Genomic DNA, 57319 nt, shown 5'->3' on the forward strand with positions numbered 1-57319 from the left:
GTGGGAGAGGTCGGATCGCATCGTCAGATGCGATGCGGGTGAGGGGTGACGCTCTCTCGTGGGACCTGAACCCCTCACCCGGCGCTTCGCGCCGACCTCTCCCGATGGGAGAGGTGAAGCACGAGCTCCAATCATGACCTCATCGACCCGCCTTCCTCTCCCACCCAGCCTCTACGCCGACACCGCCGTGGAAGCGACGCCGACGCCACAGCTCACGACGGACAAGACCGTGCCGGTCGCGATCATCGGCGGCGGCTTCACCGGCCTGTCGACCGCGTTGCACCTCGCCGAGCAGGGCGTGCTCGCGACCGTGCTGGAGGCACAGGAGCCGGGCTGGGGCGCATCCGGCAACAATGGCGGGCAGACCAATCCCGGGCTGAAGCACGATCCCGACCAGATCGAGCAGGATTTCGGCACCGATCTCGGCCGCCGCATGATCGAGTTCTCCTACGGCACCACGAATTTCACGCATGATCTGATCCGCCGCTACCAGATCCCCTGCGAGGCGCGGCAGAGCGGCACGCTGCGCGCCGCCTACAATGAGGCGAGCGCTGCGGCGATCGAGACCACGGCGAAGCAATGCATCCGGCGCGGCATGCCCGTAAAACTGCTCAGCGCCGCCGAGCTGCGCGCGATGACCGGCAGCGACCGCTATCTCTGCGCGATGCTCGATGTGCGCGGCGGCGATTTGCATCCGCTGAGCTACGCGCGGGGGCTGGCGCGCGCTGCGATCGGCGCCGGCGTTGCCGTCCATGGCGAGACGCCGGCGTTGTCGCTGCGCCGCGACGGCGGCCGCTGGCGGATCGAAACTCCGCGCGCAATCGTGCACGCCGACAAGGTGCTGCTCGCGACCAACGGCTTTACCGATGATCTCTGGCCGGCGCTCCGCCGCACCATCGTGCCGGTGTTCTCGTCGATCGCGGCCACCGCGCCGCTGTCCGACGAGGTCGCGCGTTCGATCATGCCGACGCGTCCGGTGCTCTACGAGAGCGGCCATATCACGGTCTATTACCGCATCGACCAGCACAACCGGCTCCTGATGGGCGGCCGCGGGCCGATGCGCTGGATCAGCAAGCCGACTGACGTCGCCTATCTGATCCGCTACGCCGAGCGGCTGTGGCCGCGGCTCAAGGGCACGAGCTGGACCCATGGCTGGAACAGCCGTCTCGCCATCACCGCCGATCACTATCCGCATGTCCACGAGCCCGCGGAGAACGTGCTGATCTCGCTCGGCTGCAACGGCCGCGGCGTCGCGCTTTCGACCGCGATGGGCGCGCAGCTCGCCCGCCGCCTGATCGGCGGTGCCAAGGCGGACATCGACATGCCCGTGACCGGCATCAAGCCGATCCCGATGCACGCCTTCTGGCGGGTCGGCGTCACCACGGCGGTGCTCACCGGGCGGGTGCGGGACAAGCTCGGGGTGTAGGCGATCGAAACCGGGGAGTGGTCGATCGGCGCGAATGACCCCGCAGCTGGCTTCCCAGACCTTACGCCGCCTTCGGGAATAACGGCCGGAAGAACGACCGATCATAGCGGGTGAAGCAGCCCGTCTCCTTGGCGAAAGCAATCGCTTTCTGCACGTCCGGATCGTCGGCGGAATCCTTCCGGTATTGCTCGTAGGCGGCGAGGCTCGGAAAGCTGAACATCGCCAACGCGACGTCGCTCGCGCCTTCGGATGGCAGGAAGTAGCCGTGATGGATACCGCCGAACCGCGGCAGCAGCTCAAGCCACATTGCAGCATAGGCCTCGAAGTCGGCGAGCTTGCCCAGCCTGATCTCATAACGCAGGTAGCAGGTAATCATTCTTCGGTGCTCCAACCATCGTTGACCGAGGCTTCTCACTATAGCGCAACGATGGATTCGTGCCACGGGTGCGATCGGCACCCGGCTTTCCCTGCGCCCTCTGCTCGCAAAGCGGCGAAACAAGAGGCAAGACTCGGACAGTTCGTGTCGCGAGAATGCGAGGCCGTATCCCCATCCTGATATGTCATCGCCCGGCTCGACCGGGCGATCCAGTACGCCGGGACCTCTCGGCTCAAGTACTGCTGTCTCTGGAATACTGGATCACCCGCCGGCGCGGGTGATGACACTGAACAAGGTGTTTGACAGTGTGACAGCGGAATCAGGGCGGAGCGCGCTCTACTCCGACGCCGGCCACCACGGATATTGGCTCGGCATGTCCTGCGACACCTTGCCCGGAAAGGCCGGCTTCCGCTTCTCGATGAAGGACTGCACGCCCTCGCGGACGTCGGCGTGGCCGCCGCGTTCGACTGACATCGGCTTGTCGATCGCGAGCAGTTCGAACGGATCCGGCGCGCCGGCGAAGCGCCAGAGCATCTGGCGGGTCAGTGCGACCGACACGGCCGAGGTCTCCGCCGTCATCTCGTGGGCAATCTGACGCGCCCGCTCCAGCAGGGCGTCCGGCTCGACCACTTCGCTGACGAGGCCGCCTTGCAGCGCCTCGTCCGCATCGAAGGTGCGGCCGGAGAGGCACCAGCGCAGCGACTGCGGCAGGCCGACGAGCTTTGGCAGGAACCAGGCACTACCCGCCTCCGGCACCAGCCCGCGACGCGCGAAGATGAAGCCGATCTTGGCGCCGCGAGACGCGATGCGGATATCCATCGGCAGCGTCATGGTGATGCCGACGCCGACCGCAGCGCCGTTGATCGCGGCGATCGAAGGTTTCCGGCAGTTGAAGATCGCCTCAACGAAGCGGCCGCTGCGCTGGCCGGCGCTTGCGAACACGCCTGCGCCGTGGCTGCCGGAGGTGTCGAAGCTATTGGCGCCGCCGGAGACGTCGGCGCCGGCGCAGAACGCACGGCCCGCGCCGGTGACGATGATCGCGCGGACATTGTCGTCCTCGTCAGCGCGCTGGAAGGCGTCGGCGATCTCCGCGCCCATCGTCCCGGTATAGGCGTTGAGCTTGTCGGGGCGGTTGAGCGTGACGATTATCAGGGAGCCGTCGACGTCGCATGTGATCTGTTCGTAGTTCATGACGGCCCTCCCGAGATTGTTGTTGTTATGCGCGCCGTGACCTTCTCACCGCTCCGCGATTGCATCGCTCCACGGATGAAACGGCTCGGTGGCGCCGCTGTTTGTCGTGCCATCGCGCAGCACGATGCTGGGGCAGGCGAACTTCTTCGGCTGGGTCTGGATGCGTGCCTCCTCATAGTCGAAGCGGCCGCGCAGCGCCTCGCGCACAGCCTGCGGCAGGCGGACATCGCCGATCACCACCGCGCCCTCGCTGGCGTCGATGCGTGGCTGATGGATCGCGGCGTCGAGATCCATGCCGAAATCCATCACGAAGGAGAGCAGCTGCGACACCGCGGGCAGGATGCGGCGGCCGCCGGATGCGCCCACAGCAAGCGTGCGGCCGTCGGCGGCCTGCGCCACGACGGGTGTGTAGTTGGTCAGGCAACGCTTGCCGGGCGCGAGCGAGTTCGGGACGCCTTGCGCCGGATCGAACCACATGATGCCGTTGTTCATGGTGAGGCCGGTGTTCGGCGTCACGAATTTCGAGCCGAAAGTCGACAGCAGGGTCTGCGTCACCGCGGCCATGTTGCCGTCGCGGTCGACCGCGGAGAAATGCGTGGTGCAGGATGGGGCGACCGCCTCGGCGCCGAGCGCGCGGCGGCCGTCGACATCGCCCATGTCCTTCAGCCGCTCGCGATAGGCGGCTTGCAGCGCCTCGGCATAGGCTGCATAGGCCACAGCGTCCGGACCGCCCTGCGCGGGCGCAAGCGCCTTCTGCAGGAGACCGAGCGTGCGCGCCATGGTGGGTCCCGCGGTCAGTTCCGGCGTCGCATAGACCGTGCCGCCGCGATAGGGAATCTTGAGCGGCTCGCGCAGATGGGCGCGGAAGGCGGCGAGATCGCGCACCGACAGCGCGCCGCCGGCGGCCTGGATATCGTCGGCGATGCTGCGCGCCAGGTCACCCTCGTAGAAATCGCGCGGCCCCGCCGCGGCAAGCTGCGCCATCGTTGCCTTCAGCGCGTCCTGCGGCATGCGGACCATAGACTTGATGCCCCATTGCGCATTCGGCGGCAGGCCATCCAGCAGATACGCCGCGGCGCTGGCGGGATACCGCCGCAGATCGGCAGCGGAGCTTGCGATCATCCCGGTGGTCCACCAATCGACCAGCAGGCCTTCGCCGGCGAGCTTGACGCTCGGCGCCAGCAGATCCTTCCAGGGCATTCTGGCGTGACGGCGATGCGCCTCCTCCATGCCGGCAACGACGCCGGGCACCGCGATCGAGCCCGGGCCGTGCAGGTTGCGGTCGTCCTTGACGCGGGCCCAGGGGAACAGGTCGGAGGCCGCGCCGCCGGTCAGCGGATAATCCTCCAGGCGCAGGCCGTCGGGCGCGCGCATGCCGTAGTCGATCACCTCGACGCGGTTCTCCTTGGCGCGATACAGCACCATCGCGCCGCCGCCGCCGGCGCCGCTCATCCACGGCTCCAGCACGCCAAGGGCAAAGGTGGTTGCGATCGCGGCGTCGACGCAATCGCCGCCCGCCGCCAAGACCTCCGCGCCGACTTCGGCCGCCTTGCGCGACTGCGCTGCGACGATGCCACCCTTGGCGCTGACGGCCGGCTTGCGGATCACTTGCGAGTTGGAGAACTGGTCGGACATGGCGTTGCTTTCGCTGTTCTTGTTGCGGGTGGGGCACGTTGGCGTAGCATGTCAGGCATGGCACTGTCAGTGCAACACCAAGAACCAATTTCAGGAAGCGGAAAATGAGCAGTGTGAAGCGCGAGCGGGACGGCAAGGTCGGCATCCTGACGCTGAACGATCCGGCCAGCCTGAACGCGATGACGCCGGAACTGCTCGGCGATCTCGCGCGCGCGATCGGCGAGATGGGTGTCGACCCCGGTATTCGCGCCCTGATCCTGACCGGGGAGGGGCGCGGCTTCTGCTCCGGGCAGAATCTCAAGGCGTTCAACTCGCTCGGCGACAACATCTATGTCGGCGTGATGAAGCACTATTGGCCGGCGCTGCAGGCCTTGCGCGAGTGCCAGATGCCGGTGGTGGTCGCGGTCAACGGCGTCGCGGCCGGCGGCGGCTTCAGCCTTGCGATGTCCGGCGACATCATCCTGGCCGCGCGCTCGGCGAGCTTCATCCAGGTGTTCAGCCGGATCGGGCTGGTGCCCGACCTCGGCTCGACCTGGCTGCTGCCGCGCCTGATCGGGCGCCAGCGCGCGCTCGACCTGATGCTGCTGAACGAGCCGCTGTCGGCCGAGCGGGCCAAGGAGTGGGGATTGGTGCGCGACGTCGTCGATGACGCGAAGCTGCTCGACGAGGCAAAAGTGCTCGCCGGCCGCCTCGCCGACGGCCCGACCCGCGCGCTGGTCGCGACACGGCAGCTGCTCGAGGAGAGCGAGCACGCGAGCTACGCCGAGCAGTTCCGCCGCGAGATCGAGCTTCAGCAGGTGATCCGCGAAAGCGCCGACGCGCAGGAAGGCCGCAAGGCCTTCGTCGAGAAGCGCAAGGCCCAGTTCATGGGGCGCTAGAGTTTGGCTACGCTAATGCTCGCCAATCGCAATCGCGATCTTGCCGAAATGCGCGCCGCTCGCCATGTGGGCGAACGCGTCCCTGACCTCATCGAACGCAAACACCTTGTCGATCACGGGCTTGACGCCGTGCATGCTGATGCCGTCGCACAGCGCCTGCAGATCCTCGATCGAGCCGACGGTGACGCCCTGCAGCCGCTGCTGCTGCATCACCATCAGCGGCAGCCTGGAGTCGGACGAGGCGGGGCCGGCGAGCACGCCGATGAAGGCGATCGTGCCGCCGATCCTGGTGGCACGGATCGACTCGTTGAGCGTGCCGACGCCGCCGACCTCGACGACGAGGTCGACGCCGCGCCCGGTCAGCTCGCGCGCCTTCTTGCCCCAGTCGGGCGTGGTCTTGTAGTTGAGCGTGACATCGGCGCCGAGCTGTTTCAGCCGCGCGATCTTGGCGTCGCTGGAGGAGGTGGCGATGACGCGGGCGCCGCACATCTTGGCGAATTGCAGCGCGAACAGCGAGACGCCGCCGGTGCCCTGGGTCAGCACCGTCTGTCCCGGCTTGATGTCGCCGAGCTTGACCACCGCGCTCCACGCCGTGAGGCCGGCGCATGGCAATGCCGCAGCCTCGATGTCGCTGAGATGGTCCGGCGTGCGCACCAGCGCGTGCTCCGGGAAGACGCGGTACTCAGTCAGCACGCCGTCGACGCTGCCGCCGAGTGCCGCGCGCATCCGCGCCTCGCTCGGCTCGCCGCCGAGCCAGCTTTCGAAGAAGCTGCCGGTCACGCGATCGCCGGGTGCGAAACTTCTCACTCCAGGGCCGACCGACTCGACGACGCCGGCACCGTCGGAGACCGGTACCAGCGGAAATTTCTGTCGCGAGCCGTAGCCACCCTTGACCGTGAGCAGGTCGCGATAGTTCAGCGTCGCCGCCTTCAGCCGCACAAGGACTTCGCCGTGGCCGGCCTGCGGAACCGGCTTGTCGACCAGCGTAAGCGCGTCGACGCCGCCGGGGCCTTGCAACTCATAACATTTCACGGGACGTCTCCTCCGCGTTCTTGTCTTGGGCTGCCCACCCGGCGCCGCCGCACATGCACCGAGCATATGTCAGGCTTGCCGCGCGTGGCCATAGCGCCCGAAGCTGCCGATGGAACTGCGCCCATGCCCGAACAACTTGGCGCTGCCGAAGAATACCGCCAATCTGTGCCGCTGATGAAGTGACCGGGCGGAGGTGACCATGGCTGCCTTGCTTGAGACGAAACGCGATCCGATCGCCACGCTCGCACGCAGCGTAGCTCGCGTGCTGCTCGCCGCTGCGTTGACTTGTTGCGGTATCGCGATGGCGGCCGTCGACGACAGCCTCTACCGCGCGCAGACCGTCGTCACCGGCCAGGGCGAGCCGAACCGCATCATCGGCTTCGGTGCATGTCTGGAGGACGTTCTGATCAAGGTCTCCGGTCAGCCGATGCTGGCAAGCGACCGCCGTCTCGCAGGCTACAAGTCAAAGGCCAAGGAGTTCGTCAGCAGTTTCGACTATCACGACCAGTATGCCGGCAAGCCGCATCACGACGAGCAGGGCACCCGCGACCGGCCCTACGACCTGACGGTGGCGTTCGACGAGACCAGGATCGACGGCATTCTCGGCAAGCTCGGGCTCAAGCCGTGGCGATCGCAGCGGCCGGCGCTCGGCGTCTTCGTCGAGATGCTGCACGGCCCGAAGGACTATATCGTCACCTCGGACGGCACGCAGTCCGATTTGCAGCGCGATGCACTCGCGGCTGCCGCCGGCAAGCGCGGCATGCGCTTCGTGCTGCCGGATACGGCCGCGTTGACGCGCGCCAGCATATCCGCGACGGAACTCCTGAAGACGCAACCGGCGAAGCTGAGTTCGATCGTGGCGCCGCAAGGTGGCGAGGCCATCCTGGTCGGGCAACTGGTCTGGGATGACAAGGACCTCGGCTGGGCCACGCAATGGCGGATGGCCTGGCACGGCCGGGACTACAAATGGCAGTTCCGCGGCGTCACCTTCGATGAAGCCTTCCGCCGCGGCGTCGGCGGCGCCGCGCAGGTGCTGTCCGGCAATGGCGATCCGGGGCGATCGAAATGAGCCCGCGCAGGCGCGGCGGCCGGTTCGGTCTAACCGGCGTAGCCGAGCGTCTGCGACGGATACTCCCCGAACATCGCGCGGTAGTATTGCGAGAAACGCCCGAGTTCGATGAAGCCCTGTTCGATCGCAACCTTGGAAACGGTGGTCTGCTCCGGCCGGCTTTCGCGCAGGATCGAACGGATCATGCAGAGCCGCTTGTAGCGCAGGAACGTCACCGGGCCGACGCCGAACACCTCGTGGAAGGCGCGGTGCAGGCTGCGTCGCGACAGCCGAAGCTCGGTGCAGATTTCCGAGACATGGACCGGGCGGGCGCCCGCGGCGTGCAGATAGTCCTCGACGTCGCGCACCAGCTTCATCGCCGACGGCAGATAGCTGGTTCCGTCTGATGGCAGCGAGGTGACAACCGTCGCGGTCACGCAGTCGATGATCGCGCGCTTCCAGAATTCGGCCGACGCCTCCGACAGCGCGTCCGGATACCGGGCGAGATGCGAGATGATCTGCGGCAGCCGGTCGGCGGCGCTCATGCCGATGGCCGGGTCGGCGCGAAAGTGGTTCTTCGCCTGCCATGTTTCGGCGTCGGCGAGCCGCGGCTCACCGCCGAACAGGTCGGGAAGATCGGCCATGTCGAAGCGAATAGCCGCATAGGATGAGGCCCGGTGAAACACCCCGTCGTGCTCGACCGACGGAGGAATCACCAGCACGTCGGCCGGCTGCATGTCGAAAGCCCAATGCGTGACGCGGTCCGACGCATGGAGCAGCATTCCGATGATCAGCTTGTCGTCGGCGGACGTGCGCTGGGTGCGGACCCCGACATTGAACGCACCGATGCTGAGCGAAAAGTCGCCGATCCCGACGTGAGACAAGGTGCCGCGCAGCTTGCCGCGCTCGAGCTGCATGACTTCGACATGCGAGCCTTTGACGGCGTCGTGGAGCCCCTCGAAGCCGTCAAGCTCGCCGGTGTGAACCGACAGGTGCTTGCCCATATCCATGCTTCCCACGGCGGAATCGTGAACGGAATTCTTGCCGGTTTTGCTCGGGAAGGCAACGCGGACGACGGCGCGGAATTGACGGGGCGGGGACGTCGTTTTGGCAGACCGCGCATATTGGCGCGGGGCTGGCACAAAGTGCATATCAGCCGCTGCGTGGCGGGCAATCGTTTGATCCTAAAGCGAAATGCGCAGCTTTTGGCCGCGCCTGGCCGATCGTTAGGCCGCCATCAAGTGCTCGAGCGCAACCGCCTGCTCGCGGGTCTGGAATGCGATGGCGGTGTGCGTGAAACCGGTCGAGGCCTGGGTCTGCGCGATGTGATTGAGGACCTCGTTGCCCTTGACCACATGAAGGTCCATTCCGGGGCGGCCGGGAAAATGCCGAGCACGACGTCATAGGCGTCGACGATGGCCTTCAAGGCGCCGCCCTTGTCTTCCGATGCGTCGATGAAGATACGAACATCCGCGGCGATACTACGAAGTTCGTCAAAGTCGATCACTGGAAGTCTCCCATACGCAACGCACTGATCGATCCTAGCTACAACTTGCTTACTGAAACATAAATTACGCCCGGGTTCCCTGTGCACTCACCGCCGCGTGACTCGTATTTCGATCTGCGCGCTCGCCGTCGTCCCGGCCTGCCGCTTCAGGCGCCGCTCGGCGGCCTCCGCTTCGCAATCCGCTTGACCGGTGCGTGCGCCGGCACGGCATTTCCGGACTGGTCGGCCATGTGAGGAATGCGCTGCTCGATGTGATCGACGACACGGAAGAAAGCATCGAGCGCCTTGGCGTCGAGGCCGGCCGTGAGGTTGCTGTGCCGGCGCAGGATTTCGTCGAGGCTGCGGTCGAGCAGCGCGACGCCCTCGGCCGTCAGGCGGATCTCGGTCCGGTTCCGGGCGCTGCCGCGGACCGGGGTCAGTTCGATCAGACCCTTCTTCTTCAGCGAGGTCGTCTCGCGGCTGACGACGGCCTTGTCCAGCTGCGCATTGGTCCAGATGTCGTAGGCGCTTGCGTGCTCGTGCTCCCTGAGGAAGGACAGCACCCGCCATTCCGCGAGCGACACGCCATAGGCCTGCGGGAAGAACGCGTTGGCGTTGGCGCGCAGCTTCGCGACCAGGCTCGACAGCACCGTCGGCACGTAACGCTCGAAATCGATCACCAGTTCGGAGCGTGCGTCCTCTTGCGGGGCGCGACGCGGGGCAGTCGCCTTGGTTCGGCTTGTGGCAGTCCGGCTTTTCATTCTTTCACGAGCTGAGAGCGGGCGATCAAGACCAGGACCGCCGCGAGGAGGAGAACGCCTGTTACCACGAGGAATCCGATGGTGAAACTGCCCGAGGCGTCCTTGGCGCGTCCGATCACGATCGGGATCGTCGCGCCTCCAATGCTGCCGATCATGCCGACCAGGCCGATCGCGCCCGGCGCGCTTTGCCGCGACATGTAGGACTGCGGAATGGTCCAGAACACCGCCTGCGTGCCATAGACGCCGACATTGGCGACCATGAACCCGATGATGATCCAGACGGGCGACGTCGAGAAGGCGGCGATCGCGAAGCCGGCGGCTGCGATCACGAAAGTCGTCGCCGCATAATAGAAGCGCTCCCCGACATGATCGGAGTGCCGCGACAGCGCAATCATGCCGATCAGGCCGGCGATCGGCGGGATCGCGGTCACGAAGCCGACCTGTGAATTCGGCAGCCCGAACGACTTGATGATCTGCGGCAGCCAGGGGAACAGCGAGGCCAGCCCGCAGAACAGGCCGAAATTGCACAAGCCGAACAGCAGCACCATCGGTTTGGTGATGGTCCTGAGCACGCCCTCGGCATGCACCACCCCGGTTGCCTTGGCGTCGCGCTCCAGCGCGCCGGTCAGCCAGTTGCGCTGCGCCGTCGACAGCCATTTCGCCTGCTGCGGGCGGTCGGTCAGATAGAAGATGCCGACGATCCCCAGGATGATGGGCGGCACGCCTTCGAGGATGAACAGCCACTTCCAGCCCGAAATCCCAAACAAGCCGTTTAGCTCCAGAATCGCGCCGGAGATCAGCGACGCGAAGATATAGGAGATCGGCACCGCATAATTGAACATCGCGTTGTAGCGGGCGCGGTAGCTGAACGGAAACCAGAGGCTGAGCAGCAGCATGACGCCGGGAAACAGGCCGGACTCGGCAAAGCCGAGGAAGCCGCGGAATGCGTAGAGGCTGAGCGGGCCCTGCGTGAAGGCCATCAGCACCGTGGCGATGCCCCACAGGATCGCGATCCGCGTCAGCGTGATGCGGGCGCCGTATTTGGCGAGGATGAGATTGCTCGGGATCTCGAAAATCGCATAGGTGAAGTACATGATGCCGACCGCGATGCCGAACATCTCGGCATTGAGCCCGAGCTCCTTGTTCATCTGTAGCGCGGCAAAGGAGATGTTGCCGCGGTCGAGAATGGCGAGAAAGTACATCGCCATCACGAACCACATCAGGCGCAGCGCGACCTTGCGGATCGTGCTGCGTTCGATCTCCGGATCGGCGGTCGTTATCGCCGCCTTGTCCATCACGACTTCGCTCATCCCTGTTTCCCCCGACTTTTGATTTTCTCGTTGGTTGGATTATGCGGGCAAGCAGACTTCCAGCCTGTCGCCTGCCACGCGGACCGGATAGGTCTGGATGTCGATCTCGACCGGGCTGGTCAGCGCCTCGCCGGTCCGGATGTCGAAGCGGCCCATATGCAGCGGGCATTCGATCTCGCAGCCGTCCAGCGTGCCGTCGGACAGCAGCGCCTCCGCATGGGTGCAGATATTGCTCGTGGCGTAGTATTCATTGCCGACGCGATAGAGCGCGATGTGATGATGGCCGATTTCGATGCCGTACGGCTCGCCTTCGCTTAGCGCGCCGAGTGCGGCCGCGTCGTGCCAGGTTCCCTGATCGGTCATGTGTTCTCTCAGATGCTGTAGAAATCGAGCACGGTCGGGACCCGGTCGTTGACCAGCGTGATGACCTTGCGTGCGATCTTCCAGGTGTCGCCGTCACGTCTCAGCGTGTGCTGATAGCGCCCGTGGCGCAGATGCTCCTTTGCGACACGCGGGTCGTCGACGTGGACCGAGAACACCGAGTGACAAATGATTTCGTCAGGGCCGGTCTCGGAGGCTTCGAGGTTCGAGATCTGGTGCACGGTGCGCGGCAGCGGCAGCGCGGTGATCGACTTGCGCGACTCGATGCGCGCGATCCGCTCCTCCAGCCCGCGCCGTGCATCGTGGTAGAGCAGCGAGACCTGTGTATTGGGGTCATTGGTGGTGGTGTATTCGTCGAGCCATGCCGGCACCCAATAGACGGCATCCTCGCTATACATCGCGACCCAGTCCGCCCATTCGCCGGTGTCGAGCAGGCGGGCTTCACGATAGATGGTCGCGGCGGCGACCGCGTGGACGTCGGCTTGTTCGATTGCGCTGCCAACCATCACACGGTCTCCCCCGCAGCGCGCTGCAACAGCCTGCGCCATTCGCGATAGCCGGGGTGGAAATTGGTCTCGCCGCCGAAGCTGGGGAGACCGAACGACCATTCGGACGGGGTTACGCCGAGCTCGCGCGCATGCGCGCTCTCGCCGTGGCCGACGTCCGCGACGCCGCGCAGATAGCCTTGGGTCGGCGCGGCTGTGGTCGCCTCATAGCCGGTCTGGCAGAATTCATACATGACGTTGTCGTCGGAACTCGCGAGCCCGGAGGCGTTGAAGAAGTCTTCGTAGTTGCGAATGCGCATTGTGCGCGCCGCGGCGCTTTCGCCGACCGGCGCGAGGCAATGCGACACCATCTCGGTCTTGTCAGGCGCCAGCGGCCGCCAGGTACGCACCTGCGCCGACAGGATGTCGATGACTTGCAGGTTCGGAAAAATCGTGAGGTTGCGCTGGCGGAGCATCCACTTGGCGCGGGTGCTGCCGACCCGCTGCCGCACGGCGTCAAGACGCGCCGGGTCCATGCCGAGCGGCCGGCCATAGAGCTGCGTGCGCTTGATCGACCAGTTGACGGCGTGGCCATGGTCGAAACTGAAGCTGCCTTGTCCTTCCTGCTCGCCTTCCGGCTCAGCCGTGAAACCGGCGTCCGGTCCGGCAGTGGCGTTGCGCTTCCTGAGGATATCGACGTAGGAGCTGTGGGTGGTCGCGAAATGATAGTAGTCGAGACCGTTCTCGAATTGCAGTTTCCAGTTGGCGTCGAACGTGTAGGTGCTGGCGCCGGGCACGAACTCGACTTCACCGCTGTCGCTCTGATCGATGATGAGGTCGAGGAAGGCGCGGGTGTCGCCGAGAAACTCCTCGAGCTGCGGAACGTCGGCCGAAAGGCTCGCGAACAGGAATCCGCGATACGAGCCGAGCCGCGCGACCGGGAGCAGGTTGTGGTTCTGGTTCGAGAAGGACGGCGGATACTGTCCGCTCGCTTCTTCCGTCACCGAGATGTTGCGGCCGCTCGAATCGTAGGCCCAGCCGTGATAGCGGCAGACGTGAAACTTCTGACGGCCCTGCTTGAAGGGACAGACGATCGTTCCGCGATGCCGGCAGGTGTTGAGGAACGCGCCGACCTTGCCCTCGGCGCTTCGCATCACGAGAATCGGATGCCGGCCGATATGGGTGGTGACGAAGTCGTTGGGCCGGGCGACCTGGGATTCCAGGCCGATGAAATTCCACGTGGCTTCGAAAATATGGCGCAGCTCGGCGTCGAAAACGTCGGGATCGGTGAAGATCCGGCGATCGACTTCGAAGATGCGTTCGCTGGGGCGATCGTCAATCAGCCGGGAAATCTCCCGCAGCCGAGCCGCGTGGTTCTGCGAAGCAGCGTTCATCACGTCCTCCCTTCGACTTGCCGCCGGCTGTGCAAGGCAAACCCCAAGGTCGCCCGCAGAGCCTTCACGGCTCTCGTCCGTCCACGGTGGAAACAGCCGCTTGATCGCCAATCTTGGAATGACTCTATAGTTGTCATGACAACTATGGTCAAGACGCTTGGTGCACCGGAAGCCGGAGCCGGGCGCGATGGGGCGAGGCCGGTCGCCTCGAACGGCCGGCAGGATGCAGCGAATGGGGCTCGCGCCTGGGGCTACAGCGCGGAGCGAGCCGATCGCTTCAAGCGGCGTGGTGCGTTCAGGTCTTGCGCGCCGGCGCCGTCAGGATAATTCCCTCGGCGGTCAGGCCGCGGCAGATCGTCTTCAGTGCGGCAATCGCTTCACGCGTTGCGCGGCTGACCGGCCGGCCGCGCGGTAGCGCCAGCACGCGATCGGCGTGCATCCATGGCAACAGCGCCGCCGACAGCACACCGGCAGTGACCTCCTGATGAATTCCGGAGAACGGCAGCAAGGCATAGCCGAGCCCCGAGGCCACCATGCGCTTCATCGGGGTGCTGTTGTCGACCCGTACCGCGCAGAGCATCGTGGACGGGAACGGGTTGCGGCTGAGCGGCGCCACGGCGGACGGCAGCGCGTCGAACTCCTTGCGGCTCAGCCTGCCGCGCTTCAGCAGCGGATCGCGCGGCGGTCCGATCAGGAACACCTGCTCGACGACAAGCATCTCGTAGTCGAGGTGATCGTTGGGGGAGGGCGTCGTCACGATCGCCAGGTCGAGCTCGCCCCGCAACAGGCGTTCGGACAGGTTCTCGGTCAGTCCCTCATTCAACTCGAGCCGCACACGCGGAAACTGCTTCACGAATGTCTGGGCCAGCGGCGCGTAGATGACATCGCCGAGGCTCGGCGGCGCGCCGATCCGAACCGTACCGCTGGGCTCGCGATTTTCCGTGCGCACCTCAGCCTTGATGTCGTCGATCGCGCCGAGCAGCCAGCGCCCTCGCGCGAGCAGCACCTTGCCGGATTCGGTGACCGAGACGCCGCGCGCGCCGCGTTCGAGCAGGGCGCCGCCCAGTTCGTCCTCGAGCTCCTTGACGTGGCGGCTGAGCGCCGACTGGGCGACGTTCAGCGTGCTGGCGGCGGCGGCAAAGCCGCCACGCTCGGCGACGGCGACGAAATAGCGGATCTGCCGCAGGTCCATGATGCCAGCTCCATCTCAAATCGAGATGGATACCATATCAAACATATTCTTGTGAGATAGCAAAAAGAGCGCAGTCTCCGCCCAACGATCAAACCGAGGAGACACCAGCATGGGCATCGCCACCGACGAGGCACGCCAGACGTCCGTATTCATCGCCGGCGGCGGGCCGGTCGGGCTTGCGATGTCGCTGCTGCTCGATCGCTTCGGCATCGACTGCGTGGTGGTCGAGAAGAGCCCGACGACGACGGATCATCCCAAGTCGCGCGGCTGCTGGGTCCGCACCATGGAGATCTTCCGGCAGTGGGGCATCGAGCAGGCGATCCGCGACCGCGGCCTGCAGGACAATTCCGACATGTTCGTGTTTCTCGACAGCATCGCGGGGCATGAGTTCGGCCGCACCCGTCCCGAGCCGAATGTCGGCCATACCCCGGCCTGGAAGAGCCTGGTCGCCCAGGACGCCGTCGAGGAAGAGATCCTGCGCGTGGTCGAGAAGTCCAAGCACGCCACGGTCCTGTTCAACACGTCCTGTGAATCGTTCGAGGAGACCAACAGCGGCGTCAACGTCACGACCCGTTGCGAGAAGACCGGTGAGGTGACGCAGTGGACGGCGACCTATTTGATCGCCGCCGATGGCGCGGGCAGCCAGACGCGGCGCAGCGCCGGGATCGACATGGTCGGGCCGTCGACGCTGGCGGTAATGTCGAATGAATATTGGCGCGCCGATCTGTCGCGGCTGCCGATCGCGCGCGAAGCCGCTGGCTTCATCATCGTCCCCGAAAGGCCCGACCTGCCGCGCGCCGGCATCCTGAACACCAACGGCCGGGATCGCTGGCTGACCGTGACGCAGATCGGCCTGACCAAGGACGATCGCGAGCGGCCGTGGACCGACCAGGAGTTCATCGAGATCGCGCGCGGCCATGTCGGCATTCCCGATCTCGATGTCACGCTTTTGAACCGTTCGATCTGGCGTGTCAGCATGCAGGTGGCCGAGACCTTCCGAAAGGGCCGGGTATTTCTGGTCGGCGACTGCGCTCACCGGTTTCCGCCGACCGGCGGCTTCGGCCTGAACTCCGGCGTTCAGGACGCGCACAATCTCGCCTGGAAACTCGCCTTCGTGCTGAAGGGCCTCGCGGATGAAAAGCTGCTCGACAGCTATTCCAGCGAACGCCGCCCGATCGCGCAGTCCAACGCCAATTTCAGCTACGGCAACCGGCTGCGCTTTGGGCTGACCGACGACGCCGTGCGATCGCGCGATCCGGACCGGATCAGGTTCTGGATCAACGACATGGACAATCATCTGCACAGCATCGGCCAGAACCTCGGACACAATTACGAGGAGGGCGCGGTGATCCCCGATGGCACCGTCGCGAAGGCGTTGAACTCCCGCTACTACACGCCGACCGACCGGCCCGGCGCGCGCTTTCCGCATATGTGGCTCGAGCCGTCGCGCAAGAAATCGACGCTCGACTGGTTCGACAAGGAATTCACCGTCGTCACCGGTCCGCTCGGCAGCGAGTGGCTGGAGGCGGGCAAGCAGGTATCGGAGAAGACCCGCCTGCCGCTCTCGCTGAAGCAGCTGCCGTCAGCCGACCCGGCAGACGGATTCCAGCTCGGCATGCGCGGCGCCGTGCTGGTGCGCCCCGACGGGCATGTGGCTTGGCGGATGCCGTGGCTGCCGTCGGATCCGGCGAAAGAGCTCGCCGGCGCGCTCTCGACGCTGCTGCATTAGGGAGGTCTCCGATGCAATCGCTTGAAGCCAACGGCGTGGTCACGGCGTTTGAGAAAACCGGACATGGCGAACCGATCGTGCTGCTGCATGGCGGCGAAGCCGATCATTCGATGTTCGACGGCCTTGCGCCGGTGCTGGCGACGCATTTCACCGTGATCGCTTACGACCAGCGCGATTCCGGCGCCACAAGGAATCCTCCGTCGTCCTATTCGCTGGCCGATCTCGCCGATGATGCCGCCGCCTTGATCCGAGGGCTCGGCTACGATCGTGCCCATGTCTTCGGCACCTCGCTGGGTGGGCAGATCGCGCAAGTGTTGGCAGCGCGCCATCCCGGCAGCATCGATCGCCTGATCCTGAGCAGCACCTGGAAGGTCAACAGGAGCCCACTGGTCGTCAATGCGGATACTTTCCGCACACTCGCGTCCTACCGCGCGGACACCGTAGGCAACGCGCCGAAGATTGCGGAGTTCTTCTTCCCGCCGGAGTACCTGCGCACACGGCCTCAACTGATCGAGATCTTCCGCGGCTCAAGCCGCGACGACGGCCAGAAGGCGCGACGCGGCGCGCTGCTCGCGCAACCTGTCGCCGCCGAATTGGCCAGGTTCGATCGCCCGACGCTACTGCTCGTGGGCGGCGAGGACCGGCTGATCCCGAATGCAGAGACATTCGCACTCGCCCGCGATCTCGCACGCGTCGAAACCAGGACAATCGCAAACGCGGGCCACGTTGCCTCGATCCAGGCCCCCGAGCGGGTGGCGGAAGCGGTGACGGCGTTTCTGAATTCAAAAAAGAAGGCGGCTTGACAACAACGGGGGGAGACTATGGCAGAGCAAACGAACGCAGTGCCGTTCGACGAAGCGCCGGTGACGACGCGCTATTGGCTATCGATCATCATCTTCGCGATCTCCGGCGTGGTCGATTTCTTCGATTTCTTCGTGGTCGGATTTCTGGTCTCGGTGCTGGCGCCGAAATGGCACCTGACATTCGGGCAAACCTCGATCATGCTGATGAGCGCCGGTATCGGGGCGATGCTCGGGGCGTTCGCCGCCGGGATCCTCGCTGATCGTTTCGGGCGCAAGCCGCTGGCGGTGGCGGGCGTCATGCTGTGCGGCCTGACCTCGGGCGCGATCGCGTTCATTCCGGAAGACGGCTGGGTTGCGTTCGCGGTCCTGCGCTTCTTCGTCGGCTTCGGCCTTGCCGCGGGCGCGGCGGCGGCGGTTCCTGCCATCGTCGAATTCGCTCCGACCCGTCATCGCACACTGGTCACGAGCCTCGTGGTCGTGCCGGTCGCCTTCGGTGTGCTGTCGGCGTCGGTGACGGCGAGCTTCCTGCTGCCGCTGGTCGGCTGGCGCGGATTGGCAGCGGTCGGCTTCCTGCCGATCATTCTTGGAATTCTGACCATGATCATCATGCCGGAATCGCCGCGCTGGCTGATCAGCAAGGGCCGCGTGCGCGAGGCCCAGGCGAGCATCCGGAAACTCTACCGGGTCGGCGGCGAGTCATTCGCGCTGCCCGCACTGCCGCCGGCCAACCCGGCGACATTCGCTGATCTCTTTGCCGAGCAGCGGCGCTTCTGGTTGACGGTCCTGATCTGGTTCGGCGCCAGCACGGCGAATTACGGCGTGTTCCTGTGGGGGCCGACCATCGTCGCGCTGCTGCTCGGCGTCGCGCCGCAGGAAGCGGCAAAGATGTTCATCTATGTCAGCCTCGCCGGTGTCCTCGGCCGAACCGGCTTTGCCTTTCTCGCCCATCGGATCGGCCGCAAGCCCTGCGGTCAGTTGATGGGCTATGGCACCGCGGTTTCGCTGGCGCTCGCCGCCTATTTTCATAATGACTTCGCCGGCTCGGTGCCGCTGTTCCTGGTCTTCCTGATCGTCGGCGCCGTGTTCTTCGATGGTGGATTTTCCAACATCGGGCCGTATCCCGCGGAGATCTTTCCGGTCCAGCTCTCGGGACGCGCGGTCGGCCTTGCTCAGCTGTCGAACGGGGTCGGCAAGATCGTGGGCCCGCTGTGTCTCGCATTGATCGCTGGGGCCGACAATCTGGTGCATCCAAGCGCGACCGCGGCGGCGGTGATGCCGGCGTTCTGCTTCCTTGCCGGTGCAGGCCTCCTGATCGGGCTCGCCTTCACGTTCCTCGGCGTCGAGCCGCACGGGCGACCTGTGGCCTTGTTCGGTGAGAACGCAGGCGCCGCACCGAAATCGTTGGCCGCGAAAACCGCAAGCTAAGACAAAGGGTCATACCATGGACAATGCGTTCGACACGATCGCAACGGCGGCGCCGTTCGATACTGCGAAGCTCGATCGGCTGATGGATGAGGCGGGGCTCGACATCCTGATCGCGACCTCGCGTCACAATGTGCAGTATCTGCTCGGCGGATATCGTTTCTTCTTCTTCGACGTCATGGAGGCGATCGGCACCAGCCGCTATCTGCCGGTCTTCGTCTATCAGAAGGGACACCCTGAGAACTCCATCTACATCGGCAATCGCATGGAGAAGTTCGAGCACGATCTCGGACGGATATGGACGCCGCTTGTCAAGACAGGCAGCTGGGGAACGATCGATGCGATCGGCCCTGCGATCGATCACGTGAAAAAGCTCGGGCGCGCGGCCAAACGCGTCGGCATCGAGGCCGGCTTCCTGCCGGCCGACGCCAGGGATCATCTTCTGGCTGGCCTTGACGGCGTCGAGCTCCGCGAGGCCCATTTCACGCTTGAGCGCCTCCGTGCAATCAAATCTCCCGCCGAACTGGACCTCATCAGGGAGGCTTCCGAACGCGTCGTCGATGCGATGATGGCCACGTTCAAGAACTGCGCTCCGGGGATGACCAAGCACGACGTCGTCGCCCGTCTCCGCCGCGAAGAGCAGGAGTGCGATCTCGTCTTCGAATATTGCCTGATCGCCGCCGGCAAGAGCCATAACCGCGCGCCGTCGAACCAGCGGCTCACGGAGGGGGATGTGATCTCGATCGATTCCGGCGGAAACTACCGGGGCTATATCGGCGACCTCAGCCGCATGGGCATCCTGGGTGAGCCCGACAGTGAGTTGCGCGAGCTGCTGCAAGAAATCGAGGACATCCAGCAGGTGGCGCGGCGCGCGATCCAGCCGGGCGCCTTGGGTGGCGACATCATTGCGGCGGGCGAGGCTGCCGTCAAATCGTCGCCGCATCGCGCCGTGCTCGACTTCACTGCCCACGGCATCGGGCTCGTCAGTCACGAGGCGCCGCGCCTCACCGCAACCGGCCCGGTGCCTTACGCGCCGTACGACGCCGACCAGCCGCTCGAGCGCGGAATGGTGATCTCGATCGAAACCGCGCTGCTGCATCCGGCGCGCGGCTACATCAAGCTCGAGGATACGCTGATCGTCACCGAAGCGGGCTGGGACGCGCCCGGAGATCACGGCCGGGGGTGGAATACATCGCGTCTCATGGCGTGAACTGGTCAACGCCAGGGCGGCATGTTTGGATGGGTCACCGATTGGGCTGCGGTGGCGGGGCGTTCGTCGGCCTATTTCGGAATATTAGAAATATATCCCTGAGTTGCCCGACGTGTCAAGCCGCTGGCCGCCGCCCGCTGCTTTGCATGGGGTTGTTTTCGATATTTGGCAACGCCCCCCTGCCGGTGGTCTTTGCTTCACTCGAGCCTCCGGTCATGCGATGCTTCCGAGCTGGATGCAGCGGCGGTTCCGTGCCGTCTGCTCGCCAGGGCGGCGCCGACGATGGGCAGGTGCAACCGATAAGGATTGCCTCCCATCGACAGAAGCGACCCGATGACCGCCAACGCGCTCCGCGACTATGCCCAAAGCATCCTGACCGCCCGGGTCTATGACGTGGCGGTCGAGACGCCGCTCGATCCGATGCCGCGGCTCTCGGAGCGCTTGTCGCGATCCGTGTTGCTGAAGCGGGAGGATTTTCAGCCGATCTTCTCGTTCAAGCTTCGCGGCGCCTACAACAAGATCGTCAGGCTGCCGGACGCGCAGCGCCGGCTGGGCGTGATCTGCGCGTCGGCGGGCAATCATGCCCAGGGCGTGGCGCTGTCGGCGCGCAAGCTCGGTATTCCCGCGACGATCGTGATGCCGCGGACGACGCCCGCCATCAAGGTCGAAGCCGTGCGGCGTCTGGGCGGTGACGTGGTCCTGCATGGCGACACCTTCGACGACGCGCAGGCCAAAGCCCGGGAAATCGAGGTCGCGCGCGGCCTGACCTTCGTGCATCCGTTCGACGACCCCGACGTGATCGCCGGTCAGGGGACCGTCGGGATGGAAATCCTGCGGCAGCATCCCGATCCGATCGAGGCGATCTTCGTGCCGATCGGCGGGGGCGGGCTGGCGGCAGGTGTCGCCGCCTTCGTGAAGTTCCTCAATCCCTCGATCAAGGTCGTCGGCGTCGAGCCGGCGGACGCTGCCTCGATGGCGGCGGCGCTCGCCAAGGGGAGCGTCGTCGCGCTGGATCAGGTCGGGCTGTTCGCCGATGGTGTCGCGGTCCGCAAGGTGGGAGCCGAGACATTCCGGCTCTGCCGCGACCTGCTTGACGAGGTCGTCACCGTCGATACCGACGCGATGTGCGCGGCGATCAAGGACATCTTCGATGACGTGCGATCGGTTGCCGAGCCGTCCGGGGCGTTGGCGCTCGCCGGCCTCAAGGCCTATGCCGAGCGCGGCGCGCTGAGCGACGGCAGCCTGATTGCCGTGAACAGCGGGGCCAACCTGAATTTCGACCGGCTGCGCACCATCGCCGACCGCGCCGAGGTCGGCGAGCATCGTGAGGCCTTGCTTGCAGTCACGGTGCCGGAGAAGCCGGGTAGCTATCGGCACTTCATCCGCATCCTCGGCTCGCGCGCCATCACCGAGTTCAACTACCGCTTCAACGAGACGACCGCGCCGGCGCAGCTGTTCGTCGGCATCGCGCTGAGCCGCGGCGAGGCCGAGAAGCGGGAGGTCATGGAGCTGCTGCGCCGCGAGGGCTATCCGATCCTTGATCTGAGCGAGAACGAGATGGCCAAGGACCATGTGCGCTACATGGTGGGTGGCCGCGCGCCGCTGCTCAGGGACGAAGTGATCTACCGCTTCGAGTTTCCGGAGCGTCCCGGCGCATTGCTGAAATTCCTCGAGAGCCTCGCGCCCGACTGGAACATCTCGCTGTTCCACTACCGCAACCACGGCGCCGACTACGGACGCATCCTGGCAGGTATCGAGGTCAAGCCGCAGGAGCGCGCCCGGTTCGTCCAGGCGCTGGATGCGCTCGGCTATCCTTACTGGAACGAGAGCGAGAATCCGGCATATCGGCTGTTTCTGTCTGCCGAGACGGGATGAAGATCCACTCGCAGCGATTCAAATTCTGCCGGCAACCAGCTTGAGCGAGCCGGCAATTCCTGTCGCGACCACAAGGATCACTGCCATTCCGATCATGCCGGCGTTGAACGATCCCGTCGCGTCCTTCAGGAAGCCGACCATGTAAGGGCCGACGAAGCCACCGAACGCACCGACGGAGTTGATGAACGCGATGCCGCCGGCTGCCGCGGCACCGGTCAGGAAGCTCTGCGGGATCGTGTAGAACACCGTTCGTGCCGAAATGGTGCCGACCAGCGCCAGCGTCAGGCAGGCGAGCGCCGGAACGAGCGAGCTGAAGACCACGGAGAGTGCAAGCCCGAGGGCGCCCAGGATTAGCGCGGCCATGAGGTTGTAGATCTTCTGGCCTTTTCGATCGACCAGACGCGCCCAGAACAGCATGCCGATCGTCGCGAACAAATAGGGGATCGCCGACATCCACCCGACCTGCATGTTGCTCAGGCCGTGGCTTTTCAGGATCAATGGCAGCCAGATGCCGATGCCGTAGGAGCCGATCGTGAAGGCGAAGGTGATCGCGGTGAGCATCAGGACGCGCGTGTCCTGCATGGCGGCCCATAGATCCTTTTTGGGCTTGTCGTGCTTGTCGCCGGCAAGGGCGGCGAGAAGCGCGTGCCCCTCGTCAGCCGTGAGCCAGCGGGCCTGCTCGGGCGTGTCGGCGAGCAGCACGAGACAGAGAACCCCGAGCAGGCAAGCCGGAAGACCTTCGAGCAGGAACATCCATTGCCAGCCTGCGAGTCCCCAGAATCCGTCCATGCCGAGCAGGGCCGCCGAGATCGGGCTGCCGAGCAGCGAGGAGAGCGGCGTCGCGGCCATGAACAGGGCAAGCACACCCGTCCTGTGCTTTTCAGGAAACCAGATCGAGAGGTACCAGATCACGCCCGGAAAGAAGCCGGCCTCGAATACGCCGAGCAGAAAGCGGATCGCGTAAAAGCTGTAGGGTCCGACTGCGAACGCGGTCGCGGCAGCGGCGAGGCCCCAGGTGATCATGATGCGGGCGAGCCAGCGCCGGGCCCCGAACCGGTACATCATCATGTTGCTGGGGACTTCCAGTAGGCAGTAGCTGAAGAACAGGATGCCGGCGCCCCAGCCGAATTGCGTGGCGCTCAGGCCGATATCCTTGTTCATTTGCAGCGCAGCAAAGCCGACGCTGGTGCGGTCGAGGTAGTTGAAGAGGTAGGCGAGGCCGAGCAGCGGAACGAGGCGCCAGGTGTTCTTGGACAGGGCGCTCGCGAGCAATCCTGCATCCGGATTGCCCTCCGTCAACGATCCGTTGGCCGCGATCTCGGTCATCCGCCGATCCTCCCTGCATCTGGCCGGTTACCCCGATGAGGCCCGGCCGTGTTAGGGTCAGAGATGCCAGAAAGAGCGGACAGCGGTCCAATCGCTAATGTTCAAGAAACGATAACCGGGAGGAAGAAGTGGACCTTCGCGACCTCACCTATTTCGAGGTGATTGCCGACCTCGGCCATATGGGCCGGGCCGCCGACAAGCTCGGCCGCACCCAGCCCGCGCTGACCAAATGCATTCAGCGCCTCGAAGAAGCGGTGGGCGCCGATCTGTTCGAGCGGACCTGGCGCGGGATCACCCTCACGCGCGTCGGTGAAGTGCTGCTGGCACGCGCCCGGCGGATGCGCGAGGCCATGGAGGAATCGCTGCGCGAGGTCACCGATTTCGCTGCCGGCGCGGCCGGTCGCGTCAGCATCGGCTGCGGTGCGACGATGGGCGAGTACCTGCTGCCGCAGATCTGCCGCGCCATCATCGCCGATGCGCCGGGCCTCGCGATCGAGGTGCAGATCGGAATGAGCGGCGTGGTCAGGGCGGCGCTTCGCGAGCGGACGCTGGATCTTGCGATCGGCCCGATCCTTCCGTCCGACGAGCAGGAGTTCAGTCACGAGGCGTTCGGCATGGACGACGTCGTCGTGGTCGCGGCCAAGGACCATCCGCTGTGCGGCAAGCGGCTCGCCATCGAGGATCTCGTCGCAGCAAAATGGGTGCTGCCGGCCCGCACCGTGGCGATGCGACAGTGGCTCGACAACGTCTTCGAGGCGCATGGTCTTGCGCCGCCGACGGTCCAGATCGAGACCAATTCGATCACGACGCTGCCCAAGCTGATCGCCGACACGGCGCTGCTCAGCTTCACCTCCACGCGGAACCTGCATCCACTTCGCTTGGGCAGCCAGCTCGACCGCCTGATGATCGACACCACGACGATGCGAAGGCCGCTGGGTTTCGTCACCCGCCGCGATGGCTATCTGTCGCCGGCCGCGCAGCGCGTCGTGAGCCTGCTCAAATCGAGGGGGCGTGACTTCCTCGAACAGGTCACGTTGCCCGGCATGACGGATGCCGCAGCCGCCATGCCGGCCATCGTGGTCAGCCGGGCAGAGCGAGCCCATAAACGCGTGCGGCAGTCCCACTGAACAGGTTCGCGCGATCGCTCTCGCTGGCATGGCGCGTCAGGCGTTTGAACGCATTCCACACCGATCCATAGCCATACGAGCCCTTGTCGACCGGAAAATTGCTCTCGAACATGCATCGTTGCGCGCCGAACGCCTCGATGCAGACTTCGATATAGGGCCGCCAGGCCTCTGCGAGGACTTCTGACGCCGGCGCGGCGTCGTGTGTCTCGAAACCGAATCCATTGATGCGCATGCCAAGGCCGCCGAGCTTGACGCAGACATTCTCGCATCTTGCGAGGTCGCGGATCGCGCGCGACCATTCGGCGAAGACGTCGTCGCGTCGATCTTTGTAGGCGCCGATCCCCACGATCCCGCCGAGATGGTCGAGCACAACAGTGGTGTGCGGAAACGCCCGCGCGAGTGCGGTCAGCTCGGGAATTTGCGGATGGAACAGCCATGCGTCGAACACCAGCCCCAACGGCGCCAGCCGCGCGAACCCGGCGCGAAACGCGGCATCGCCGAGCAGCCCGGGTGGACCGGCGCTCAGCGGATTCATCAGGCTTCGATCCGCATCCCACACGGTGATATGCCGGACGCCGCGAATCCGGTCCGGCGCGGCGGCGATGTGGGCCTCCAGCACCGGCGTCACCGCGTCTCCGAGACGCAGATCGGCGTGACCGACGATCCCGGCACAGAGGCGCCGCGGTCCGTAATTGCCGCTCGCGCTCATGGCCGCGACGCCGTTGACGAACTCGGTTTCGCCGACGACGCGCATCGTGGCCGGTCCATCGGCCCGGTACATCGCCTGGCACTGCATGAAGACGCTCGCCATGACGTTGTGGCCGCTGCCGGCGATATCGGCGAGATACTCGTCGAACAGATATCGCCAGCCTTGCCGGTCCCAGAGATGCTGGTGGGCGTCGATGATCGGCAGCTCGGGCTCGAGCGCCGCCTCGACGCCGCGCGCCAGCCAGTCCGGCCGCACGGCAAGATAGTTGCCGCCTCCGGTCGGCGACGCGATCACTTGGCGAAATCCCGCGGAGCAGGTCCGGTGTAGCGATAGGGGATGCCCGGTGGCATCGGTCCCTTGATCCGGCCACCTTGCTGCGATTGCTCCCACGCATGTGCAAGGATGCCGACAGAACGGGAGAGGATGAACAGGCCGCGGCCCAGCGCAGGCGAAAAGCCCAGCTCCGAATAGATGACCGCAGTTGCGCCATCGATGTTCATGGGAATCTTGCGGCCCTTGCGCTGCTGCATCTCGGCCTCGACGCCGCGGCCGATTTCGGCGAAGCGTCCGGACACGACCTCATTGCTGCATGCCACGTCGACGAGTTCGAGCAGCCGGGGCGAGCGCGGATCGACCGGATGAAAGCGGTGCCCGAAACCGGGCACGATCTTGCCATTCGCTGCGATGAAAGCGTCGAGGCCCTGCTGGATGGCCGTCGTCAACTCGATGCCCGCGTCCTGGCGGAGCGCGATGTCGGCGTACAGCTCCATGCATTGTTCGCCGGCGCCGCCGTGAATGTCGTCCAGCACGTTGATGGCCGACGCCATCGCACCGTTGAGGGGAAGCCCACAGGTCACGGCCATCCGTCCGATCGCGATCGACGGCGCCTGGGGACCGTGATCCACGGCGGAGACCAGAGCGGCCTCCAACAGCGCGCCTTGCTCTGCCGATGGGAGATCGCCCTTCAGCATCAGCCAGATCATTTGCGGGAACGACACCCGGCCGATCAGTTGCTCGATCGGGAAGCCGCGAAAGCGGATCACGCCTGGCTTCATGTCGATTATGTCGGTCGACCACCATTGGGTGGCCTTTTGCAGCAGGTCTGCGGAGCCTTGATCGGTCATGGCATCTGTCCTCGATTGCGTCTTAAGTGCTTGAGGTTTCGGCGCGCGCCTTCAGGTCCGGCATCTTGACGGTCTCCTTCACGGTCGGCCGGTTGTCGAAGGCGACGACGCCGCGCTCGCCGAGCGCTCGGATCTCGTCGCGTGTGAAGCCGAGCTGTCCGAGCCATTTCTCGGTGTGCTGGCCGAGGCTCGGCGGCGGCGATGGTTCCGGATAGTCGCTCTCGAGCCGGAAGCCCGGGCGCGTGACCCGCATCGTCTGGCCGCCCGAGACCTCAGCCTTCAGGCTCTCGACGAATTTGCGGCCGACGATCTGCGCTTCGTTGAGCACCTGCGGCACGCTCAGAACGCATCCGGCTGGAACGCCCTTGGCGTTGAACAGCGTTTCCCATTCGGCGGCGGACTTGGCGGCGAGCGCGACCTCGAGCTCGCGCTTCAAGGCGACGCGGTAGTCCTTGCGTGACTGCCGCTCGCGAAACAGCGGATCGGTCTTCAGCTCCGGCCTTCCGACGATGTCGCAAAGCGCTTCGAACTGCTTCTGTTCGTTGGCTGCGATGTTGAGCGGTCCGCAGCCCGTCGCGAACGTGCCGGAGGGGGCTGCCGTGAAATTCTCGTTGCCGATCGGCTGCGGATCGACATTGCCGTTGAGGTGGTTGGAGACTACCCACCCCATCGCGGCCAAGGTCGATTCGAGCAGCGAGACATCGATCTGCCGCCCGCGCCCGGTCTGCCGCTGTTCGACGAGGGCGGCCGTGATCGCAAAGGATGCGGTGAGGCCCGCGATGGTGTCGGCGATCGGAAAGCCGGTGCGCAGCGGCGCGGTTTCGGCATCGCCGGTGACGCTCATGACGCCGGAAAGCCCTTGAACGATCTGATCGTAGGCCGGCCGGCCTGCCCACGGGCCGTCCTGGCCAAAGCCCGAGATCGCGCAATAGATGATGCGCGGGTTGCGCCTGGCGAGCACCTCATAGCCGAGCCCCAGCCGTTCCATGACCTTCGGCCGGAAATTCTCCAGCACCACGTCGGCCGTCTCGACGAGACGAAGGAAGATCTCCTTGCCTTCGTCGGCCTTGAAATCGATCGCGACGGACTGCTTGTCCGCGTTCACGGCGACGAACGACAGGCCCATCAAGTTCTTCGCCATTGCCGGATCGGCGCCGAGCCGGCGCGCGAGATCGCCGCCCTTGGGATTTTCGACCTTGATGACCTCGGCGCCGAGGCGTGCGAGCTGATAGCCGCAGAACGGACCGGCAAGCACGTTCGAAAGGTCGAGGATACGAATGCCGGCGAGGGGCAGTGTCATAGGTGTTCTCCGGATGATGCTTGATTGATCAGACCAGCCCGAGCCAGTGCCACCAGGTCGCGGCGCACAGGGCATAGAGCAGGCAGGCGGCGATGCAGACGATCACGCCGACGCGTGGGAAGTCCTCGACGCGGAGCCGGCCGGTGCCGTAGACGAGGATGTTCGGCAGCGTGTTGTAGAACATCAGCAGCGGGTAACCGCCGATGATCATGCCGGCCGGCAGCGCCAGCGCGACCGGATTGACGCCTGCGGTCGTTGCCATCGCCAGGATGATCGGCAACAGCGCAGTCGCCATGGCAGTCGTGCCGACGAACATGATGTGCATGAACTGCACGATGAACATCACGACCACGATGACGACCAGTGCCGATGCACCGGCGAGGCCAAGCGCATGGAAGATCGAATTCGCCAGCCAGTTGGCGGCGCCGGTCTTGAGCAGGATATCGCCGAGCGACACGCCGCCGCCGGCAATCAGCAGCACCTGCCAGGACACACCCTTGTTGGCGTCGTTCCAGTCGATCACGCCGAAGTGCGGCAGGAACAGCAGGCAGGCTCCCATCAGGCACACCACCGTGGTGTCGAGCCCGGTGAGACCCTGCGTCGCCCACAGGCAGGTCACCAGCATGAACACCGCCAAGGCGCGCCATTCGGCTGACGACATCGATCCCATCGCAGCGAGATTTTGCGAGATGCGGGCGTCGGCCTGGTCGTGGCCGGCCTTGAACTCCGGCGGAAAGACGCGCTGGATGACCCACCAGGTGAACATGGTCATCACCAGCGCCGGCGGGAATCCGTAGAGCAGCCATTCGGCATAGGTGATGGTGTGGCCGCTCATCTTGGCGACGAACTCGACCGTGACGGGATTCGGCACCGTCGCCGTCAACACGCCGGCGCCGATCGTCGCGTTGGTCATCGTGAGGGTCAGCAGCAGATTGATGGCGAATGGCGAGCGGGCTGTCGCACCGAAGATCGTCAGGATGCTGAGGCATTCCGGCAGCAGGATTGCCGTACGTGCCGTCGACGACGGAACGAGGAAGGCGAGCGCAATGTTGACCAGCGTCACGCCGAGGGTGATCCGCGTCGGCGCGCTGCCGAACCGCGCCAGGATGATGTAGGTGATGCGCTCGGCGAGCCGGGTCTTCACCATGGCGGTCGCGAGGATGAAGGCGCCGACGATCAGATACACGGGCGAAGCGGCAAAGCCGTCGAGCGCGGTTCGAAGCGGCGCCGTTCCGCTCAGCACCGCGAGCGGCACCACCATCAGGCTGGCGATGGCCAATGGGATCGCTTCGGTCAGATAGAGCACGAAAATCCCACCAAACAACGCCAGCGCCTTGTGTCCCTGCAAGGACAGCGTCTCCGGGGTCGGGCTTAGCCAGATCGCGGTGGCGACGGCAATTGCGACGGGAACGCCAACCGTCTTCAGCGTGGCCTCCAACGAGCGCGGCGCGCCTTCGCTGGTCTCCGCGCGAGCGTGAGATGACACGTGTTTTCTCCCTGTCGAAGCATGCGGCGATGGATCGGTGCCATCACGGATTTTGATTTTGTGCTTCGCGACGGGATTAGCCCGCGGGTCGAACCAGCGTCCAATTGCAAGTTTTCAGGAGACGATAACCGGCGGGAATGTGCGCGACCGGGCGCGACCCCCGCCCTTGCAATCAGGCGTCCGGTTGCGGCGACGTCAGCCCGACGGAAGACGGTGGCCGGTGGATCAGCGATCGGCAGTGAGCTGCCGGCGATACCGCTCGGCGTCCCAGTTCAGCAGCGCGTGCTCATTCTCCGCCGTCAGATAGTTGACCTGTGCGGTCAGGGGCAATCGGCAGGTGACCAGAGCGAGACAGCTCAGCATGGCTTCGGCGCCATCGCTCGCGTCCTCGCGAATGAGGCTGCCGACATCCGGAATGAGAAGCGCAACCGGCGGCGGCAGGCCGTTCGCGATGATCTGCGCGGTCATGACGCTCAGGCTCTCGTGACGCTCCAGGACTGGCAGGCCAGGGCCAAGGAAGACGACGTGATCGGGATAGAGCGAGCCGCTGGTCGCGACCGCGCGGCTGTAGCGGTCGGTGGCAATGTCGTGGCTGCGCGGATCCCGCGGCAGTCGATAGGTCGTGCCGACGCTGATCGTCCGGAGTGCGTCACGATCCGCAGCCGGCGCGTGACGCTGCTCCAGCGTCAGGCGTTGCTCGACGTCGGCCACCAGCGCCTCCGCCGCGTCGCAGGTGGCAGCGCCGACCACCAGGCCGTGATTGCCGAGGATCAGGACGTCGACGGCATCCTCCGCGATCGCCTGGCTGACCGCGCGCGCGAGCGGCAGCCCCGGATGGTGATAGTCGAGATAGCGCCAGGCCATCCCATCCAATCGCCGGGCAAACTCGTCGCGCGCATCGGTGCGCACCGCCCATGCGATGGTGTTGACCGAATGCACATGCAGCACGATCCGGTGCGGCATCAACGCATGCAGCGAGGTCTCGATCGAGGCGCGCAGCGTCGTTCCGGCATTCGGCGCGAGCGGCACGCGCTCGTCACCTTGCGTCAGCGCCGCGCGTGCCGCCGACAATGCGACCGGCACGAAAATCTCCTTGTCCTCGGCATCGGCGAGCCAGGTGCCTGATGCTTTCACCCACAGCACGTCGCCATCCTTCATAGACGAATTGCCGCCGGCGCCTTGCACCAGCAGGATATTCCGGCCGACGCGTGCCGACATGCAGCGCAGTCCGTTCAGCGTTTGAGGCGGTCGCATCTCGGCTCTCACCAAATCAGATGGTCCATCGTCCAATGCGGCATCCGCGCCGCGGCGCCGGCCGCGGTCTTGATCGCCTGCGGCAGATCGCGCGCCTGCGCAAGCGTCGCACGGTGTGCGCCGGAGCCGATCAAGAGGGTCAGCATGCCGGCGGCGCGTCCACCGGCAATATCGTGATCGAGGGAGTCGCCGATGACGAGGATCCGTTCCGGCGGTGGATGTCCCAGTTGATCGCGCGCGGCGGCGAACATCGGCGGATACGGTTTGCCGACGAACAGTACCGTGCCGCCGAGCGATTGGTAGAACGCGGCGAGCGCGCCGGGCGCAGGGATCAGGCCCGCGGCGCCGAACATCACGAGGTCCGGATTGGCACACAGCATCGGCAGCCGACGTGACGCCGCGGTCGTGAGCTGCGCACGCCAGCGCTCGGGATCGGCTGCGTCATCGTCGAGCCCGCCGAGCAGGATGAAATCAGCTTCGCGGATGTCCGAAGCCATCACAAGGTCGGTGCCGTCGATGATCGAGCGGTCCGCATCGCGCGAGATCAGGAAGCAGGCGCGTCCGAGTTCTGCGAACGGCGCCTGCTCGCGCGCATGCAGGCCGCGCCAGGTGACCTCGCCCGAGGATAAAACGCCGTCATACGCCTCGGGCGGCAGGCCGAGCGCGGCAAGGCGCCGCTCGTTGCTGCCGGCGCGCTTGCCGGAATTGGAGAGGATCAGGATCCGCTTGCCGGCCTCGCGCAACCGCGCCACGCAGTCCAGCGCCGCGGGGAACACCGCGAGCCCCTCGTGCAGCGTGCCCCATTGATCGAGCAGCACATGATCGAAGCGGTCGGCGATGAGGTGAAGGCCGGCGATCGCGGTCGCATCGGCCTTCATGGCGGACCTCCGTTCAGCGCGAGCAGTGCGGCGCCGTAGCTTGCTTCGGTCTGCTCGGCGACCGAGACGGGAACACCGAGCACGCGATGTCTGATTCTGGTCCATGCATCGTTCTTGGCGCCGCCGCCGATGCCGACGACGCGGCGCAGGCGCGGTGCGCCGAGCCGTGCCAGCTGCCGGTAGGCGAGGGCTTCGACCGAGGCGATGCCTTCGAGCAGGCCCTGGAAGAAGCGGCAATCTTCCGCCGGGCGCGGCGTGATCCGCGCGGCCAGCGCGGGATCCGCGATCGGGAAGCGCTCGCCGGGCTTCGGCAGCGGATAGTAGTCGAGCCCGGTCGGTGCATCCGGCACCACTTGCGGTGTCAGCCGCTCCATCTCGTCGGCGGTGAAATGCAGCAGCAGCGCGGCGCCGCCGGAGTTCGAGGCGCCGCCGGCAAGCCAGCGCTCGCCGAGCCGATGCGAATAGACGCCCTGATCGGCCGCGAAGATCGGCTGGGTCGCGAGCTGCTTCACCACCAGCGTGGTGCCGAGCGAGGTGACGGCATCGCCCGGCTGGTCGGCCCGGGTCGCGATGAAGGCGGCAACGCCATCGGTGGTGCCGGCCGCGACGTGGGCCGTGGCGGGCAACCCGAGCGAACGCGCGATCTGCGGATCCAGCTCGGAAAATGGCGTTCCCGGCACCAGCACTTCGGGAAGCAGATCGTCGCGCACGCCGAGCTGGTCAAGCCAGGACGGCCAGGCGCGCGCGACCGGGTCGTAGCCGAGCTTCAGGGCGTTGTTCTCATCGCTGATGCCATGATGGTTCGCGAGCCGCCCCGCGATCCAGTCCGCCTGGTGCACCGCGTGGCGCGCATCGCCGACATAGCCGTCATTCTGCAGATAGAGCAGCTTGGCGAGCGCGCTGCTCGCGCCATGCGCGCCGCTTTCAAGCGGTGCGATCGCCGCGACGCGCGCGGCCTCATGGGTGGCGCGCGCGTCGTTGTACATCAGCCCAGGCGAGCAGGGGCGGCCGGCCGCATCGACCAGCAGCAGCGTGCCTGATGTGCCGTCGACGACGATGCGCGTGACATCGCCAAGAGGAACAGTCTCGCCGAGCTTGCGGATCGCGGCCATCGCGGCCTGCCACCAGAACTCCGGGTTCTGGTCGATGGCGTTGCCGTCGACGCGTGGCGCTGGCAGCGCGATCGAAGCGAAGCCGCGGATGCCGGCCTGCGGATCGATCGCACAGGCGCGGACGCCGCCGGTTCCGACATCGATGCCGAGATACAAGCCTCCCATCCGACCTCACCGCTCTCTCGTGCCCGCGCGTTGACGTTGGTTGCGCTGCAGCACGTTTAGGGGATTGACGCCCCGTTCGGCCTCTGCAATTTTTTGCAGGGCGTGAAGAATTTTGCAAGCGGACTTTTCCGGACATGGCCACATCGCCCGACAGGCTGCCGACGATCGACGGCGAGGCGTCGCTCGCGACCCGCGCGGCGTGGCTGTATTTCGCGGCGGGGCTGACGCAGTCGGAGGTCGCCGACCGTCTCAACATCCAGAGCACCAAGGCGCACCGCCTGATCGCGCGCGCCAGCCGCGAGGGCATGATCCGCGTCTTCGTCGAGGGGCCGGTCGCCGAATGCGTCGCGCTGGAGAACGATCTCACGCAGCGCTTCGGGCTTTCGTTCTGCCGCGTCGCGCCCGATCTCGGCGAGAGCGATCTGCCGCTCAAGGCGCTGGCGCTGGAAGGCGCGAGCTTCCTACGTCAGATCCTGGAGCGCGGCGACGACAAGGTGATCGGCGTCGGTCATGGCCGCACGCTCGCCGCCGTGGTCGAGCAGATGCCGCAGACGCCGGCGCGCGACGCGCAATTCGTGTCGCTGCTCGGCGGACTGACGCGGAAATTTGCCGCCAATCCGTTCGATGTGATTCATCGCCTCGCCGAGCGCACCGGCGCCGAAGCCTATCTGCTGCCGGTGCCGGTGTTCGCCAATTCGGTCGCTGATCGCGCGGTCCTGATGCAGCAATTCGGCATCGCCGATGTGTTCGCGCTGGCGCGCAAGGCCTCGCTGCTGTTCGTTGGTATCGGCCAGGTCAGCCATGACGGCTTTCTGGTGGCGAGCGGCATGATCAAGCCGGACGAGGTCGCCGAGCTGAAGCGCGTCGGCGCCTGCGCCGATCTGCTCGGACATTTCTTCAGCGCCGACGGAACGGTGCTGGACACTGATCTGTCGGCCCGCGCCACCTCCATGAGCATGGCCGATCTCAGGAAGCACCGCATCGTCGCCATCGCCGGCGGTCCGGCCAAGGTGACCGCACTGCGCGGGGTGCTGCGCAGCGGCGTACTGCACGGCCTCATCATCGACGAAGCGACCGCAAAGGCGCTCGCCACCGACAAGCCGGAGACCACATCCGGCAAGACAAGAAGCAAGACCCGGAAGGACAAATAAAACAAGCGTCAACAAGGAGAGGAAATACATGTTCGATCGCGAGAAGAATCTGTTCGACTCCTACGCTGCCAAACGCATCAGCCGCCGCGATCTCCTCGACGGCGCCGCCAAGCTCGGCATCGCCGGCCTTGCCGCAAACGCCGCCTTCGCCTCCTCGATGTCGAAGGCGATGGCCGCGGACTTCAACTGGAAGGCGCAGAGCGGCAAGAGCGTCAAGCTGCTGCTCAACAAGCACCCTTATGTCGATGCGATGATCGGCGACGTCGAGGCGTTCAAGACGCTGACCGGCATGAACGTCACCTACGATATCTTCCCGGAGGACGTCTATTTCGACAAGGTGACGGCGGCGCTGTCGTCGAAGTCGGACCAGTACGATGCCTTCATGACCGGCGCCTACATGACCTGGACCTATGGTCCGGCGGGCTGGATCGAGGACCTCAACACCTACATCAAGGATCCGGCCAAGACCAATCCGGCGTTCGCCTGGGACGACGTGCTGCCGGGCCTGCGTGCCTCCACCGCGTGGGACGGCGTCGCCGGATCTGAGCTCGGCTCCGGCAAGGCCAAGCAGTGGTGTATCCCGTGGGGCTATGAGCTCAACAACATCACCTACAACCGCAACGTCTTCGACAAGGTCGGCGTCAAGCCGCCGAAGAACCTCGACGAGATGCTGGAGGTCGCGGCCAAGATCACCAAGGACGCCGGCGGTCCCTACGGCGTCGGCGTGCGCGGCTCGCGCTCCTGGGCGACCATCCATCCGGGCTTCCTGTCGGCCTATTCGAATTTCGGCCAGAAGGACTTCGTGATGGAGGGCGGCAAGCTGAAGGCCGCGATGAACACCAAGGCCTCGAAGGAATTCCACGACAAGTGGGTCAAGATGATCCAGACCTCGGCCGAAGAACTGGTCGACCTACACCTGGTACCAGGTCGGCACCGATCTCGGCGCCGGCGCCTCCGGCATGATCTTCGATGCCGACATCCTTGGCTACTTCATGAACGGCGGCGACAACAAGGAGAAGGGGCATCTCGGCTACGCGCCGTTCGCCGCCAATCCGGCGGCCAAGGCGCCGACCCCGAATGTCTGGATCTGGTCGCTCGCGATGTCGACCTTCTCCAAGCAGAAGGACGCCGCATGGCTGTTCATGCAATGGGCGGCATCCGTCGAGCATGACCTGTTCGGCGCGCGCAAGATGGACTTCGTCAATCCGGTGCGCACCTCGGTGTGGAAGGACAGCGAGTTCCGCGACCGCATCGCGAAGTCCTATCCCGGCTATCTCGATCAGCACGACATGTCGTCGCCCGGCGCCAAGATCTACTTCACGGCGCAGCCGCTGTTCTTCGACCTGACGACGGAATGGGCCGCCTCGCTGCAGAAGATGGTGGCGAAGGAGGTCAGCGTCGACGAAGGGCTCGACAAGCTCGCCGACAGCATCAACCGCCAGCTCAAGCAGGCCGGTCTCGGCTGACGGGTCGACTGTGCGGTGCTTGATCCCCCGCACCGCACCCATCCGCCGGCTCGGAGCCTTGTCCCATCCGAGCCGGCGGCGTTTGCCAGCGGAACGCGATCTCTTATCATCATGAGCATGGTCCAACTTCTCCAGACGAACGCGCAGGCAGCGCCGGCCAAACCAAGGCCGCGCGTGCGCCTCTTGCCCTATCTGCTGAGCCTGCCGGCGCTGCTCGTCTGCGTGGCGATCCTGGTTCCGTTCGTGACCGCGGCGGTCTATTCGCTGCAGCGCTACCGGCTGAACCTGCCTTATCTGCGCGGCTTCATCGGTGCCGGCAACTACATCGACTTCCTGTCCGATCCGGCGTTCTGGAATACGTTCCGGATCTCGATCACCTATACCGCAGTGACGGTCGTGTTCGAACTGCTGCTCGGCCTCGGCATCGCGCTGCTGCTGCGCCGGCCGACCCGCTTCCACAATGCGGTGTCGATCATGTTGCTGCTGCCGCTGATGACGGCGCCGGCGATCGCCGCGCTGATGTGGAAGCTGATGACCAATCCGAGCTTCGGCATCCTGTCCTATCTGGTCGGCCTGTTCGGCGTCACCGACTTCAAATGGGCCTCCGATCCGTCGAGCGCGCTGTTCACGGTGGTGCTGGTCGATGTCTGGGTCTACACGCCGTTCATCATGATCCTGCTGCTGGCCGGGCTGCGCTCGCTGCCGCGGCAGCCGTTCGAAGCCGCGGCGCTCGACGGCGTGCCGGCGAACTTCGTGTTCTTCCGCATCACGCTGCCGATGCTCGCGCCCTACATCATCACGGCCTCGCTGTTCCGCCTGCTGGATTCGATCCAGCAGTTCGACATCATCTACGCTATGACGCAGGGTGGGCCGGGCGACCGGCTGATGGTGTTCCAGGTGCAGGCCTATCTGGAATTCTTCCAATACACCAATGTCGGCAGGTCGGCGGCGCTGCTGATGATCCTCTGGCTCATCACCAACATCCTGTCGAACATCTTCATCAAGAACTGGCTGCGGCTGCGCGCGCGTGCGCACGGCCACGCGTGAGGGGGAACGGCGCGATGGAACATTCCAGCCCTGCCGGTCGCGTCTTCCGCGGCGTGGCGCTCACGCTGATCCTGATCTTCTTCATGTTTCCGATCGTCTGGATCTTCCTGATGTCGTTCCAGACCAACGAGCAGATCCTGCGGATTCCGCCGCGGGTCCTGTTCGAGCCGACGCTTGCGAATTACGAGGCGCTGATCTCCGGCCAGCTGCGCACCGCGGCCGGCAATCTGCAGATCTCCTTCATGCGCAATCTGTTCAACAGCGTCGTGCTGTCGAGCGCGGCGGTGCTGCTGGCGCTGCTGCTCGGCGTGCCGGCCGCCTACGCCTTTGCGCGGTTCAAGTTCCGGCTCGGCGAGAGCATCGCCTTCACGCTGCTGTCGTTCCGCTTCGCGCCGCCGCTGCTCGTGCTGCTGCCGTTGTCGCTGTACTACCAGGAGCTCGGGCTCAACGACACTTACTTTGGCATCGTCTGGGTCTATCAGCTGATCGCGCTGCCGCTGATCCTGTGGATCGTGCGCGGCTATTTCGAGGATATCAGCCCCGACATCGAGCATGCCTACCGGCTGGCCGGGCATTCCTGGCGTGAGGCCTTCACCCGGATCGCGGTGCCGCTGGCGGGGCCGGGCATCGCCGCGGCGGGGTTGCTGTCGTTCATCTTCTGCTGGAACAATTTCGTCTTCGCGCTGATTTTAGCGTCCGCCGACAAGCAACCGGTGACGGTCGGCGCGCTGGCCTTCGTCACCGCGTCGGGAATCCAGTACGGGCAGATCGCGGCGGCGATTGTGCTGTCGGTGACGCCGACGCTGTTGCTCGCGCTCTATGCGCAGCGCTACCTGGTCGAGGGTCTCTCGCTCGGCGCGGTGAAAGGCTGAACCGATGGCGCGTCTCGATATCAATTCGGTGAGCAAGGCATTCGGTGCGGCGCGGCCCGCCGACGGATTGTCGCTGGCGGTCGAGCCCGGCGAGATCGTAGCAGTGTTCGGGCCGTCCGGCAGCGGCAAGACCGTGTTGTTGCGCATGATCGCGGGGATGTTCGAGCCCGACGACGGCGACATCCTGATCGGCGGCCGCTCGGTTGTCGGCGCCCCGCCGGAGCGGCGCGGCATCGGCATGGCGTTCCAGAATTTTGCCCTGTTCCCGCACATGACCGCCCGCGACAATATCGCTAGCGGCCTTCGCGCCAGCGGCAACGAGGTTGCCAGCCGCGTTGCCGCGATCAGCAAGCTGCTCAAGATCGAGCACGTGCTCAGCCACGCGCCGCGCGAATTGTCGAACGGGCAGAAGCAGCGCACGGCGTTGGCGCGGGCGCTGATCGGCAATCCGGATGTGCTGCTGCTCGATGATCCCCTGCGCAATGTCGACGCCAAGCTGCGCTACGAGATGCGTCTCGAGCTGCCGAACCTGCTGCGGCGCGGGACCGCCGCTGTGCTCTACGTGACCCAGGACTATCGCGAGGCGATGGCGATCGCCGACCGCATCGCGGTCTTGATCGACGGCCGCCTCGCGCAGGTCGCAACGCCTGCCGATATCTATGCCCAGCCCGCGTCGGTTGCGATCGCGCGACTGTTCGGTGATCCGACCATCAACCTCGCCGAAGTCTCACCGGTCGCCGAGCATGGTGTGCTATCGGCCACGGTCGCCGGCGCACGGATGCGGCTCGGTGCCGCCGATGGCGCCGCGCCTGCCGGTGCGTGCTGGCTTGGCGTCCGGCCGGAAGATATTGCGGTCTCCTCCGCGTCCACGGATGACGCCATCCCCGCGCGTATCCTCGCGATCACCCCGATGCACGAGAAGGCGGTGCTGCTGCTCCGTCTCGCCGATGGAACGGAGTGGCTGGCAGCGCTGCCGCCGGATGTGCCGCACAGTGCGGCCGACGATAATGTCTTCGTCCGCTTCGCGAGCGATGCTGCGATGCTGTTCGATCGCGCGACCGGGCTCCGGATCGGGCCGACGCACCGGCTCAAGGCGGCATAGGAGCGGATGGTCATGGACATGCTCGAGCTTCGAGGCATCGACAAGGTCTATCGCAGTCGCGGCAAGGCGCCGGTGCACGCCGTGCGCGCGCTCGACATGGCGGTCGAGAAGGGCGAGATCGTCGCGCTGTTGGGATCGTCGGGCTGCGGCAAGACCTCGACCTTGCGCATGATCGCAGGTTTCGAGGACGTCTCGGCCGGATCGATCGCGCTCGGCGGGCGGCGGATCCATGAGCTGCCGCCGGCGCGGCGCAAGGTCGCAATGGCCTTCGAGGGCTACTCGCTCTATCCGCCGCTCACGGTCCGCGAGAACATCGCGTTCGCGCTGAAATCCGCCCAGCTGTCGCGAGCTGAGGTGACGCGGCGTGTCGACGAGATTGCCCGCCTGGTCGAGATCGAGGACATCCTCGACAGCTATCCGCGTGCGATCTCCGGCGGCCAGCAGCAGCGCGTGTCGCTGGCGCGGGCGCTGGTCCGCGATGCCGATCTCTATCTGCTCGATGAGCCGATGGGGCAGCTCGAACCGCAGCTGCGCGCGGTGCTGCGCGGCCGGATCAAGAGCCTACTCGCCGAGCGCGGCATGACCGCGATCTTCGTCACCCACGACCAGACCGAAGCCAGCGCGCTGGCCGACCGCATCGCAGTGATGGAGGGCGGCGTGCTGCAGCAATTCGCCAGCGAGAAGGAGCTGAAGGGCCGGCCCGCCAATCTGTTCGTCGCGAGCTTCATCGGCGAGCCGCCGATGAACTTGCTCGAGGCTGCCGTGACGCGGACCGATGGCGGCTTCCGCCTGTCGGTCGGAACCGACATGGCTTTCGATATCGGCGGTGCCGGGCTCGACGGCGAGGCGGCGAAGGCGCTCGCCGGCACATTTCAGGTGCGGATCGGCATCCGTCCGCAGAAGATCGCGGTCGGGACCGGCGACGTCAGGGTCAAGGTCGTCTCCAACCAGTGGCTCGGCGACCAGTCGCACATCGCCGGCGATGGCGGCGGCCGCATGCTGATCGCGGTGACGCCGGGGCGCGTCGCCGCACGGCCGGGCGACATCGTGCCGTTCGCGCTGGAGCCGCGTCACCTGCACATCTTCGGCAGCGACGGAACCTGCCTTCGCCATGCGGAGGTGACCTGACCATGGCCGCTTCCGCAAGCCGCGACGTCATCATCGGCATCGATGCCGGCACCTCGCTGATCAAGGCGGTGGCGTTCACACTGGCCGGCGAGCAGCTTGCCGACGTCTCGCGGCCGAATACCTATAGCAGCCTGGCCGGCGGCCATGTCGAGCAAGACATGGCGCGGACCTGGACCGATACGGTCGCGGTCATTCGTGCGCTCGCGAAGTCAGTACCCGATCTGTCCGCGCGGATCGCGGCGATCGCGGTGACCGGGCAGGGCGACGGCACCTGGCTGATCGATGACGACGGCCGGCCGGTTGCGCCGGCGCTGCTGTGGCTCGACTCGCGCGCCGGGCGGCTGGTCGAGGAGATCCGCTCAAGCGAGCGCAACGCGCCGCTCTACCGCCGAACCGGCTCCGGGCTCAATGCCTGCCAGCAGGGGCCGCAACTGTCGTGGCTGCAAGCGCATAGGCCCGAGGCGATCGCCAGGGCGACAACAGCGTTCCATTGCAAGGACTGGCTCTATTTCCTGCTCACCGGCGAGCGCGCAACCGATCCGTCGGAAGCCACGTTTTCCTGCGGCGATTTCCGCAAGCGCGATTTCGATGCGGAGACGGCCCGGTTGATCGGTATCGACGACCTGACGCGCCTGTTCCCGCCGGTCGTCGACGGTGCGGTCATGACGCATCCGCTCACCGCAGCGGCGGCCATCGAGATCGGCCTGCCGGAGGGCGTGCCGGTCTGCCTCGGCTATGTCGACGTGATCTGCAATGCGCTGGGGGCCGGGCTGTACGATCCGTCGCCCGATGTCGGCTGCACCATCATCGGCTCGACCGGCATGCATATGCGGCTGGTGTCGAGCGCAGACGCGGTGACGCTGAACCGGGAGGCAACCGGATACACCATGCCGTTCCCGGTGCCGGGTCACTATGCCCAGATGCAGTCCAACATGGCGGCGACGCTGAACATCGACTGGATGCTCGATCTCGCCTGCGACTTGCTGGCGGCTGAAGGCGTGACGCGGACCCGCACCGAGCTGATCCGCCGGCTCGACGATCAGGTGCTACGGGCCAAGCCCGGCGAGGTGCTGTTCCATCCGTTTATTTCAGATGCAGGTGAGCGTGGCCCATTCGTCGCGCATGAGGCCAGCGCGCAGTTCTTCGGCCTGCGTTCGCGCCACCGCTATGGCGATCTGATGCGCGGCGTGATGGAGGGCCTGGCGTTCGCCGCGCGGGATTGCTACGCCGCGATGGGTGCGCTGCCGCGTGATGTCCGAATCACCGGCGGCGCGGCGAAGAGCCGCGCACTCGGTGCCATTCTCGGGGCCGCGCTGGATTGCGACGTCCGGATCTGCAGCCGTGCCGAGGCCGGCGCGGCAGGCGCGGCGATGATCGCCGCAGTCGCGATCGATGCCCATCCCGACATGCGCGCCTGTGCCGAGCAGTGGGTCACGCCGCATCTGAGCGCCCCGCAATCGCCTGACGCCGCGCTGGCGAAGCGCTATGCCAGCATCTTCCCGACCTATCTCGATGCAAGGCTGGCGTCGCGGCCGGTCTGGAAGCAACTCGCCGCGCTGCGCGCCGGAGGCGACCATGTCTAAGTCCATCGCCGTTATCGGCGACCGCTTCATGCTGCCGTCGATGTTCGCCGAGCATATCCGCGCGGCCTGCGGCAATGGCGTCGATATCCGCACCCTGGAGCAACCCTGGCCGGACGAGCCGATGGAGCATGGCTACGCTGGCTCGAAGCTCGATGGCCTGAAGGAATTCATGGGGCAGCCGGACGAGATCGTCGACTTCATCGGCGATGCGGAACTGCTGGTCACGCATCTGGCGCCGATCTCGCGGTCGATGCTGGAGCGGCTGCCGAAGCTGAGGTTCATCGCGGTGTCGCGCGGCGGCCCGGTCAATATCGACATGCAGGCGGCGCGCGACCACAACGTGCTGGTGGTCAACACGCCCGGCCGCAATGCGAGCGCGGTGGCGGAGTTCACCATCGGCGCCATTCTTGCCGAGACGCGCCTGATCCGCAGCGGTCATGAGGCGCTGCGCGGCGGGGAATGGCGCGGCGATCTCTACCGCGCCGATCGCACCGGGCGCGAGCTCGGCGAGATGACGGTCGGCATTGTCGGCTATGGCGCGATCGGCAGCCGCGTGGTCAAGCTGCTGAAAGCGTTCGGCTGCCGGATCCTGGTCGCCGATCCGTATGTGCAGCTCAGCGCCCAGGACCGCAACGACGGCGTCGAGCATGTCGCGCTCGGCGAGCTGCTCGGCCGCGCTGACGTCATCACGCTGCATGCGCGGGTGACGCCGGAGACCACTCATTTTATTGGCCGCGACGCGCTGGCGCGGATCAAGCCGGGTGCGTTCCTGATCAACACTGCGCGCGGTCCGCTGGTCGATTACGAGGCGCTGCATGATGCGCTGGCGTCGGGCCATCTCGGCGGCGCCATGCTCGATACCTTCGCGGTCGAGCCGGTCCCGGTGGACTGGCCGCTCTTGCGACTTCCCAATGTCACGCTGACGCCGCACATCGCCGGTGCCTCCGTGCGCACCGTCACCGTGGCCGCCGAGCAGGCGGCCGAAGAGGTTCGCCGCTTCCTGGCCGGCGAGCCGCCACGCAATCCGTGCTGAAAAGAAAGCCGTGCTGAAGAGAAAGGCAGTCCGAATGACCCGTGAGGAACGACAATTGCGCGAGGCAATCATCGCCAAGTGCCGATGGATGAATGCGTCGGGTCTCAACCAGGGGACATCAGGCAACATCTCCGCCCGCTACAAGGACCGGATGCTAATCACGCCGTCGGCGACCCCCTATGATTCGATGAAGCCGGAGATGATCGCGTCGATGCCGCTCGAGGGCGACTACGGCACGTGGGAGGGGCCGCTGCAGCCGTCCACCGAATGGCGCTTCCATCTCGACATCACGCGCGCCCGGCCCGACGTCGGCGCTATCGTCCACACCCACTCGACCTATGCGACGGTGCTGGCGATCGCGCGCAAGCCGATCCCGGCCTGCCATTACATGATGGCGGCGTTCGGCGGCACCGACATCCGCTGCGCCGGCTACGCGCGCTACGGCACCAAGGAATTGTCCGACCACGCGATCGCGGCGCTGGAGGGCCGCAATGGCTGCCTGCTCGCCAACCACGGCATGATCGCGCTCGGCGCCAATCTCGACAAGGCGATGTGGCTCGCGGTCGAGCTCGAGACCATCGCGCGGCAATACTATCTCTCGCTCGCGCTCGATTCGCGGATCATCCTGTCCGACGAGGAGATTGCCGACACCGCGAAGGGGTTCTCGACCTATGGCTTGCAGGCGCCGAAGCCGAGCAAGGCCCGCGCGACGACCAAGGCGGCGCCGCGTCGCGCCGAGAAACGGCGCAGCAGCAAGCGATGACGGGCACTGCGCCGGTCGCAGGCAGGGATCACGGGCTGGTCGATATCGCGGTCATCGGTGGCGGTATCAACGGCGCCGGCATCGCCCGCGACGCCGCCGGCCGCGGACTGAAGGTCCTGCTCTGCGAGAAGGATGATTTCGCCGAGGGCACCTCGTCGCGCTCGGGCAAGCTGATCCATGGCGGGCTGCGTTATCTCGAATATTACGAGTTCCGCCTGGTGCGCGAGGCGCTGATCGAGCGCGAGGTGCTGCTCGCGTCCGCGCCCCACATCATCTGGCCGATGCGCTTCGTGCTGCCGCATTCGCCGGAGCAGCGGCCGGCCTGGCTGGTCCGCACCGGGCTGTTGCTCTACGACCATCTCGGCGGCCGCAAACAGCTGCCGGCGAGCCGCAGCCTGGATCTGTCGCAGGCCCCGGAGGGCGCGCCGCTGCATCAGGAGTTTCGGCGAGGTTTTGAATATTCAGACTGCTGGGTCGATGACAGCAGGCTGGTGATCCTCAACCTGATCGATGCCGCGCAGAGCGGTGCCTGCATCCTGCCGCGGACGCGGGCGGTGCGTGCGCGCCGCGACGGCGAGACCTGGCTGCTCGAGATGCAGGGCGATGACGGCACCGCGCAGGTCGTGCGGGCGCGCGCGCTGGTCAACGCCGCCGGGCCATGGGTGCAGGATGTCATCCAGGATGTCGCGGGGCTGAACTCCGCCCAGCGTGTGCGGCTGGTCAAGGGCAGCCACATCGTTGTTCCGAAATTCTGGAACGGGCCGCAGGCCTATCTGCTGCAGAATACCGATCGCCGCGTGATCTTCGTCAATCCCTATGAGGACGGTCTCGCATTGATCGGCACGACAGACATTCCCTATCAGGGCCGTGCCGAGGATGTCGCGATCGGCGACGACGAGACGGATTATCTGCTGCAGGTCCTGCGACGCTATTTCCGGACGCCGCCGCAGTCGAGCGAGATCGTGCACGCCTTCTCCGGCGTGCGGCCGCTCTACGACGACAATGCCGACAATCCGTCGGCCGTGACGCGCGACTATGTGTTCGAGGTTCACGGCGCGGAGGGCGCGCCGCCGCTGCTCTCGATCTTCGGCGGCAAGATCACGACCTATCGCCGGCTCGCCGAGCAGGCGATGCAGCGCCTCGCGCCGTGGTTTCCAAGACTGTCGCCGGCCTGGACCGCGCACCGGCCGCTGCCGGGCGGCGACGTCGGCGGTAGCTTCGATGGTTTCTCCCGCGCGCTCGCGAGCGACTATCCCGATCTGCCGCAAAGGCTGATCCATCACTATGCGCGGCTCTACGGGACGCGCGCGCGCGAGCTGCTCGGCTCGGCCCGCAGCACGGTCGATCTCGGCCGTCATTTCGGCGGCGATTTTTATGACCGCGAGGTGGCGTATCTTCGCGAGAAGGAGTGGGCCAGGAAGCCTGCCGACTTCCTGGATCGGCGCACCAAGCACGGCCTGCATTTGACGCCGGCCGAGCGGCTGGCGTTCGAGAGCTCATTGTAGAGTGGATGCGCATCCGAATAAGGTGCAGCACGGCGCCATTCGAAAGGTGGTGGACCGCTCGGAGCTGGCGACTTCTGTACCGAAACGTTCGATTCCTCGATCCAAACTCGGCATGGTTGTGTGGTCTTTCTGGATGCCCGGCGAAGCAACTCACCGTCACTCAAGGTTGCCCGTTGCCCTCGCGAACATGCGCACGAACGTAAAGTGGACGTATCTGGTGCGGTTTTTGGTGCGGCCCGTTCACGATCTACTCGATCCGGAAGACCAGGCTGGCTAGAAGGTGACGGTGACGACGATGGTGTCCGCGTAGGTTCCGGCAGGTGGCGAGGTCTGCGGCGGAACGCGCCCATAGACTGAAACATTCTGGTTCAACGCCGTTCCTGTACCAAGGATGCAGGTACTGGCGCCGGAAGTGCAGGTCGTGGCGGATGTTGTACTCGTCCAGGCGCTGGTCCGGGCTGCGTCCGTATAGAGATTGTATGTGATGAAGCTTGAACCTGCATGCATACGCCGTTGGCTGCCGCTTGCGTTCACTCCGTTATCGAGACTGATCGAGTACGGGGTCGTATTGGTGCACTTCACTGAAATCGTTCCAACGCCGTCAATGTTTGACGTCAACAGCGAAGCGTTGCCGAAATTGAGTGGGGTAGTCGAAACAATGCAGTTTCCGGCGATTGTCGCCGTCCAGGGCGAGGCGCCTGCATTTGTCGTCGTTCCGGGGTTCGACGAGCAATTCGGGCTTGCAAGAAGATAGGCCGCGTAGGCGACGACCGGAGAGGTCGTGCTCCAGACGTAGGTTCCGGGTATCGTTGCCTGCTGATTGGCCAGGAAGCGCCCATAGACAGTCAGACTTTGTTGCGCGGGTCCGCCCAAAAGTGGAAGACTGAGATTGATGCTGACGCCGCCCGAGCCATACGCGGTGGTTCCGTATCCCCAGGATCCCCAGACTTGCGTGCGCCCTGAATCCGAATACAGCTCGTGAATTGCCGTATTCGCGCCACTTCCCAGCGATCGAACCGAGCTACTGCTGTTGGGCGCCCCCTGGTTGAATTGCACACACGCATTGACCGTGCAGCCGAGGGCGCAGCCGCTGCACGTTACGGTAAAGGTCGAGGTCGTATCAACGGCGCCGCCGGCCAGAATATCGACAGATCCGTAGTTGCCCGCCGCCGAGGTAACGGAGCAGCTTTGGGCGTGAGCCGAAAATGATGTCGCAAGCTGCAGCAACAGGGCAAAGAGCAGGGTTCGCTTCAAGCCGATGACCACGATCTCAATCTCACAATGCGTGTTGGTCGGAACTGATTATCCAGGCGATTGACGTACGGAGACTTTGTTTGCGGATGAACGACTGCATTATCGGCACACCACCCCGGGGATCCGGATTTGTTCGCCGGGCTTCGGGACAAACGCAAACGTTGCGCGACAGCGCATGTCGGCGAGGTCGATCTCGACTTCGTTCGTTGGCGACAGTCCCTTGATGTAGGCCTGTCCGTCATAGCCGACAACGAACTCTCCTCCACTGGTCATGCGGCCGACGGCGCCGGCCGGTAGAACACGATTGTCAGGCCCGACAAAGGTGACCAGCGCGGCCGTCGTCTCCTTGCGGACGTCGAATCTGACGAGTATCCCGGCGCGATCGGCGGGAGCTGCGATGTCATGCGTCGTTGCGGCTTCGTTGTCGACTGGAAGGTTTGTCGGATCGATCGCAATCTTGTTCTTTTGGTACGACCGAAGCGTCGGTATCAGCAACATGCCGCGGGAATCGGTGACGCCCGCCCAGCGGTTCTCGTTGAGGACCTCGACATCCGGCACGTCGGTCGTGACCACCGCGAAGCTGTCGTCGATCCAGTTCGAAAGGAAAACACCGCCTCCGATGGTCGTAATCGAACCGCGCAATTCCAGCGATCCCGCTGCGCCGGATCCGGCCTGACTCGCGCCAGCCTGGATGGTGCCGTAACTCGACCTGTAGGAAGCCGTGGCCTCCCGATAACTCGCCGCGCCTTCGGAATCGTGCACGCGCCAGCCATAACTGCCAGGCTCCGGCCCAAGCGACCTAACGGCATCGACGCTACCGATCGTACCGCCCCGACCGCTTGAAACCCCGCTCGTGATCGAAGCGGAGTCGCCAATGGGCATGCTCAAACCGGCAAACACGCCAGTATTCCTTTTGGTACCGAAATCGTGGAAGACGGTGGCGAATACCGATGCATTGTACGGCAACGAACGCGAGTAGGAGGCCGTCACAATATTCGAATGATTGCACGAGGCATCGCGCAGATCGACAAAGCTTGCACTGAGGCTGGCCCTGGAGTCGAACGGCATCGGGGCGCTGAAAGTAATGCGATCGAGTGCGACCGGCGCGCGGGCGCTGCCATAGATTCCCGTCACATAGGCAAACGAGTTCGACAGCGAAGCGACGCCGCCGGGCAGGTAGTTGAACAGACCGTTCAGGTTTTGCAGGCCGCCGTTGAACGTCACGATGTTCTGCAGTCGCGCGGTGGCCGAGGCAAGGTCGTCATAGGTGCCGAAGGTGTGTTGCGAACTGGCCGAAATGCTCACGCCGAAAAGCCGGGTCTCGTAGGAAGCATAGGTCTGCATGCCGCGGTTCTTGCCGCTGCCGCTGCCGGCCAGGGCCACGGCGGCGACACCCGTCGTCCCGGTCCTCAAGACACCGCCGATCCCGCCGTTGATGACGCCGGCTCCGCCTTCGGCGTGTGCCTCTGCCGTCAACCCGTCGTAGATGCCGCGCCGCAGGGTTGCAGATCCGACCGGCGAGCCAACATAGACGTCGCTGCTCGACCCGTAGGACAGGCGCGGCAATCCGCCCTCCACCGACCAACTGCTCAGCCCGGGCGCAAGCAGGCTCGCGTTCGCGTAAAACGGCGCCGACGTCCGGGTTTCGTGACCTGCCGAATCCCGCACCACGAGTTGCGTCGTGCCGGCGCCGGAAATCAGCGGAACGTTGTTCACGCTGAAAGGGCCGGACGCGACGTCCTGAGAAAATGTCCTGATGTTGTTGACATAGACATCGACGGTTGACGGCACTGCCGCGCTGCCGCCGATTGTCGCGAGCGGCGCGGTGATGAGATCGGGCCGCAGCGCGAAGTCGCGTTGGGCCTGCAAGCCGCCGATCCTGACCGGACGCGACCAGGCGAGTCCGCCGTTGATCGTATCCCCCGCGACGTAGCTGATCATCCGGTCCTGGTCGGAATATTGGAAAGACGAATTCAGCCTCGTCGCCTGCGCAGGCTGCTGCGGACCACTGCGGATGATCGCCGACTGTTCGGCCGTGCCGTAAGGCGAAAACGCCCGGGCATCGAGCAAAAGCGATGTGTTGGCGAGCCCGATCGATCTCGAGGTGGAGATGTTGCTGCTGGAAGTCAGCAGATCGTAATTCAGCACCGCGCCAGGATCGGCCTGCGCCCTCGGCAGGTTGCCCCAGGAGCCGCCTGCGTCAAGCACCTGCGGCTTGCGCCCGGCTTCGTCGACGATGATGAATATCCGCTGCGTTCTCTCCTCGTATCGATACTTCACGGTCGGGATGTCATCGAGCGCGATGATCTCGTCCGGTCGATGCGGCCGGCCCGGACGCAGGCCGAGGCTCTCCAGTTCTTCCAGCGTTCCCCCGATGCGACCGTTATCAAACCGGACAAACGATCCGATCATTCGGGCAGGCACCGAGTTGATCACGACGTCGAGTTGCAGATTTGTCTGGTTTTCGCCCGCGCGAGCGCGCCCGGCACAAAGCATCATGCCGAGTAGTGCTGCGATGGACAGAACTGCGGAGCCCCTTCTACCGACGAGCCGGCGACTCAATAACCGCATGAGTCGGGCCCTTGTCCGTTTCGGCCGTGACGGAGATGGATCCGCCGGATCCAAAACCGTGAGGATATTTCAGCGTGGTCCAACTCATGGAAGACCGTCCGAGCACGTAGCCAAGGAGGCCGTTGCCAAACGACAGGGTGGCTCCCGTGGAATCCTTGAGCCGCAGGTTTGCGATACGTAGCCGCTCGTCGCCGGCATTGCGGGTTACAACGGTCAGTTTACCGGCTTCCGCGCGGAACGCCCAGGAGACCTCTGGCCGGCTGATCTCGCGGCGCGAAAAAAACGCCGGGATCGACTGTCGTACCAGGAGATTGACGGTGCCTCTTTGCTTGCCGCCTGCTCGCGGTAGTTGGTCGACGATGACACGATAGCTTTCTTCGCCTTGGATCGGCTGTTTCGACACCCGCACGACTCGCACGACGTAGTCCGAATGAGGGGCCATCCTGACCGCCGGCGGCGATGCCACCACATCCGTTGTCGGTTCAAGGCTCTCCTTGCCTTCCGACTGCGACCAGCGAAGCACGCGGGTCTGGACCTCGACGTCGGTATCTTCATCATTGCGCAGCGTCAGGGACGCCGCCGCCGCCGGCGCATTCAGCTCCAGGAGGACGGGTTCAACGCGGAGCGCTGTGGCATGCGCAGCGCCCATGCATGCCAAGCTTACGGCAAGTGCGGCCGGCAAATTTGAATTGTGATGCATCGCAATACCGATCGATTTCCGAAAATTGAGCCGGAAGGCAATTCGTCGATACGCGGACGCAACGGAACATCGGGCCGCTGCTGCGGCCTCTCCTCAGTACGTGATGGTCATGACCACCGTGTCCGTGTAGGTGCCGGTGTTCGGCGCGGTGCCGGTAGCAGGAACGTCACCGTAGATGTTGATCGTCTGCGCCGATCCATTGCCGGTGCCGAGAAAGCAGCCATTCGTGGTCGTGCAGGTTGTGCTGCTGGTAGCGGTGGTCCAGGGGTTGGTATGGGCCGCATCAGTAAAGAGATTGTAGCTGATGAAATTCCCGGCGTTCGCCATCCGCCGCTGGCTGCCGGACGGATTTGCTCCATTATCCATGGCGATGGAGTATGGGCTACCGTTGGTGCAGGTGACCGAGACTGTGGTGCTGCTGGATTGCAGGGTGGTCGCAAGCGTCGTTCCGGACACGCTCCCGAAATTGAGTGTTGCAGCGTTGATTGTGCAGGACGCAGTAATCGTGATCTGAACGGTCAAATTCGCTGTCGACGTGCCGGCCTGGGCGGAGCTTTGACAGCCGGATGCCAGGGCAACGAAGAGCACGACCGCCGCTCGGATTCCCGCAGCTTGCCCGACTTGTCGCTTCCCACCGTTGTAGCGCATGCGAATCTTTCAACAGTGATCGAGAACCTTGCTGGTCGCGTTCCCGGTCCGCGAGCTTCCCAGGCGTCCTTCAAACGACTCGTTCTGGTGGCCGGTTGTGCCTTTCCGGCTCGGACAAGCAGGCCGTCGTCGTGAACAAAACATCAAATTTGGGTAAACGTTGAATGAGCAAAAGCTTAACGGCGCCTGATCGAACTATCGGAATTTATCGCCCCATCAAAAACCCATATGGCCGGCCAACGCTGGCTGGCGGACTCGGAGTCGCCACCTGTTCGAGCCGCGCGCGCGCATCCGCATCTACGAACGCGGTTGCGGCGATCACATCGAAAGTGCGTTAGAGGTCATAGTCGTATGCGGGCGTTACAAATTCTTTTGGATGAAGCATGATCTGCCGCCGAATCGACCCGGCGCTCTAACTCGTCTTCGGTAAAGCCGATCTTTGACACGTGCCGAATGTGCAGATGAAGATCGGTCCCACTGCGGGTCACGCTCATCCGAGCTCGGACCGTTATCGATACTTGTCGGTTTCACGACAGCATCGACAACAAGCCGATCGCCGCGATCGATGCTGGCTTCAAGATCTCCTGTTATTTCGCGAGAGGCGAAATTCGAAGCGGGACCTGAGAAAATTTTCGATTTTCGGAAGCCGCCCATTTTTGTTGGTGGGTCCGGCAGGAGCCGAACCTGCAACCAGACCGTTATGAGCGGCTGTTAGCCTGACCTGGGATAGGACAGGTCTCCTGCACCGTCGTCCTCGGCTCCGCGAAGACCATTGAAGATGAGATACGACCGGTCTGAAGTGAAAGGGCCAAAAGGCACTTTTGCGCGCCAAGTGCACCTCAATTCGTTTTTCACCCTGTAACCCATTGAAATTACATAAAAATGCAGCCTCTCTCCGGACGCGCCATAAACCACCAAGACAGTCGCGTCGTCCTGCGCCGGATTATAGGGCCTTTGCTCGGCCGGGAGATTTCGAGCGCGTCGACTGACGACATTTTTGGAGCTTCAATCATATCCCACCGCGGCTGTCGTCTGCTCGTTGAGGAGCGCCTGATTCCTGGGGCGGAAAAGAATTGCACAGCTTTTGATTCCGCCGTGCGATTTCTGGTGCATGCCGGTCAAGCTGGCGCGCCTGCTGCATATCCTGGCGATACATGTGGTGGCGCCGTCCTCGCACCGGTGATGCATGCGATGATTCTGGTAGCGCTTGAAGGAGGCTCGATGGTCGCAGTATCCCCGTCCACTCCATCTCGCACCGCCGAGTCTTTCGTTCGACTTGACGGGCGCAATGGTTTCATCCGGAATAGTCGCTGCCGGTATTGGCTTACACAACACTTTGGCGAAACCAAATGATGATCAGCGCAGACGTGTCCAGCATACTGGATCGCATTCTCGATGCGGCAACCGACAACCTCAGGTTCGCGAAGATTCTGATTCAGATCGGTCTCGATCCCAATGACGTGACCTGGAACGCCATCTTCAGCCGCCTGCTGGAAATCTTTCTGCACAACATCACCCTGGCAAACATGTTCGCTTTGGTCGGTGCGACCTTCTTTGTCGCCACCCTTCTGACGCAGACCATGGTCCCGCTCCGGGTCGCCAACATGATCGGTTGCGTATTCTTTGCCATCTTCGGTGCGCTCACCGGAGCCATCACGACGTTTCTGCTTTATCTCCTGATGGTTCCCATCAACGCCTACCGCCTTCATCAAATGCTCGCTCTGGTGAAGAAGGCGCGCACGGCAACGCAGGGCGACATGTCGATGGAGTGGCTCAAGCCGTTCATGACCCAGCGCAAGTATCGCAAGGGCGAAATCTTGATGAAGAAAGGTGACGTAGCCAACGAAATGCTGCTGACCGTTACCGGCAGATTCCGAGTCATTGAAATCAACGTCGATGTTCCGCCGGGCCGCCTGATGGGCGAACTCGGTTTCCTCACGCCTGACAACCGCCGGACCGCGACCATCGAATGTATCGAGGACGGGCACGTTCTAACCATCACTTATGAAAAGCTGCTCGAGATCTACTTCCAGAACCCGCAGTTCGGCTATTATTTCCTTGTCTTGACGAGCCAGCGCCTCCTGGAAAATCTCGCGCGGGCCGAGGCCATCATCGCGCAGAACAAGATCGCGGTGCAGGCCGCCTCCGCGAGTTGACGGCGGAGTGGCACGAGGAGTGGCGAGCGGCAGGCGTTCCGCGCGGTCAGGTCAAAAGCCGTCTATGGCGGCCAAACCGGATGGCGGATCTTCCAGGTGCTGTCGCATCGACTCATCCTGCGAGTCGGTCCGACGCCCTCGCGAACTTGTGCACGAACGAAAAGTACACGTATCTGGTGCGGTCGTCGCTCGACGGGCAACGACGACCCAGTACGACACGGATATTCTTGGTGGGCCCGGCAGGACTCGAACCTGCAACCAGACCGTTATGAGCGACGGGAAAAGCGAGTAGCTTCGTTGATTTTGCTGCGTTTTCGTTTGATTTCGATCGCGTTCGTTGCATTTTGCTGAGGTCGTTTCTGGTGCCAAACTGGTGCGGCCCGCGGCCAACGTCGAGCCCGTCGCTGGACGACCTTATTTCGCCCCCGCGCCATCCCTGATCTCGGATGGTGTCGCGTTGTACCGCCGGCGAAACGACCTGTTGAAGTACGACAGGTCATTGAAGCCGAGGTCGAAAGCGATCGTGCTGATCGCGCGGTGCGAATGCAGGGGGTTTCTCAAATCATGATAGGCCTGCGTCAGGCGTTCGCGGAGCACAAACTCGGAGTAGGTGAAGTCCTCGTTCTCGAACAGCTTGTGCAGATAGCGCACCGTCACGCCATTGCGGGTCGCGACCATCGTCGCGTTCAGCTTGCCATCATCGAGGTTGGCGACGATATCGGCCTTGATCGCGGCCAGCCGGACTGCGCCCAGCGTTCTGTCCGCAGCAACGGCCTTGGCGTCGCTGCTCGCCCCGAGTGCCAGCGCCACGAGATCATGGAAGTGGCTGATGATCAGGCGCTGCGAAGCGGGTGCCGCCAAAGCCTCGTCGTCGGCGACGATGTCGAGATATTTTCTCAGGAGGCTCAGCCCGCTTGTATCCCTCGCTATGCGTCGCATCGTGACGTTTTCGAGCTTGGGAACAAGCTGCGCAATCGCAGACCGCGGCAAGCGAATTCCAGCGATCTTGACGGATGACGGCGAGGTCATGGTCCAGGCGGCCTCCTCGTTCGTCATCAGCACGGCATCCCCGTCACTGAGCAACGTCTCGCGGCCGCGCCGGCTTCCGACGGTCGTCCCGTGCAGGGTCATGCAAAGATAGAGGTGGTCACCTTCTTGCCGCACGCCCTCGCGGCGGACGCTCGTATAGCCCGCCGTCAGAATGCGGAGCCCGGGCATCGTGCGGTTGACAAGATCAACCTGCGGCACAGCGTTGCCATAGCGAACAAATTTGGTCGGAAGCAAACCGCGCTCATGCAGCTCTTCGATCGTGTTGCCTCGCCCCTCCTGCGGAAAGGTACGGCTCGAGAACCGAACGACCGTGTAGTCTGGCGTCGACGTCACCATCAGCGATCCTGCTGCAAGGCATACCAACCGCTCTGAGCAGTCTAGCAGACAGAGCACTTTAGTCCAAGCCGGCCTTCCCTTTGGTCCAAGACCACTTCGCCGTGACCGCTTAAGTCCATTGTTGACGAGGCAATTTGGCGGGCAGTGAACATGCCAAAATCAATCGGCCGGCACGTAATCGTTGTCGGAGCCGGCATGGCGGGGCTCGCTGCCGCGAAAGCCCTGTCGTCGTTCTTCGACGCAGTCACGGTGCTGGAACGTGACGTGCTGCCGTCAGCGCCGGTCGCGCGCAGTGGCACGCCTCAGGCACGACAAGTTCACGTCCTACTTAGAGGCGGCCTCGACGCGCTGAGCGAGCTCTTGCCGAATTTTGAAACGGAGCTTGAGCGCGCTGGGGCCGTTCGCGTGCGGATCGGCTCTCAATTTCGCCTCGAATTGCCGGGCTTTGATCCGTTTCCGCGGCGTGATCTCGGGTTCGACTGTCTGAGCATGACGCGACCACTCCTGGAATTCGTGGCAAGGCGCAGTGTCCTGCGAGAAAACAACATCGCTCTGAACCCAAATTGCCGTGTCACAAGATTTCTGGAAGTGCCCGGCAGGGACGCGGTGGCTGGCGTGTGCTACGAACGCGAGGACGGGCAACGCTATGAACTCGCGGCTGACTTGGTTGTCGACGCATCGTCGCGCGGCGCCCTGACGCTGGATTTCCTGAACAGGAACGGCTCGCCGCCGCCCGAGGAAACGGAAATCGGCATCGACCTCCGCTATGCCACAGCGATGTTCGAGATTCCATCCTTGGCCCGCCCTGATTGGCATGCGGTCCTGCACCGACCGGCCTCCGAGAGCGGCCGCGGCGGTTTGCTTATTCCAATCGAGAACAATTGCTGGCAAGTGCATGTCAACTATATCCATGGCGCAGCGGTGCCCGAAAACATCGGGGACTTCATCGCATCGGCGAAGACGCTGCGGACGCAGACGATTCATGCGGCGATCAAGGACGCCGTGCCCGTCGGTCCAATCCGCCGATTCGTCTTTCCGTGCAGCATTCGCCGGCGATTTGAGGTCCTTGAGCGTTTTCCGGACCGTCTGCTGCCGCTCGGCGACGCAATCTGCCGCTTCAATCCAGCGTCTGGCCAGGGCATGAGCGTGGCCGCGCAGGAAGCCGTTGCCCTGAAACGGCTGATCGAAGCGCGGGCCTTGGATGCGCAGCCGCTCAAGGGATTTGCGCGATCTTTCTTCGCGGCAATACAGGGCCTTCTGGCCGCGCCGTGGGCGACGGCGGAGAGTGACTTCATCTATGAGAAGACACGCGGGCAGCGCCCACATGACCTCAGCGAGCGCATGAGTTTCACTGCGGCCCTGCAGCGCCTCGCGAGCGAGGATGCCGCAGTGCACCGGATCATGAGCGAGGTGATACACCTCGTGAAACCGTCCAGCGCTCTGCGTGATCCCGAGATCGTCAAGCGGGTCTCGGCGCTGATGGCGGCCTCGATCTGATCCCGGACTGTCACTGCCAGGAGGATATCCGATGCTTCATCTCGCTAGAACATTGCTGCCGGCTCTTGCAGGCTTCAGCCTGCTCGTCGGCAGTGCCTCCGCGGAAAAGCAGTACGGCCCGGGCGTGAGCGACATCGAGATCAGGATCGGCAACATCATGCCTTACAGCGGTCCGGCTTCGGCCTATAGCATCATGGGCAAGACCATGAGCGCTTACTTCCGCATGATCAACGACGTCGGCGGCATCAACGGCCGCAAGATCAGCTTCATCTCCTATGATGATGGTTACAGTCCGCCGAAGACCGTTGAGCAGGCACGAAGACTGGTCGAGAGCGATGAGGTGTTTCTGATCTTTGCGCCGCTTGGCACCGCCACCAATGCCGCCATTGCGAAGTATATGAACACCATGCGCGTGCCGCAGCTCTTCGTCCTGAGTGGCGCCTCGCGTTGGGGCGACCCCGAGCATTTTCCGTGGACGATTGGCTTGCAGCCCAACTACCGCGCAGAAGCACGCGTCTATGCAGCACATATTCTCGAGCAACATCCCAACGCCAAAATCGGCATCCTTTATCAGAACGATGATTTCGGAAGGGACTACATATCGGGCTTGAAGGATGTGCTGCGAGACAAATACGACGGGATGGTCATTGCCAGTATGCCGTATGAAACCACCGCGCCAACCGTTGAGTCGCAGGTGGTCGCGATCAAGTCTGCCAATCCCGACATCTTCCTCAATATCGCGACGTCGAAATTTGCACCGCAGGCGATCAAGAAGATCGCCGAACTCAATTGGCACCCCCTCCATATCGTGACGAACATATCGGTTTCGGTCGGAGCCGTGCTGAAACCTGCCGGGCTCGACAACGCCAAAGGTATTCTCAGCGCGGCTTTTCAGATGGATGTTACGGATCCGCAGTGGGATGGCCGTCCGGGCATGCAGCGCTTCCGGGCCTTCATGGCAAGATACTATCCCGAAGCAAATCGTTCAGAGGGCGGTCCAATGGTCGCCTTCATCGCGTCGAACGCGCTCGTCGAGGTGCTCAAGCGTTGCGGCGATAATCTCACGCGTGACAACGTCATGAAGGTGGCCGCCAACCTCGATATCGAGATCGATGGCTTGATTCCCGGCATTCGCGTCAAGACCAGCCAGACGGATTTCTATCCGATCGAGCAGGTGCAAATGATGCGCTTCACGGGCGAGCGGTGGGAGGCATTCGGCCCGATATTGGATGGTCACGATGAGCAGGTTGCACCTTCTTCGAATTAGGAGTCCCGCAGGCTGGCCGTTTGCGGAACATCGCCGACCGTTGATGGGCGTTCGACCATAGAATTGAACTAGCTGTCCTGCCGTTTCGCTCGAAAAGGCCGCCGATTCTTCGATGCGAAGGCGGCGATCATAGTCAGATCGGGCAAGGAACATTAGTTTGCCTGGCACTGAACGATGGTAATGAGCATCGAAGTGGGACGTTTCTGGTGCGGTGGCTCAGTTTCCGCGACAGTCCGTCTTCGCTTCCGCTCCGCTTCAGCTACGCCGGACACGCTTCGCGCTTCGGTCTTGGCGTGGCTGCGCCACGCGTAGCCCGAAGGGCGAAGCGTGGTGGGCCCGGCAGGACTCGAACCTGCAACCAGACCGTTATGAGCGGCCGGCTCTAACCATTGAGCTACAGGCCCCGCCGCCTTGCGGGCCGCGGGGGCGGCCGGCAACGGTGCGGGCTCCGTTTACAGGCTGTGTCGGGTTTCGGCAATGCCGTCCCCGATCCGCCCATCGCGGCTATTCACGCTTCAATCGACCGAGACGCCGGCGAACTCGACGACCTTGCGCCATTTCTCGGTCTCGTCGGCCACCAGCTTGCCGAATTCGGCCGGGGTCATCGGCTTCGGGATGCCGCCGACCTCGGCGAGGCGCGCCACCAGCTTGGGATCCTTCAGGGCCTCGCCGACCGCCTTGTTCAACGCGTCGACGATCTCCGGCGGCGTGCCCTTCGGTGCTGAGATGCCGTAGAAGCCGACCGCCTCGAAGCCCGGCACCGTTTCGGCGATCGCGGGCACATCGGGTACGCCCGGCCAGCGCTGCGGCGAGGTCACGCCTAGCGCGCGGACGCTGCCGCCGCGCGACTGCTCCAGCGCCGACGGCAGGTTGTCGAAGATCAGCTGCACCTTGTTGGAGATGATGTCGGGAAAGGCGATCGCCGATCCCCGATACGGCACGTGCTGCATGTCGCACTTGGTCATCGCCTTGAATAGCTCGGCCGACATGTGCACCGAGGTGCCGTAGCCGGACGAGGCGTAAGCGATCTTGCCCGGATTGGCCTTGCAATAGTCGATGAACTCCTGAACCGTCTTCACCGGCATCGCATTCGAGACCACCAGCATGTTGGTGAGCTGCATGATGCTGGCGACCGGTGTGGTGTCGCGCAGGAAGTCGTAGGGCAGCTTCTTGTAGAGCGAGGTCGAGATCGCGTTGTTGGGTGCGACGAACAGCAGCGTGTAACCGTCTGCAGGCGAGTTGATCGCGGCGGCGGCTGCGATGTTGCCGCCGGAGCCGGTGCGGTTCTCGACCACGAATTGCTGGCCGAAATGATCCGACAACCACTGGCCCATGATGCGCGCGACGATGTCGACCGGGCCGCCGGCGGCAAACCCGATGATCCAGCGCACCGGACGGTTCGGATAGTCGGACGCGGACGAGGGGGCAACCGAAGCAATGCAACAAATCAAACCGATCAAGGCAGCACGTGCGAACCGGAACATCGTCTCTCCCGTCATTTTCTTGTGAGTGTTGCCGTCATGGTTTCACAAAACCCTGCCTTTGCCTACGACCCCGCCCGTGCGACGATAGTTGGACTCGTGTGCAATGCTTGAGGCTCGGGATGAAATTCGCTGTTATGATCTGCGCCGGCGCGCTGCTGCTCGCGGGCGGCGCGGCGGCGCAAGAGGGGGGCAAGACCATTTCCAGAACCACGATCAGTTTCGCCACGGCGACGCCGGGTGGCGGCTTTCCGCTCTATGGCAATGCGTTCGCCGAGGTGATGAACGCAGCCGATACGACGTTGTCGATCGAGCCGCGCAACACCAAGGGCTCCAACGAGAACATTCCGCTGCTCGAGGCCGGCAGCGTCGACATCGCAACCGTTGCGGGTGAGCCGTCCTACGAGGCCTTCATGGGCATCGGCCGGCCGAAGGCGACCAAGCTGAAGATCCTCACCGCGATGTATTCGAGCCCGGGCATGTTCGTGGTCCGCGCCGACAGTCGCTACAAGACGATCCAGGATCTGGTCGGCCAGCCCGTCGCGTTCGGCGCCAAGGGCTCCGGCCTGCCGATCCTGTCGCGCTACATCCTCG

The 57319-nt window shown here is 64.5% G+C and carries 48 protein-coding genes, 1 tRNA gene and 1 pseudogene (1 of these 50 cut by a window edge); 23 read left to right on the plus strand and 27 right to left on the minus strand.

The window, feature by feature from the left end; translation table 11 throughout:
- The first annotated feature begins 133 nt into the window (after positions 1 to 133).
- Positions 134 to 1426 carry an NAD(P)/FAD-dependent oxidoreductase gene (locus AKN84_RS31835; RefSeq protein ID WP_050424438.1) on the plus strand — a complete coding sequence of 431 codons (1293 nt, stop codon included), beginning with the start codon at positions 134 to 136 and terminating at the stop codon, positions 1424 to 1426.
- Between the two features lie 61 nt (positions 1427 to 1487).
- Here AKN84_RS31835 and AKN84_RS31840 read toward each other — a convergent pair whose 3' ends face one another.
- The 3 genes from AKN84_RS31840 to AKN84_RS31850 form a co-directional block, all read right to left on the minus strand.
- Positions 1488 to 1802, minus strand: coding sequence for an NIPSNAP family protein (locus AKN84_RS31840; RefSeq protein ID WP_050424439.1), 315 nt, complete (start codon positions 1800 to 1802; stop codon positions 1488 to 1490).
- A gap of 336 nt (positions 1803 to 2138) precedes the next feature.
- Complete coding sequence (locus AKN84_RS31845; protein ID WP_050424440.1) at positions 2139 to 2993, minus strand: enoyl-CoA hydratase-related protein; 855 nt, start codon at positions 2991 to 2993, stop codon at positions 2139 to 2141.
- Between the two features lie 45 nt (positions 2994 to 3038).
- Positions 3039 to 4628 carry a gamma-glutamyltransferase gene (locus tag AKN84_RS31850; protein ID WP_050424441.1) on the minus strand — a complete coding sequence of 530 codons (1590 nt, stop codon included), beginning with the start codon at positions 4626 to 4628 and terminating at the stop codon, positions 3039 to 3041.
- Between the two features lie 104 nt (positions 4629 to 4732).
- On the opposite strand from AKN84_RS31850, the gene AKN84_RS31855 reads away from it, so the two are divergent.
- Positions 4733 to 5506, plus strand: coding sequence for an enoyl-CoA hydratase-related protein (locus AKN84_RS31855; RefSeq protein WP_050424442.1), 774 nt, complete (start codon positions 4733 to 4735; stop codon positions 5504 to 5506).
- Positions 5507 to 5518: 12 nt separating this feature from the next.
- Here the strand turns inward: AKN84_RS31855 and AKN84_RS31860 are convergent, their stop codons facing one another.
- Positions 5519 to 6538 (minus strand): zinc-dependent alcohol dehydrogenase family protein, encoded by a 1020-nt coding sequence (locus AKN84_RS31860; RefSeq protein ID WP_050424443.1) that lies wholly within the window; start codon positions 6536 to 6538, stop codon positions 5519 to 5521.
- 199 nt (positions 6539 to 6737) lie between these two features.
- On the opposite strand from AKN84_RS31860, the gene AKN84_RS31865 reads away from it, so the two are divergent.
- Positions 6738 to 7607 carry a DUF2066 domain-containing protein gene (locus AKN84_RS31865; protein WP_050424444.1) on the plus strand — a complete coding sequence of 290 codons (870 nt, stop codon included), beginning with the start codon at positions 6738 to 6740 and terminating at the stop codon, positions 7605 to 7607.
- A gap of 29 nt (positions 7608 to 7636) precedes the next feature.
- Here AKN84_RS31865 and AKN84_RS31870 read toward each other — a convergent pair whose 3' ends face one another.
- The 8 genes from AKN84_RS31870 to AKN84_RS31905 all read right to left on the minus strand — a co-directional run bounded on the left by AKN84_RS31870 (position 7637) and on the right by AKN84_RS31905 (position 14595).
- The gene (locus AKN84_RS31870) at positions 7637 to 8590 is read right to left on the minus strand and encodes a helix-turn-helix domain-containing protein (RefSeq protein ID WP_050424445.1); all 954 of its coding nucleotides are present in this window, start codon (positions 8588 to 8590) and stop codon (positions 7637 to 7639) included.
- 222 nt (positions 8591 to 8812) lie between these two features.
- Complete coding sequence (locus tag AKN84_RS49430; RefSeq protein ID WP_244485623.1) at positions 8813 to 8953, minus strand: hypothetical protein; 141 nt, start codon at positions 8951 to 8953, stop codon at positions 8813 to 8815.
- A 286-nt stretch (positions 8954 to 9239) separates the two neighbouring features.
- Complete coding sequence (locus AKN84_RS31880; RefSeq protein WP_157863357.1) at positions 9240 to 9752, minus strand: MarR family winged helix-turn-helix transcriptional regulator; 513 nt, start codon at positions 9750 to 9752, stop codon at positions 9240 to 9242.
- A 77-nt stretch (positions 9753 to 9829) separates the two neighbouring features.
- On the minus strand, positions 9830 to 11143 hold the full coding sequence (locus tag AKN84_RS31885; RefSeq protein ID WP_050424447.1) for an MFS transporter: 1314 nt from the start codon (positions 11141 to 11143) through the stop codon (positions 9830 to 9832).
- A 39-nt stretch (positions 11144 to 11182) separates the two neighbouring features.
- A complete protein-coding gene (locus AKN84_RS31890; RefSeq protein ID WP_128971311.1) occupies positions 11183 to 11506 on the minus strand; it encodes a non-heme iron oxygenase ferredoxin subunit in 324 nt (107 codons plus the stop codon).
- An 8-nt stretch (positions 11507 to 11514) separates the two neighbouring features.
- Positions 11515 to 12030 (minus strand): aromatic-ring-hydroxylating dioxygenase subunit beta, encoded by a 516-nt coding sequence (locus AKN84_RS31895; protein ID WP_050424448.1) that lies wholly within the window; start codon positions 12028 to 12030, stop codon positions 11515 to 11517.
- The gene (locus AKN84_RS31900; protein ID WP_050424483.1) at positions 12030 to 13403 is read right to left on the minus strand and encodes an aromatic ring-hydroxylating oxygenase subunit alpha; all 1374 of its coding nucleotides are present in this window, start codon (positions 13401 to 13403) and stop codon (positions 12030 to 12032) included. The genes AKN84_RS31895 and AKN84_RS31900 overlap by 1 nt, the downstream gene beginning before the upstream one ends.
- Before the next feature lie 295 nt (positions 13404 to 13698).
- A complete protein-coding gene (locus AKN84_RS31905) occupies positions 13699 to 14595 on the minus strand; it encodes a LysR family transcriptional regulator (RefSeq protein WP_050424449.1) in 897 nt (298 codons plus the stop codon).
- 109 nt (positions 14596 to 14704) lie between these two features.
- On the opposite strand from AKN84_RS31905, the gene AKN84_RS31910 reads away from it, so the two are divergent.
- The 5 genes from AKN84_RS31910 to ilvA all read left to right on the plus strand — a co-directional run bounded on the left by AKN84_RS31910 (position 14705) and on the right by ilvA (position 21634).
- Positions 14705 to 16324, plus strand: coding sequence for an FAD-dependent monooxygenase (locus AKN84_RS31910; protein ID WP_050424450.1), 1620 nt, complete (start codon positions 14705 to 14707; stop codon positions 16322 to 16324).
- An 11-nt stretch (positions 16325 to 16335) separates the two neighbouring features.
- On the plus strand, positions 16336 to 17127 hold the full coding sequence (locus AKN84_RS31915; protein WP_050424451.1) for an alpha/beta fold hydrolase: 792 nt from the start codon (positions 16336 to 16338) through the stop codon (positions 17125 to 17127).
- Between the two features lie 18 nt (positions 17128 to 17145).
- Positions 17146 to 18552 carry an MFS transporter gene (locus AKN84_RS31920; RefSeq protein WP_128971312.1) on the plus strand — a complete coding sequence of 469 codons (1407 nt, stop codon included), beginning with the start codon at positions 17146 to 17148 and terminating at the stop codon, positions 18550 to 18552.
- Between the two features lie 16 nt (positions 18553 to 18568).
- A complete protein-coding gene (locus AKN84_RS31925) occupies positions 18569 to 19759 on the plus strand; it encodes a M24 family metallopeptidase (RefSeq protein ID WP_050424453.1) in 1191 nt (396 codons plus the stop codon).
- A gap of 333 nt (positions 19760 to 20092) precedes the next feature.
- Complete coding sequence (ilvA, locus tag AKN84_RS31930) at positions 20093 to 21634, plus strand: threonine ammonia-lyase, biosynthetic (protein ID WP_050424454.1); 1542 nt, start codon at positions 20093 to 20095, stop codon at positions 21632 to 21634.
- Positions 21635 to 21652: 18 nt separating this feature from the next.
- On the opposite strand, the gene AKN84_RS31935 is transcribed toward ilvA, so the two are convergent.
- Positions 21653 to 22960 carry an MFS transporter gene (locus AKN84_RS31935; RefSeq protein ID WP_050424455.1) on the minus strand — a complete coding sequence of 436 codons (1308 nt, stop codon included), beginning with the start codon at positions 22958 to 22960 and terminating at the stop codon, positions 21653 to 21655.
- Between the two features lie 128 nt (positions 22961 to 23088).
- Here AKN84_RS31935 and AKN84_RS31940 point away from each other — a divergent pair, with 128 nt between their 5' ends.
- Positions 23089 to 24087, plus strand: coding sequence for a LysR family transcriptional regulator (locus AKN84_RS31940; RefSeq protein WP_128971313.1), 999 nt, complete (start codon positions 23089 to 23091; stop codon positions 24085 to 24087).
- Here the strand turns inward: AKN84_RS31940 and AKN84_RS31945 are convergent.
- From AKN84_RS31945 to AKN84_RS31975, 7 genes are all read right to left on the minus strand, one after another.
- The gene (locus AKN84_RS31945; protein WP_202814713.1) at positions 24041 to 25090 is read right to left on the minus strand and encodes an amidohydrolase family protein; all 1050 of its coding nucleotides are present in this window, start codon (positions 25088 to 25090) and stop codon (positions 24041 to 24043) included. The two genes, AKN84_RS31940 and AKN84_RS31945, sit on opposite strands and share 47 nt — an antisense overlap.
- Complete coding sequence (locus AKN84_RS31950) at positions 25087 to 25920, minus strand: citryl-CoA lyase (RefSeq protein ID WP_050424456.1); 834 nt, start codon at positions 25918 to 25920, stop codon at positions 25087 to 25089. Before AKN84_RS31950 ends, AKN84_RS31945 begins: the two co-directional genes overlap by 4 nt.
- Before the next feature lie 22 nt (positions 25921 to 25942).
- Entirely contained in the window at positions 25943 to 27220 is a 1278-nt protein-coding gene (locus AKN84_RS31955) for a CaiB/BaiF CoA transferase family protein (RefSeq protein WP_050424457.1), read from the minus strand.
- Between the two features lie 28 nt (positions 27221 to 27248).
- The gene (locus AKN84_RS31960) at positions 27249 to 28706 is read right to left on the minus strand and encodes an SLC13 family permease (RefSeq protein WP_050424458.1); all 1458 of its coding nucleotides are present in this window, start codon (positions 28704 to 28706) and stop codon (positions 27249 to 27251) included.
- A gap of 225 nt (positions 28707 to 28931) precedes the next feature.
- The gene (locus AKN84_RS31965; RefSeq protein ID WP_050424459.1) at positions 28932 to 29960 is read right to left on the minus strand and encodes a class II aldolase/adducin family protein; all 1029 of its coding nucleotides are present in this window, start codon (positions 29958 to 29960) and stop codon (positions 28932 to 28934) included.
- A gap of 8 nt (positions 29961 to 29968) precedes the next feature.
- Positions 29969 to 30838 (minus strand): TIGR01459 family HAD-type hydrolase, encoded by an 870-nt coding sequence (locus tag AKN84_RS31970; RefSeq protein ID WP_050424460.1) that lies wholly within the window; start codon positions 30836 to 30838, stop codon positions 29969 to 29971.
- On the minus strand, positions 30835 to 32115 hold the full coding sequence (locus tag AKN84_RS31975; RefSeq protein WP_050424461.1) for an FGGY-family carbohydrate kinase: 1281 nt from the start codon (positions 32113 to 32115) through the stop codon (positions 30835 to 30837). Before AKN84_RS31975 ends, AKN84_RS31970 begins: the two co-directional genes overlap by 4 nt.
- A 134-nt stretch (positions 32116 to 32249) precedes the next feature.
- On the opposite strand from AKN84_RS31975, the gene AKN84_RS31980 reads away from it, so the two are divergent.
- From AKN84_RS31980 to AKN84_RS32025, 10 genes and pseudogenes are all read left to right on the plus strand, one after another.
- Complete coding sequence (locus AKN84_RS31980) at positions 32250 to 33266, plus strand: sugar-binding transcriptional regulator (protein WP_050424462.1); 1017 nt, start codon at positions 32250 to 32252, stop codon at positions 33264 to 33266.
- Between the two features lie 28 nt (positions 33267 to 33294).
- Positions 33295 to 34732 (plus strand): annotated as a pseudogene (locus tag AKN84_RS31985) (extracellular solute-binding protein).
- Positions 34733 to 34849: 117 nt separating this feature from the next.
- Positions 34850 to 35779, plus strand: coding sequence for a carbohydrate ABC transporter permease (locus tag AKN84_RS31990; protein WP_193399700.1), 930 nt, complete (start codon positions 34850 to 34852; stop codon positions 35777 to 35779).
- A 14-nt stretch (positions 35780 to 35793) separates the two neighbouring features.
- Positions 35794 to 36651: a carbohydrate ABC transporter permease gene (locus AKN84_RS31995; protein ID WP_050424464.1), complete on the plus strand. Its 858-nt coding sequence runs from the start codon at positions 35794 to 35796 to the stop codon at positions 36649 to 36651.
- A 4-nt stretch (positions 36652 to 36655) separates the two neighbouring features.
- Positions 36656 to 37753, plus strand: a complete 1098-nt coding sequence (locus tag AKN84_RS32000) for an ABC transporter ATP-binding protein (protein WP_050424465.1) — start codon at positions 36656 to 36658, stop codon at positions 37751 to 37753.
- Between the two features lie 12 nt (positions 37754 to 37765).
- Entirely contained in the window at positions 37766 to 38881 is a 1116-nt protein-coding gene (locus tag AKN84_RS32005; RefSeq protein WP_430649947.1) for an ABC transporter ATP-binding protein, read from the plus strand.
- A 2-nt stretch (positions 38882 to 38883) separates the two neighbouring features.
- Positions 38884 to 40464 (plus strand): FGGY-family carbohydrate kinase, encoded by a 1581-nt coding sequence (locus AKN84_RS32010; RefSeq protein WP_050424466.1) that lies wholly within the window; start codon positions 38884 to 38886, stop codon positions 40462 to 40464.
- Positions 40457 to 41497: a 2-hydroxyacid dehydrogenase gene (locus AKN84_RS32015; protein ID WP_050424486.1), complete on the plus strand. Its 1041-nt coding sequence runs from the start codon at positions 40457 to 40459 to the stop codon at positions 41495 to 41497. Before AKN84_RS32010 ends, AKN84_RS32015 begins: the two co-directional genes overlap by 8 nt.
- A gap of 34 nt (positions 41498 to 41531) precedes the next feature.
- On the plus strand, positions 41532 to 42260 hold the full coding sequence (locus tag AKN84_RS32020) for a class II aldolase/adducin family protein (protein ID WP_050424467.1): 729 nt from the start codon (positions 41532 to 41534) through the stop codon (positions 42258 to 42260).
- Entirely contained in the window at positions 42257 to 43765 is a 1509-nt protein-coding gene (locus AKN84_RS32025) for a glycerol-3-phosphate dehydrogenase (RefSeq protein ID WP_050424468.1), read from the plus strand. Before AKN84_RS32020 ends, AKN84_RS32025 begins: the two co-directional genes overlap by 4 nt.
- 273 nt (positions 43766 to 44038) lie before the next feature.
- Here AKN84_RS32025 and AKN84_RS46215 read toward each other — a convergent pair whose 3' ends face one another.
- The 4 genes from AKN84_RS46215 to AKN84_RS46220 all read right to left on the minus strand — a co-directional run bounded on the left by AKN84_RS46215 (position 44039) and on the right by AKN84_RS46220 (position 48938).
- Complete coding sequence (locus AKN84_RS46215; protein ID WP_128971315.1) at positions 44039 to 45031, minus strand: Csu type fimbrial protein; 993 nt, start codon at positions 45029 to 45031, stop codon at positions 44039 to 44041.
- Between the two features lie 87 nt (positions 45032 to 45118).
- The gene (locus tag AKN84_RS32035) at positions 45119 to 47644 is read right to left on the minus strand and encodes a fimbria/pilus outer membrane usher protein (protein WP_128971316.1); all 2526 of its coding nucleotides are present in this window, start codon (positions 47642 to 47644) and stop codon (positions 45119 to 45121) included.
- Entirely contained in the window at positions 47559 to 48239 is a 681-nt protein-coding gene (locus AKN84_RS32040; RefSeq protein WP_050424471.1) for a fimbrial biogenesis chaperone, read from the minus strand. Before AKN84_RS32040 ends, AKN84_RS32035 begins: the two co-directional genes overlap by 86 nt.
- A 144-nt stretch (positions 48240 to 48383) precedes the next feature.
- The gene (locus AKN84_RS46220; RefSeq protein ID WP_128971318.1) at positions 48384 to 48938 is read right to left on the minus strand and encodes a Csu type fimbrial protein; all 555 of its coding nucleotides are present in this window, start codon (positions 48936 to 48938) and stop codon (positions 48384 to 48386) included.
- Positions 48939 to 50287: 1349 nt separating this feature from the next.
- On the opposite strand from AKN84_RS46220, the gene AKN84_RS32050 reads away from it, so the two are divergent.
- Positions 50288 to 51094: a Crp/Fnr family transcriptional regulator gene (locus AKN84_RS32050; protein WP_050424473.1), complete on the plus strand. Its 807-nt coding sequence runs from the start codon at positions 50288 to 50290 to the stop codon at positions 51092 to 51094.
- 414 nt (positions 51095 to 51508) lie between these two features.
- On the opposite strand, the gene AKN84_RS32055 is transcribed toward AKN84_RS32050, so the two are convergent.
- A complete protein-coding gene (locus AKN84_RS32055) occupies positions 51509 to 52480 on the minus strand; it encodes a helix-turn-helix domain-containing protein (protein WP_050424474.1) in 972 nt (323 codons plus the stop codon).
- 150 nt (positions 52481 to 52630) lie between these two features.
- Here AKN84_RS32055 and AKN84_RS46225 point away from each other — a divergent pair, with 150 nt between their 5' ends.
- Entirely contained in the window at positions 52631 to 53977 is a 1347-nt protein-coding gene (locus AKN84_RS46225; RefSeq protein WP_128971319.1) for an FAD-dependent monooxygenase, read from the plus strand.
- A gap of 31 nt (positions 53978 to 54008) precedes the next feature.
- Positions 54009 to 55244, plus strand: coding sequence for an ABC transporter substrate-binding protein (locus AKN84_RS32070; RefSeq protein ID WP_050424477.1), 1236 nt, complete (start codon positions 54009 to 54011; stop codon positions 55242 to 55244).
- A gap of 328 nt (positions 55245 to 55572) precedes the next feature.
- Here AKN84_RS32070 and AKN84_RS32075 read toward each other — a convergent pair.
- Positions 55573 to 55648: transfer RNA gene (locus AKN84_RS32075), tRNA-Ile, on the minus strand.
- 111 nt (positions 55649 to 55759) lie between these two features.
- On the minus strand, positions 55760 to 56728 hold the full coding sequence (locus AKN84_RS32080; RefSeq protein ID WP_050424487.1) for a Bug family tripartite tricarboxylate transporter substrate binding protein: 969 nt from the start codon (positions 56726 to 56728) through the stop codon (positions 55760 to 55762).
- 119 nt (positions 56729 to 56847) lie between these two features.
- Between AKN84_RS32080 and AKN84_RS32085 the strand changes: the two genes are divergently transcribed.
- Positions 56848 to 57319 carry the beginning of a TAXI family TRAP transporter solute-binding subunit gene (locus tag AKN84_RS32085; RefSeq protein WP_050424478.1) on the plus strand. It continues 497 nt past the right edge of the window, so only the first 472 of its 969 coding nucleotides appear in the window; it begins with the start codon at positions 56848 to 56850; the stop codon falls past the right edge of the window.

It is taken from the genome of Bradyrhizobium tropiciagri (genome assembly GCF_001189845.1).
In the GTDB taxonomy this organism is placed as follows: domain Bacteria; phylum Pseudomonadota; class Alphaproteobacteria; order Rhizobiales; family Xanthobacteraceae; genus Bradyrhizobium; species Bradyrhizobium tropiciagri.

What these genes read in the sequence shown, in the direction of transcription:
- AKN84_RS32080 (WP_050424487.1), bottom strand. Translation starts at nt 56,728, where the DNA reads ATGTTCCGGTTCGCACGTGCTGCCTTGATCGGTTTGATTTGTTGCATT.
- AKN84_RS32020 (WP_050424467.1), top strand. Translation starts at nt 41,532, where the DNA reads ATGACCCGTGAGGAACGACAATTGCGCGAGGCAATCATCGCCAAGTGC.
- AKN84_RS31965 (WP_050424459.1), bottom strand. Translation starts at nt 29,960, where the DNA reads ATGCGACCGCCTCAAACGCTGAACGGACTGCGCTGCATGTCGGCACGC.
- AKN84_RS32040 (WP_050424471.1), bottom strand. Translation starts at nt 48,239, where the DNA reads ATGGGCGCTGCGCATGCCACAGCGCTCCGCGTTGAACCCGTCCTCCTG.
- AKN84_RS32025 (WP_050424468.1), top strand. Translation starts at nt 42,257, where the DNA reads ATGACGGGCACTGCGCCGGTCGCAGGCAGGGATCACGGGCTGGTCGAT.
- AKN84_RS31970 (WP_050424460.1), bottom strand. Translation starts at nt 30,838, where the DNA reads ATGAAGGCCGATGCGACCGCGATCGCCGGCCTTCACCTCATCGCCGAC.
- AKN84_RS46220 (WP_128971318.1), bottom strand. Translation starts at nt 48,938, where the DNA reads ATGCGCTACAACGGTGGGAAGCGACAAGTCGGGCAAGCTGCGGGAATC.
- AKN84_RS32070 (WP_050424477.1), top strand. Translation starts at nt 54,009, where the DNA reads ATGCTTCATCTCGCTAGAACATTGCTGCCGGCTCTTGCAGGCTTCAGC.
- AKN84_RS49430 (WP_244485623.1), bottom strand. Translation starts at nt 8,953, where the DNA reads ATGGACCTTCATGTGGTCAAGGGCAACGAGGTCCTCAATCACATCGCG.
- AKN84_RS31905 (WP_050424449.1), bottom strand. Translation starts at nt 14,595, where the DNA reads ATGGACCTGCGGCAGATCCGCTATTTCGTCGCCGTCGCCGAGCGTGGC.
- AKN84_RS31950 (WP_050424456.1), bottom strand. Translation starts at nt 25,920, where the DNA reads ATGACCGATCAAGGCTCCGCAGACCTGCTGCAAAAGGCCACCCAATGG.
- AKN84_RS31925 (WP_050424453.1), top strand. Translation starts at nt 18,569, where the DNA reads ATGGACAATGCGTTCGACACGATCGCAACGGCGGCGCCGTTCGATACT.
- AKN84_RS31870 (WP_050424445.1), bottom strand. Translation starts at nt 8,590, where the DNA reads ATGGGCAAGCACCTGTCGGTTCACACCGGCGAGCTTGACGGCTTCGAG.
- AKN84_RS31835 (WP_050424438.1), top strand. Translation starts at nt 134, where the DNA reads ATGACCTCATCGACCCGCCTTCCTCTCCCACCCAGCCTCTACGCCGAC.
- AKN84_RS31845 (WP_050424440.1), bottom strand. Translation starts at nt 2,993, where the DNA reads ATGAACTACGAACAGATCACATGCGACGTCGACGGCTCCCTGATAATC.
- AKN84_RS32050 (WP_050424473.1), top strand. Translation starts at nt 50,288, where the DNA reads ATGATGATCAGCGCAGACGTGTCCAGCATACTGGATCGCATTCTCGAT.
- AKN84_RS32000 (WP_050424465.1), top strand. Translation starts at nt 36,656, where the DNA reads ATGGCGCGTCTCGATATCAATTCGGTGAGCAAGGCATTCGGTGCGGCG.
- ilvA (WP_050424454.1), top strand. Translation starts at nt 20,093, where the DNA reads ATGACCGCCAACGCGCTCCGCGACTATGCCCAAAGCATCCTGACCGCC.
- AKN84_RS46225 (WP_128971319.1), top strand. Translation starts at nt 52,631, where the DNA reads ATGCCAAAATCAATCGGCCGGCACGTAATCGTTGTCGGAGCCGGCATG.
- AKN84_RS31955 (WP_050424457.1), bottom strand. Translation starts at nt 27,220, where the DNA reads ATGACACTGCCCCTCGCCGGCATTCGTATCCTCGACCTTTCGAACGTG.
- AKN84_RS31980 (WP_050424462.1), top strand. Translation starts at nt 32,250, where the DNA reads ATGGCCACATCGCCCGACAGGCTGCCGACGATCGACGGCGAGGCGTCG.
- AKN84_RS31975 (WP_050424461.1), bottom strand. Translation starts at nt 32,115, where the DNA reads ATGGGAGGCTTGTATCTCGGCATCGATGTCGGAACCGGCGGCGTCCGC.
- AKN84_RS31840 (WP_050424439.1), bottom strand. Translation starts at nt 1,802, where the DNA reads ATGATTACCTGCTACCTGCGTTATGAGATCAGGCTGGGCAAGCTCGCC.
- AKN84_RS31895 (WP_050424448.1), bottom strand. Translation starts at nt 12,030, where the DNA reads ATGGTTGGCAGCGCAATCGAACAAGCCGACGTCCACGCGGTCGCCGCC.
- AKN84_RS31910 (WP_050424450.1), top strand. Translation starts at nt 14,705, where the DNA reads ATGGGCATCGCCACCGACGAGGCACGCCAGACGTCCGTATTCATCGCC.
- AKN84_RS31990 (WP_193399700.1), top strand. Translation starts at nt 34,850, where the DNA reads ATGGTCCAACTTCTCCAGACGAACGCGCAGGCAGCGCCGGCCAAACCA.
- AKN84_RS31850 (WP_050424441.1), bottom strand. Translation starts at nt 4,628, where the DNA reads ATGTCCGACCAGTTCTCCAACTCGCAAGTGATCCGCAAGCCGGCCGTC.
- AKN84_RS31915 (WP_050424451.1), top strand. Translation starts at nt 16,336, where the DNA reads ATGCAATCGCTTGAAGCCAACGGCGTGGTCACGGCGTTTGAGAAAACC.
- AKN84_RS32005 (WP_430649947.1), top strand. Translation starts at nt 37,766, where the DNA reads ATGGACATGCTCGAGCTTCGAGGCATCGACAAGGTCTATCGCAGTCGC.
- AKN84_RS31900 (WP_050424483.1), bottom strand. Translation starts at nt 13,403, where the DNA reads ATGAACGCTGCTTCGCAGAACCACGCGGCTCGGCTGCGGGAGATTTCC.
- AKN84_RS31935 (WP_050424455.1), bottom strand. Translation starts at nt 22,960, where the DNA reads ATGACCGAGATCGCGGCCAACGGATCGTTGACGGAGGGCAATCCGGAT.
- AKN84_RS32015 (WP_050424486.1), top strand. Translation starts at nt 40,457, where the DNA reads ATGTCTAAGTCCATCGCCGTTATCGGCGACCGCTTCATGCTGCCGTCG.
- AKN84_RS31855 (WP_050424442.1), top strand. Translation starts at nt 4,733, where the DNA reads ATGAGCAGTGTGAAGCGCGAGCGGGACGGCAAGGTCGGCATCCTGACG.
- AKN84_RS31995 (WP_050424464.1), top strand. Translation starts at nt 35,794, where the DNA reads ATGGAACATTCCAGCCCTGCCGGTCGCGTCTTCCGCGGCGTGGCGCTC.
- AKN84_RS31920 (WP_128971312.1), top strand. Translation starts at nt 17,146, where the DNA reads ATGGCAGAGCAAACGAACGCAGTGCCGTTCGACGAAGCGCCGGTGACG.
- AKN84_RS31885 (WP_050424447.1), bottom strand. Translation starts at nt 11,143, where the DNA reads ATGAGCGAAGTCGTGATGGACAAGGCGGCGATAACGACCGCCGATCCG.
- AKN84_RS31890 (WP_128971311.1), bottom strand. Translation starts at nt 11,506, where the DNA reads ATGACCGATCAGGGAACCTGGCACGACGCGGCCGCACTCGGCGCGCTA.
- AKN84_RS32055 (WP_050424474.1), bottom strand. Translation starts at nt 52,480, where the DNA reads ATGGTGACGTCGACGCCAGACTACACGGTCGTTCGGTTCTCGAGCCGT.
- AKN84_RS31865 (WP_050424444.1), top strand. Translation starts at nt 6,738, where the DNA reads ATGGCTGCCTTGCTTGAGACGAAACGCGATCCGATCGCCACGCTCGCA.
- AKN84_RS32010 (WP_050424466.1), top strand. Translation starts at nt 38,884, where the DNA reads ATGGCCGCTTCCGCAAGCCGCGACGTCATCATCGGCATCGATGCCGGC.